General features: G+C 67.8%; 45 protein-coding genes and 2 pseudogenes (1 of these 47 running past the window's edge). 28 read left to right on the top strand and 19 right to left on the bottom strand.

The features are described 5' to 3' along the window. The 3 genes from DN412_RS19125 to DN412_RS19135 form a co-directional block, all read left to right on the top strand. On the top strand, positions 1-902 hold the 3' portion of the coding sequence (locus DN412_RS19125; protein ID WP_115213041.1) for an amino acid permease. Its footprint begins 478 nt before the window's first position; only the last 902 of its 1380 coding nucleotides appear in the window; the start codon falls outside the window, past its left edge; it ends in the stop codon at positions 900-902. Between the two features lie 76 nt (positions 903-978). Further along, positions 979-1968: a ferritin-like domain-containing protein gene (locus DN412_RS19130; protein WP_115213042.1), complete on the top strand. Its 990-nt coding sequence runs from the start codon at positions 979-981 to the stop codon at positions 1966-1968. A gap of 8 nt (positions 1969-1976) precedes the next feature. Next, positions 1977-3119: a glycosyltransferase gene (locus DN412_RS19135; protein ID WP_115213043.1), complete on the top strand. Its 1143-nt coding sequence runs from the start codon at positions 1977-1979 to the stop codon at positions 3117-3119. A 15-nt stretch (positions 3120-3134) separates the two neighbouring features. On the opposite strand, the gene hpnA is transcribed toward DN412_RS19135, so the two are convergent. Then, positions 3135-4142 (bottom strand): hopanoid-associated sugar epimerase, encoded by a 1008-nt coding sequence (gene hpnA / locus DN412_RS19140; protein WP_115213044.1) that lies wholly within the window; start codon positions 4140-4142, stop codon positions 3135-3137. 219 nt (positions 4143-4361) lie between these two features. Here hpnA and ispH point away from each other — a divergent pair, with 219 nt between their 5' ends. From ispH to DN412_RS19170, 6 genes are read left to right on the top strand one after another with little or no spacing between them, the layout of a single operon-like run. After that, on the top strand, positions 4362-5375 hold the full coding sequence (ispH, locus tag DN412_RS19145; protein ID WP_115213045.1) for a 4-hydroxy-3-methylbut-2-enyl diphosphate reductase: 1014 nt from the start codon (positions 4362-4364) through the stop codon (positions 5373-5375). 21 nt (positions 5376-5396) lie between these two features. Next, positions 5397-6572 carry an adenosyl-hopene transferase HpnH gene (hpnH, locus tag DN412_RS19150; RefSeq protein ID WP_115213046.1) on the top strand — a complete coding sequence of 392 codons (1176 nt, stop codon included), beginning with the start codon at positions 5397-5399 and terminating at the stop codon, positions 6570-6572. 11 nt (positions 6573-6583) lie between these two features. Next, entirely contained in the window at positions 6584-7735 is a 1152-nt protein-coding gene (gene hpnI, locus DN412_RS19155; protein ID WP_115213047.1) for a bacteriohopanetetrol glucosamine biosynthesis glycosyltransferase HpnI, read from the top strand. Next, positions 7732-9156, top strand: a complete 1425-nt coding sequence (hpnJ, locus tag DN412_RS19160) for a hopanoid biosynthesis associated radical SAM protein HpnJ (RefSeq protein ID WP_078201002.1) — start codon at positions 7732-7734, stop codon at positions 9154-9156. The genes hpnI and hpnJ overlap by 4 nt, the downstream gene beginning before the upstream one ends. 38 nt (positions 9157-9194) lie before the next feature. Next, positions 9195-9998 carry a hopanoid biosynthesis-associated protein HpnK gene (hpnK, locus tag DN412_RS19165; protein ID WP_078201003.1) on the top strand — a complete coding sequence of 268 codons (804 nt, stop codon included), beginning with the start codon at positions 9195-9197 and terminating at the stop codon, positions 9996-9998. A gap of 9 nt (positions 9999-10007) precedes the next feature. Further along, on the top strand, positions 10008-11009 hold the full coding sequence (locus DN412_RS19170; RefSeq protein ID WP_115213048.1) for a lysylphosphatidylglycerol synthase domain-containing protein: 1002 nt from the start codon (positions 10008-10010) through the stop codon (positions 11007-11009). 28 nt (positions 11010-11037) lie between these two features. Here DN412_RS19170 and DN412_RS19175 read toward each other — a convergent pair whose 3' ends face one another. Next, positions 11038-11685 carry an MlaC/ttg2D family ABC transporter substrate-binding protein gene (locus tag DN412_RS19175; RefSeq protein ID WP_115213049.1) on the bottom strand — a complete coding sequence of 216 codons (648 nt, stop codon included), beginning with the start codon at positions 11683-11685 and terminating at the stop codon, positions 11038-11040. 171 nt (positions 11686-11856) lie between these two features. On the opposite strand from DN412_RS19175, the gene hpnN reads away from it, so the two are divergent. Both hpnN and DN412_RS19185 read left to right on the top strand, forming a co-directional pair. Then, positions 11857-14493 (top strand): hopanoid transporter HpnN, encoded by a 2637-nt coding sequence (hpnN, locus tag DN412_RS19180; protein WP_115213083.1) that lies wholly within the window; start codon positions 11857-11859, stop codon positions 14491-14493. A gap of 36 nt (positions 14494-14529) precedes the next feature. After that, positions 14530-15366, top strand: coding sequence for an MlaA family lipoprotein (locus DN412_RS19185; protein WP_115213050.1), 837 nt, complete (start codon positions 14530-14532; stop codon positions 15364-15366). 13 nt (positions 15367-15379) lie between these two features. Here the strand turns inward: DN412_RS19185 and DN412_RS19190 are convergent, their stop codons facing one another. Beyond that, positions 15380-15820, bottom strand: coding sequence for an FKBP-type peptidyl-prolyl cis-trans isomerase (locus DN412_RS19190; protein ID WP_115213051.1), 441 nt, complete (start codon positions 15818-15820; stop codon positions 15380-15382). Positions 15821-16037: 217 nt separating this feature from the next. Between DN412_RS19190 and DN412_RS19195 the strand changes: the two genes are divergently transcribed. After that, a complete protein-coding gene (locus DN412_RS19195; RefSeq protein WP_115213052.1) occupies positions 16038-17366 on the top strand; it encodes a tetratricopeptide repeat protein in 1329 nt (442 codons plus the stop codon). Between the two features lie 93 nt (positions 17367-17459). On the opposite strand, the gene copD is transcribed toward DN412_RS19195, so the two are convergent. From copD to DN412_RS19215, 4 genes are read right to left on the bottom strand one after another with little or no spacing between them, the layout of a single operon-like run. Then, positions 17460-18389, bottom strand: a complete 930-nt coding sequence (copD, locus tag DN412_RS19200) for a copper homeostasis membrane protein CopD (protein WP_115213053.1) — start codon at positions 18387-18389, stop codon at positions 17460-17462. After that, positions 18390-18776, bottom strand: coding sequence for a copper homeostasis periplasmic binding protein CopC (copC, locus tag DN412_RS19205; protein WP_115213054.1), 387 nt, complete (start codon positions 18774-18776; stop codon positions 18390-18392). Positions 18777-18823: 47 nt separating this feature from the next. After that, positions 18824-19807 carry a copper resistance protein B gene (locus DN412_RS19210; protein WP_244222695.1) on the bottom strand — a complete coding sequence of 328 codons (984 nt, stop codon included), beginning with the start codon at positions 19805-19807 and terminating at the stop codon, positions 18824-18826. Positions 19808-19833: 26 nt separating this feature from the next. Next, positions 19834-21672: a copper resistance system multicopper oxidase gene (locus tag DN412_RS19215; RefSeq protein WP_115213056.1), complete on the bottom strand. Its 1839-nt coding sequence runs from the start codon at positions 21670-21672 to the stop codon at positions 19834-19836. A gap of 166 nt (positions 21673-21838) precedes the next feature. On the opposite strand from DN412_RS19215, the gene DN412_RS19220 reads away from it, so the two are divergent. Both DN412_RS19220 and DN412_RS19225 read left to right on the top strand, forming a co-directional pair. Further along, positions 21839-22528, top strand: coding sequence for a heavy metal response regulator transcription factor (locus DN412_RS19220; protein ID WP_115213057.1), 690 nt, complete (start codon positions 21839-21841; stop codon positions 22526-22528). Then, positions 22525-23898: a heavy metal sensor histidine kinase gene (locus DN412_RS19225; protein WP_115213058.1), complete on the top strand. Its 1374-nt coding sequence runs from the start codon at positions 22525-22527 to the stop codon at positions 23896-23898. Before DN412_RS19220 ends, DN412_RS19225 begins: the two co-directional genes overlap by 4 nt. A 4-nt stretch (positions 23899-23902) precedes the next feature. Here DN412_RS19225 and DN412_RS19230 read toward each other — a convergent pair whose 3' ends face one another. Then, complete coding sequence (locus tag DN412_RS19230; protein WP_115213059.1) at positions 23903-24934, bottom strand: LysR family transcriptional regulator; 1032 nt, start codon at positions 24932-24934, stop codon at positions 23903-23905. 157 nt (positions 24935-25091) lie between these two features. Between DN412_RS19230 and DN412_RS19235 the strand changes: the two genes are divergently transcribed. From DN412_RS19235 to DN412_RS19255, 5 genes and pseudogenes are all read left to right on the top strand, one after another. Next, positions 25092-26276 carry an NAD(P)/FAD-dependent oxidoreductase gene (locus tag DN412_RS19235; RefSeq protein ID WP_115213060.1) on the top strand — a complete coding sequence of 395 codons (1185 nt, stop codon included), beginning with the start codon at positions 25092-25094 and terminating at the stop codon, positions 26274-26276. A 121-nt stretch (positions 26277-26397) separates the two neighbouring features. Further along, positions 26398-27465 (top strand): annotated as a pseudogene (gene glnT / locus DN412_RS19240) (type III glutamate--ammonia ligase); the annotation flags it as partial. Next, positions 27464-27877 (top strand): annotated as a pseudogene (locus DN412_RS19245) (class II glutamine amidotransferase domain-containing protein); the annotation flags it as partial. The pseudogenes glnT and DN412_RS19245, both read left to right, overlap by 2 nt. Continuing rightward, complete coding sequence (locus DN412_RS19250; RefSeq protein ID WP_115213061.1) at positions 27865-28557, top strand: GltB/FmdC/FwdC-like GXGXG domain-containing protein; 693 nt, start codon at positions 27865-27867, stop codon at positions 28555-28557. The pseudogene DN412_RS19245 and the gene DN412_RS19250, both read left to right, overlap by 13 nt. A gap of 1 nt (position 28558) precedes the next feature. Next, positions 28559-29875, top strand: coding sequence for an FMN-binding glutamate synthase family protein (locus tag DN412_RS19255; RefSeq protein ID WP_115213062.1), 1317 nt, complete (start codon positions 28559-28561; stop codon positions 29873-29875). Positions 29876-30000: 125 nt separating this feature from the next. Here DN412_RS19255 and DN412_RS19260 read toward each other — a convergent pair whose 3' ends face one another. Continuing rightward, positions 30001-31098, bottom strand: a complete 1098-nt coding sequence (locus DN412_RS19260) for a Zn-dependent alcohol dehydrogenase (RefSeq protein ID WP_115213063.1) — start codon at positions 31096-31098, stop codon at positions 30001-30003. A 199-nt stretch (positions 31099-31297) separates the two neighbouring features. Then, a complete protein-coding gene (locus tag DN412_RS19265; protein WP_115213064.1) occupies positions 31298-32314 on the bottom strand; it encodes a ferredoxin--NADP reductase in 1017 nt (338 codons plus the stop codon). 177 nt (positions 32315-32491) lie between these two features. Here DN412_RS19265 and DN412_RS19270 point away from each other — a divergent pair, with 177 nt between their 5' ends. After that, entirely contained in the window at positions 32492-33580 is a 1089-nt protein-coding gene (locus tag DN412_RS19270) for a ferritin-like domain-containing protein (protein ID WP_115213065.1), read from the top strand. A gap of 128 nt (positions 33581-33708) precedes the next feature. On the opposite strand, the gene DN412_RS19275 is transcribed toward DN412_RS19270, so the two are convergent. The 6 genes from DN412_RS19275 to DN412_RS19300 form a co-directional block, all read right to left on the bottom strand. Further along, positions 33709-34473, bottom strand: coding sequence for a TetR/AcrR family transcriptional regulator (locus DN412_RS19275; RefSeq protein WP_115213066.1), 765 nt, complete (start codon positions 34471-34473; stop codon positions 33709-33711). 447 nt (positions 34474-34920) lie between these two features. Then, a complete protein-coding gene (locus DN412_RS19280) occupies positions 34921-37332 on the bottom strand; it encodes a CHASE2 domain-containing protein (protein ID WP_115213067.1) in 2412 nt (803 codons plus the stop codon). Next, positions 37310-39001: a FecR family protein gene (locus DN412_RS19285; protein ID WP_115213068.1), complete on the bottom strand. Its 1692-nt coding sequence runs from the start codon at positions 38999-39001 to the stop codon at positions 37310-37312. Before DN412_RS19285 ends, DN412_RS19280 begins: the two co-directional genes overlap by 23 nt. Beyond that, on the bottom strand, positions 38994-39722 hold the full coding sequence (locus tag DN412_RS19290; protein WP_115213069.1) for a response regulator transcription factor: 729 nt from the start codon (positions 39720-39722) through the stop codon (positions 38994-38996). The genes DN412_RS19285 and DN412_RS19290 overlap by 8 nt, the downstream gene beginning before the upstream one ends. Before the next feature lie 181 nt (positions 39723-39903). Next, positions 39904-40671 (bottom strand): hypothetical protein, encoded by a 768-nt coding sequence (locus tag DN412_RS19295; protein ID WP_133303061.1) that lies wholly within the window; start codon positions 40669-40671, stop codon positions 39904-39906. Between the two features lie 185 nt (positions 40672-40856). Continuing rightward, positions 40857-42191 carry a glycosyltransferase family 2 protein gene (locus DN412_RS19300; protein WP_208647621.1) on the bottom strand — a complete coding sequence of 445 codons (1335 nt, stop codon included), beginning with the start codon at positions 42189-42191 and terminating at the stop codon, positions 40857-40859. Between the two features lie 1056 nt (positions 42192-43247). Between DN412_RS19300 and DN412_RS19305 the strand changes: the two genes are divergently transcribed. From DN412_RS19305 to DN412_RS19320, 4 genes are all read left to right on the top strand, one after another. Then, entirely contained in the window at positions 43248-43451 is a 204-nt protein-coding gene (locus tag DN412_RS19305) for a cold-shock protein (protein WP_010810931.1), read from the top strand. Positions 43452-43678: 227 nt separating this feature from the next. Then, positions 43679-44545 (top strand): presqualene diphosphate synthase HpnD, encoded by an 867-nt coding sequence (gene hpnD, locus DN412_RS19310; RefSeq protein WP_115213072.1) that lies wholly within the window; start codon positions 43679-43681, stop codon positions 44543-44545. 60 nt (positions 44546-44605) lie between these two features. Further along, a complete protein-coding gene (gene shc / locus DN412_RS19315; RefSeq protein WP_115213073.1) occupies positions 44606-46639 on the top strand; it encodes a squalene--hopene cyclase in 2034 nt (677 codons plus the stop codon). Beyond that, positions 46636-47328, top strand: coding sequence for a phosphorylase (locus DN412_RS19320; protein WP_115213074.1), 693 nt, complete (start codon positions 46636-46638; stop codon positions 47326-47328). Before shc ends, DN412_RS19320 begins: the two co-directional genes overlap by 4 nt. Positions 47329-47404: 76 nt before the next feature. Here the strand turns inward: DN412_RS19320 and DN412_RS19325 are convergent, their stop codons facing one another. Beyond that, positions 47405-48658, bottom strand: a complete 1254-nt coding sequence (locus DN412_RS19325; RefSeq protein WP_115213075.1) for an Hsp70 family protein — start codon at positions 48656-48658, stop codon at positions 47405-47407. Positions 48659-48887: 229 nt separating this feature from the next. Between DN412_RS19325 and DN412_RS19330 the strand changes: the two genes are divergently transcribed. Together DN412_RS19330 and DN412_RS19335 are read left to right on the top strand one after the other, a co-directional pair. After that, positions 48888-50087 (top strand): CaiB/BaiF CoA transferase family protein, encoded by a 1200-nt coding sequence (locus DN412_RS19330; RefSeq protein ID WP_115213076.1) that lies wholly within the window; start codon positions 48888-48890, stop codon positions 50085-50087. Continuing rightward, positions 50084-50968 carry a citryl-CoA lyase gene (locus DN412_RS19335; protein WP_115213077.1) on the top strand — a complete coding sequence of 295 codons (885 nt, stop codon included), beginning with the start codon at positions 50084-50086 and terminating at the stop codon, positions 50966-50968. The genes DN412_RS19330 and DN412_RS19335 overlap by 4 nt, the downstream gene beginning before the upstream one ends. 6 nt (positions 50969-50974) lie before the next feature. Here the strand turns inward: DN412_RS19335 and DN412_RS19340 are convergent, their stop codons facing one another. Then, complete coding sequence (locus tag DN412_RS19340) at positions 50975-52234, bottom strand: GGDEF domain-containing protein (protein WP_115213084.1); 1260 nt, start codon at positions 52232-52234, stop codon at positions 50975-50977. Positions 52235-52447: 213 nt separating this feature from the next. Beyond that, entirely contained in the window at positions 52448-53197 is a 750-nt protein-coding gene (locus tag DN412_RS19345) for an IclR family transcriptional regulator (protein WP_115213078.1), read from the bottom strand. A 457-nt stretch (positions 53198-53654) separates the two neighbouring features. On the opposite strand from DN412_RS19345, the gene DN412_RS19350 reads away from it, so the two are divergent. Further along, positions 53655-53888, top strand: coding sequence for an IclR family transcriptional regulator (locus DN412_RS19350; RefSeq protein ID WP_234825046.1), 234 nt, complete (start codon positions 53655-53657; stop codon positions 53886-53888). Positions 53889-54047: 159 nt separating this feature from the next. After that, positions 54048-54239 (top strand): helix-turn-helix domain-containing protein, encoded by a 192-nt coding sequence (locus DN412_RS45665; protein ID WP_341868067.1) that lies wholly within the window; start codon positions 54048-54050, stop codon positions 54237-54239. Positions 54240-54322: the final 83 nt, after the last annotated feature.

Below are 54322 nucleotides of genomic sequence, written 5' to 3' on the forward strand. Positions count from 1 at the left end.
CCATCGTGCTGATGCTGTTCGGCGGCGGCGCGATGATCGTGTTCGGCTTCGGCAACGGCGGCGTCGCCACCGGCATCGCCAACCTGTGGCAGCACGGCGGCTTCATGCCCAACGGCGCCTCGGGCGTGCTGATGTCGCTACAGATGGTGATGTTCGCCTACCTGGGCGTGGAGATGATCGGCCTGACCGCCGGCGAGGCGCGCAACCCGAAGAAGTCGATCCCGGACGCGATCAACTCGGTGTTCTGGCGCATCCTGATCTTCTACGTGGGCGCGCTGTTCGTGATCCTGTCGCTGTATCCGTGGAACGAGATCAGCGGGCAGGGCAGCCCGTTCGTGCTGACCTTCGAGCGCCTGGGCATCAAGACCGCTGCCGGCATCATCAACTTCGTGGTGCTGACCGCGGCGCTGTCGTCGTGCAACGGCGGCATCTTCAGCACCGGGCGCATGCTGTACAACCTGGCGCAGCAGGGCCAGGCGCCCGCTACCTTTGCCAGGGTCGACCGCAACGGCGTGCCGCGCCGCGCACTGCTGGTGTCGATCGGCGCGCTGCTGTGCGGCGTGCTGCTCAACTACCTGGTGCCGGAAAAGGTCTTTGTCTGGGTGACGGCGATCTCCACCTTCGGCGCGGTCTGGACCTGGGCCGTCATCCTGGTCACGCAGATCCAGTTCCGCCGCGGCCTGGCGCCGGCCGAGCGCAAGGCGCTGGCCTTCCGCATGCCGTTCTGGCCCTATGGCTCGTATATCGCGCTGGCCTTCCTGGCGCTGGTGGTGGCGCTGATGGCCTACTTCCCGGAGACCCGCGTGGCGCTGTATGTGGGCCCAGGCTGGCTGGTACTGCTGATGGTGTGCTACTACGCGCTGGACATGCGCTCGCGCGGGCCGGTCAGCTACCGCGCCTGATCCGCCGTTGGCGGGGTGCGCCGGCCGGCGCGCCTCGCTACAATGGCCCCCGGGCAATCCATCGCCAGGGGACCGCATGTCCAAGACCACTGAGGCTGCAAACCGCGCGGCTACCACGCCGCCGCAAGACAGCGCCGCCGATGCCGAGGCGCGCGCACGGGCCGTCGCCGCAACGGTGGCCCGCACCGCTGTCGAGCAGGCCGACCATGCCTTGCGCCACTGGACCGACCCGACCCCCGGGGCGGTGCGCATCGGCTCGCCGCAGCACCTGCAGATGTTCTGCAATATGCTGCTGCAGACCCACAACCCCTACAAACCCGCCGTGATCGCATGGCCCGCGCTGTCGCCCGAGGCCCTGCACCGCGTCACCTCGCTGCCGATCTGGGATATCGCCGTGCAGACCGAGGGGCGCGCCTCGGTCCGCGTCAGGGCCTTTGCCGATTCCGTCAGCGATCCGCTGCTGCGCCGCGCGCTGGACATGGATGGCGGCGAGGAGGCGCGCCACAAGGTGGTGCTGTCGAAGCTGGTCGAGGCCTACGGCATCGCGCTCGCGCCTGAGCCGGACTACCCGCCGCCGGACGATCCCGAATGGGGCTGGCTGGTCACCGGCTACAGCGAGTGCATCGACAGCTTTTTCGCCTTCGGCCTGTTTGCCGCGGCCAGGCGCTCGGGCTTCTTCCCCGCCGAACTGGTCGAGACCTTCGAGCCGGTGATCCAGGAGGAAGGGCGGCATATCCTGTTCTTCGTCAACTGGGCCGCCTGGTACCGGCGCAACCTGCCGTGGTGGCGCCGCGTGCCGTTCGCGCTGAAGGTGGCGCGGGTGTGGGCCTTCCTGATCTGGGAGCGCATCGGCATCGCCCACGGCATCGACACCGACGGCGTGGCGCAGGACGCCAACTTCACCGTGAACGGTTCCGCCGCGCTGGGCGAACCGCTGACCCCGGGCGCGATGATCGACCTGTGCCTGGCCGAAAACGACCGGCGCATGGCCGGCTACGACGCACGCCTGCTGCGCCCCGAAACCGTACCGCGGCTGGCCCGGCTGGCGCGGCGCTTCGTCAAATAAGGCAAGCCATGCACATTGCGTTTGCGTTGTCGCTGCTGTCGCTCGTGATCTGGCTGGTCCTGATCTTTGCCCGCGCGGGCTTCTGGCGCGTGCGCAGGCCGCCGGCTGCGCCGGCCCCTGCGCACTGGCCCGAGGTGGTTGCCATCATCCCCGCACGCAATGAAGCCGAGGTCATCGGCCGCGCGGTGGCGGGCATGCTGGGCCAGCGCTACCCCGGCCGGCTGGCGCTGGTGGTGGTGGACGACCACAGCCAGGACGGCACCGCCGATATCGCCCGCGCCGCCGCGGCGGCCACGGCGCGCCCGCAGGGGCTGACCGTCATCGGCGCGCGCGAGCTGCCCGCCGGCTGGAGCGGCAAGGTCTGGGCGCAGTCCGAAGGACTGGCCGCCGCGGACCGCATCGCCCCGCAGGCCCGCTACGTCTGGCTGACCGATGCCGATATCTGGCACGGGCCCGGCGTACTCGCGGCGCTGGTGGCGCGCGCCGAGGACGAACGGCGCGACCTGGTCTCGCTGATGGTCCGGCTGCGCTGCGAATCGGCGTGGGAACGGCTGATCGTGCCGGCTTTTGTCTTCTTCTTCGCCAAGCTCTACCCCTTCTCCCGCGTACGCGATGCCCGCAGCCGCGTGGCCGCCGCGGCCGGGGGCTGCATGCTGGCCAGCCGCGCCGCGCTGGCGCGCATCGGCGGCTTTGCCGCCATCCGCGGTGAACTGATCGACGACTGCAGCCTGGCCGCGCGCATCAAGCCCGGCGGCGCCATCCGGCTGGACCTGGCCGACGACAGCGTGTCGTTGCGGCCCTATGACGACTGGCGCAGCCTGTGGGACATGATCGCGCGCAGCGCCTATACGCAGCTGCGCTATTCGCCGCTGCTGCTGGCCGGTGCGGTGGCGGGCATGGTCTTGACCTACCTGGTGCCGCCGGTGCTGGCGATCGGCTGGCGGCTGTGGCCGGCGTGGCTGGCCTGGGGCGCGATGACCCTGGCCTACCTGCCGATGCTGCGCGAATACCGGCAGCCGGCGTGGCTGGCGCCGCTGCTGCCAGTGACTGCGCTGTTCTACCTGGGGGCGACCATCGACTCGGCGCGGCGCTACTGGCTGCGGCGCGGCGGGCAGTGGAAGGGCCGGGCGCAGGCGCCGGTGCGGTCCTGAGCGCGCCCTGCGCCATCAACGCTGGCCCAGGTACCCCTGCGCCCGGAACCACTCCAGCGCGTCCCGCAGGCCCTCCTGGTAGGGACGCGGCTGGTAGCCCAGCGCCTTGCGCGCCTTGTCAGAGGTAAAGAACATCCGGTACCGGGACATATTGAGCCCGTCGACAGTGATGAACGGCTCCCTGCCGGTAAAGCGTGCCGCCGCCTCCGCCCCATAGGCCAGCGGATACAGCGGCCAGCGCGGCAGTTGCACGGTCGGCGGACGCCGGCCGCACAGTTGCGCGATGTCGCGCAGCATCTGCTGCAGCATCACGTCCTGGCCGCCCAGGATGTAGCGTTCGCCGGTCTGGCCGCGTTCCAGCGCCAGGAAATGCCCTTCGGCCACGTCGTCCACGTGGGCCAGGTTCAGGCCGGTATCGACAAAGGCCGGGATCTTGCCCGTGGCCGCCTCGACGATGATGCGCCCGGTCGGCGTGGGCCGCACGTCGCGCGGGCCGATCGGGGTGGACGGGTTGACGATGACCGCCGGCAGGCCACGCTCGGCCACCAGCTTTTCGACCACACGCTCGGCCAGCACCTTGCTGCGCTTGTAGGCGCCGATGGCCTCGTGCGGGCGCAGCGCCGCGGTCTCGTCCACCGGCGCGCGCGCGCCGGCCACGCGCAGCGTGGCCACGCTGCTGGTATAGACCACCCGCTCGACGCCAGCCCGCTGTGCGGCCTCCATCACGGCCAGGGTGCCGTCGACGTTGGTGCGCACGATGTCCTCTGGGTCCGGCGCCCACAGCCGGTAGTCGGCGGCCACATGGAACAGGTAGCGCACGCCCTGCAGCGCGGCGGCGACGGCGCCGGCGTCGCGCATGTCTCCCTCCGCCACGGTCACCGGCAACCCTGCCAGGTTGGTCCGCGGGCTTTGCGGGCGCACCAGCACGCGCACCCGGAAGCCGCGTGCCAGTGCCTGGCGCGCCACCGCAGAGCCCAGAAAGCCCGAGGCGCCTGTCACCAGCACGTCATCGTTTTTCGTCATAAACCCGTTTTCCCATGAGACGAAGTCGCCGCAGCCAGGCTCGCGCTGACCACAGCGCCTCCAGACAAAGCCGGCGTGTCGGGTATATAGTAACCACCGTGCGACGAAAATGTGATCTGCGGTGGATCTCCGGTAGGTCTTGGCTGGATGCCGGGTACATTTTTCGTCTCAATATCCCAAACACTGAAACCCGTTACAAAGGGTCGGGGGGCCTACTCCATGCAGGTGATTCTTGCTCAGCCCCGGGGCTTCTGTGCCGGCGTGGTGCGTGCGATCGAGATTGTCGACCGCGCCCTCGTCAAGCACGGCGCGCCGGTGTTCGTGCGGCATGAGATTGTGCATAACAAGCACGTCGTAGAGGGACTAAAGGAAAAAGGCGCGCGTTTCGTCGAGGAACTGGACGAAGTGCCGACCGGCGCCGTGACCATCTTCAGCGCGCACGGGGTCTCGCGCGCAGTCGTGGCCGATGCCAGCCAGCGCCAGCTGCATGCCATTGACGCCACCTGCCCGCTGGTGATCAAGGTCCATACCCAGGGCCGCCAGTACGCCGCCAGCGGCCGTACGGTGATCCTGATCGGCCATGCCGGCCACCCCGAGGTGGAAGGCACCATGGGCCAGATCCCGGGCAAGGTGATCCTGGTGCAGAACGAGGCCGAGGTCGGCAAGCTCGAGCTGCCCGCCGACACCCCCGTCGCCTATGTCACCCAGACCACGCTGAGCGTGGACGACACCCGCAATATCATCGCGGCGCTCGGCCGCCGCTTCAGCAACCTGGTCGGCCCCGATACCCGCGACATCTGCTACGCCACGCAGAACCGCCAGAGCGCGGTGCGCGACCTGTGCAAGCTGGCCGACGTGATCCTGGTGATCGGCGCGACCAACAGCTCAAACTCCAACCGCCTGCGTGAAATCGGCACCGAAAGCGGCGTGCCCAGCTACCTGATCGCCGAGGGCAGCGAGCTGGACCCGGCCTGGGTGCGCAACGCCAACGTGGTCGGCATCACCGCCGGCGCGTCCGCGCCCGAGGAAATGGTCGAGGACGTGATCGCGGCGCTGCGCCGGCTGGGCCCGGTCGAGGTCACCACCATGGCCGGACGCGAGGAACATGCCGAATTCCGGCTGCCGGCCGAGCTGGTCGACGTGAAGACGCGCGCGCCGCAAGCGGCCCCGCGCAAGCCCGGCAAGGAAGCCGCCGCCGCACCAGTCACCGCCAACGAGAATATCGCCGGCTGAACCAAACCAGAGGAAGTTGCCTTGGCCATTCCATTCCTGCAGGTCGCCCGCGTGGGCGCCTACATCGTCGGCAAGCATCTGTCGCGACAGAAACGCTATCCGCTTGCCCTGATGCTGGAACCGCTGTTCCGCTGCAACCTGGCCTGCTCAGGCTGCGGCAAGATCGATTATCCGGACCCCATCCTGAACCAGCGCCTGTCGGTGCAGGAATGCCTGGAGGCCGTAGATGAATGCGGCGCCCCGGTGGTCTCCATCGCCGGCGGCGAACCGCTGCTGCACAAGGAAATGCCCGAGATCGTGCAAGGCATCATCGCGCGGCGCAAGTTCGTCTACCTGTGCACCAATGCGCTGCTGATGGAAAAGAAGCTGGACCAGTACCAGCCCAGCCCGTATTTCGTCTGGTCGGTGCACCTGGACGGCGACCGCGAGATGCATGACCGCTCGGTGTGCCAGGAAGGCGTGTACGACCGCTGCGTCGAGGCGATCCGGCTGGCCAAGGAACGGGGCTTCCGCGTCAATATCAATTGCACGCTGTTCAACGATGCCCAGCCCGAGCGCGTGGCGAAGTTCTTCGACTCGGTCAAGGCACTGGGTGTGGACGGCATCACGGTGTCGCCGGGCTATGCCTATGAGCGCGCGCCGGACCAGCAGCACTTCCTGAACCGCGGCAAGACCCGCCAGCTGTTCCGCGACATCCTCAGCCGCGGCCGCGCCGGCAAGAACTGGGCGTTCAGCCAGTCGACGCTGTTCCTGGACTTCCTGGCCGGCAACCAGACCTACCACTGCACGCCGTGGGGCAACCCGGCGCGCACCGTGTTTGGCTGGCAGCGCCCGTGCTACCTGGTCGGAGAAGGCTACGCCGCCACCTTCCGCGAGCTGATGGACGAGACCGACTGGGACGCCTACGGCACCGGCAACTACGAGAAGTGCGCCGACTGCATGGTGCACAGCGGCTATGAAGCCACCGCCGTGGCCGACACCTTCGCCCATCCGCTCAAGGCGCTCGGCGTCAGCCTGCGCGGCGTGCGCACCAGCGGGCCGATGGCGCCGGACATTGCGCTGGACAAGCAGCGGCCGGCGGAATACGTGTTCTCGCGCCACGTCGAGATCAAGCTCGAGGAAATCCAGCGCGCGAAGCCGGCTGCCAACCGGCCACGGCCGGCCAAGGCGCAGGCCGACGCCGCCGCCACGCACTGAACGCATTGCCGATGGCCGCGGAACTTGCCGCCACCCTGCCGGGCGCTGCGCTGACCTGCGTGTCGGCGGGCTATGCGCTGGCCGCCGCCTGGCTGTCGCGCCGCGCGCCCGCGGCAAGCGGCGGCATGGCGACCGCACCGGTCAGCGTGCTCAAGCCGCTGTGCGGCGCCGAGCCCCGGCTGTATGAAAACCTGGCCACGCTGTGCCGGCAGCGGCATCCGTCGTTCCAGCTGGTATTCGGCGTGCGTGCCGCGGACGATCCCGCCATTGCCGTGGTCGAACGGCTGCGCCGCGACTTCCCGGCATGCGACATCGCGCTGGTGGTCGACCCGCAAGTGCACGGCACCAACCTGAAGGTCAGCAACCTGATCAACCTGTTCGCGCAGGCCAGGCACGATGTGCTGGTGATTGCCGACAGCGATATCGCCGTGCCGCCCGACTACCTGGCGCGCGTGACTGCGCCGCTGGCCGATCGCGGCGTGGGCGTGGTCACCTGCCTCTATCGTGGCCACCCCACCGGCGGGCTGTGGTCGCGCATCGGCGCGCAGTTCATCAACGACTGGTTCGCGCCCTCGGTGCGCATCGCCCACGCGGGCGGCTCACAACGGTTTGCCTTTGGCGCGACCATTGCGCTGCGCCGCGACGCGCTGGCCGCCATCGGCGGCTTCGCCGCCTTGTCCGACCGGCTGGCCGACGACTACTGGCTGGGCGAACTGACGCGGCAGCACGGGTTGCGTACGGTGTTGTCGGATGTGGTGGTCACGACCGATGTCACCGAGGACCGTTTCAGCGACCTGTGGCGGCATGAGCTGCGCTGGCTGCGCACGATCCGGTCGCTGAATCCGCCTGGCTTTGCCTTTACTTTTATCACGTTCACCTGGCCCATGCTGGCGCTGGGTGCCCTGCTGGCTCCGCTGCCGCCGGTGTTCGCCGTGGCGGCCATCGGCGTGATGGCGCGCAGCCTGCTGGCAGGCAGCGTCGCCGCTGCACTGCGTGCGCCGTTGCGCGATGCGCTGCTGCTGGCCGGCTGGGCATTTGCGCTGGCAGGCAAACGCGTGCAGTGGCGCGAGCAGGTACTGTCGGTGCGGGACCCGCACACCAGGCCTGTCCTGAACCCTGAACAACCCTCATCCACCGGCATCCATCCCCCGAGGCCGCTATGAAAAAAACCCTGTTCCTCCAGGCACCTTCCTTTGACGGCTTCGACGGCGGCGCGGGCTCGCGCTACCAGGCCAAGCGCGAGATCAAGTCGTTCTGGTATCCGACCTGGCTGGCCCAGCCCGCCGCGCTGGTGCCCGGCAGCCGCGTGCTCGACGCACCGGCCGACGAACTGACCCCGCAGCAGACGCTGGACATCGCCGTCGACTACGACCTGGTCATCATCCACACCAGCACGCCCTCGTTCCCGACCGACGCCAAGTTCGCCGAGGAACTCAAGAAGCGCAAGCCCGACGTGATGATCGGCATGGTCGGCGCCAAGCCCGCCGTGGACCCGGGCGGCACGCTCGGCGCGAGCGAGGCCGTCGATTTCGTCTGCCGCGAAGAGTTCGACTACACCTGCCAGGACGTGGCGGCAGGCAAGCCGCTCAAGGACATCCTCGGCCTCTCCTACCGCCTGCCGGACGGCTCGCTCGAACACAACGGGCCGCGCCCAATGATCGAAAACATGGACGAGCTGCCCTTCGTGGCCCCCGTCTACAAGCGCGACCTGAAGATCGAGAACTACTTCATCGGCTACCTGAAGCACCCGTATGTGTCGATCTACACTGGCCGCGGCTGCCGCTCCAAGTGCACCTTCTGCCTGTGGCCGCAGACAGTGGGCGGCCACCGCTACCGCACGCGCACCGCGGAAAGCGTGATCGCCGAGGTGAAATGGATCAAGGAGAACATGCCTGAAGTGAAGGAGATCATGTTCGACGACGACACCTTCACCGACTTCAAGCCGCGCGTGGAGGAAATCGCCCGCGGGCTGGGCAAGCTGGGCGTGACGTGGTCGTGCAACGCCAAGGCCAATGTGCCCTACAGCACGCTGAAGATCATGAAGGAGAACGGCCTGCGCCTGCTGCTGGTGGGCTATGAGTCCGGCGACGACCAGATCCTGCTGAACATCAAGAAGGGCCTGCGCACGGACATCGCGCGCCGCTTCACCGAGGACTGCCGCAAGCTTGGCATCCAGATCCACGGCACCTTCATTCTGGGCCTGCCGGGCGAGACACGCGAGACCATCGAGAAGACTATCGAGTACGCCAAGGAAATCAACCCGCATACCATCCAGGTATCGCTGGCTGCACCCTACCCCGGCACCACGCTGTACCGGCAGGCGGTCGAGAACGGCTGGCTCGAGGAGAACAAGGTCATCAACCTGGTCAACGACAAGGGCGTGCAGCTGGCGGCGATCAGCTACCCGCACCTGTCCAAGGAAGACATCTACCACGGCGTGGAGACCTTCTATAAGCGCTTCTACTTCCGCCCCGGCAAGATCTGGGAAATCGTGCGCGAGATGCTGGGCAGCTGGGACATGATGAAGCGGCGCCTGCGCGAAGGCGTGGAATTCTTCCGCTTCCTGCGCTCGCACGAGGCCTGATCCTGGCCCACGCGCTCTCCTGTGCCTCGCAACGCGCGCTGATCGTCACCGCCGACGACTTCGGCCTGCACACCGCCGTCAATGAAGCGGTGGAGCTGGCCCACCGCGACGGCGTGCTCAACGCCGCCAGTCTGATGGTGGGCGCGCCCGCCGTGGCGGATGCGGTCGAACGCGCGCGCCGGCTGCCTTCGCTGCGCGTGGGGCTGCACGTGGTGCTGGCCGATGGCCCCGCCACGCTGCCGCACGCGCAGATCCCCGGCCTGGTCGACCAGCACGGCCGCTTTGGCTCGGCCATGGCGCTGGACGGCTGCCGCTTCTTCTTCCTGCCCGAGGTGCGGCGCCAGCTGGCGGCGGAAATCCGCGCGCAGTTCGAAGCCTTTGCCGCCACCGGCCTGCCGCTCGACCATGTCAACACCCACAAGCATTTCCACCTGCATCCGACGGTGCTGTCGCTGATCCTGTCGATCGGGCGCGACTATGGCCTGCGTGCGATGCGCCTGCCGCGCGAAAGCGGTGCGCCGCTGCTGCTGCGCCCGTGGCTGGCGCTGCTGCGGCGCCGGCTGGACCGTGCCGGCATTGCGCACAATGACTACGTGGTCGGCATCGCGCGCAGCGGGCAGATGGACGAGGCCGCGCTGCTGCAGGCCCTGGCGCGGTTGCCCGCGGGCGTGGGCGAGATCTACCTGCACCCGGGCGTGGTCTCGGGCGAGGCCATCACCAAGTCGATGCGCGGCTACCGCCACGCCGACGAACTGGCCGCGCTGCTGTCGCCGCGCGTGCGCGCCGCGCTCGAGCGCGCGGCCAACCGGCGCGGGGGCTTTGCCGACGTGCTCGGTGCCTGACTGTTAAAAATGAAACGCTTTGCTTACCTGACCGGCCTGCTCGGGCTGCTGGCGCTCACCGCGCTGGTGATCCACCAGGGCGCCGGCGATATCGCCGCCGTCATGGCCAAGGGCAGCTGGCCGCTGCTGCTGCTGGTGCCCCTGCATGCGCTGCCGCTGCTGCTCGATGCCCAGGGCTGGCGCGTCCTGCTGACCTCCGCCGACCCCGAAGAGAAGGCGGGACTGGGCTTCCTGTGGTGGGTCGCCACCGTGCGCGAGGCGGTGGGCCGCCTGCTGCCCACCGTGGGCGTGGGCGGCGAGCTGGTCGGCATCCGCCTGACGCGGCTGCGCATCCACGACACCACCGCGGTCGCCGCCAGCGTGGTGGTCGAAGTGATGGTGACGCTGTTCTCGCAATACCTGTTCGCGGCCATGGGCGTGCTGATGCTGGTGGCCGCGCTGCAGGACAGCGGCGGCGCCTGGATCATCCTGGCCGGGCTGCTGCTGTCCTTGCCGGTGCCGGTGCTGTTCGCGCTGTCGCTGCGCCACACCGCGATCTTCGAGAAGCTGGAAGGCGCGGCGCGCAAGCTGTTTGGCGAAGATCACCGCATCGTCGCGATGATCGACGGCGCGCGGCTCGATGCGCATATCCGCGCGCTCAACCGGCGCCGCCGCGAACTGGCGAAGGCATTGTGCTGGCAACTGGCCGGACTGGTCAGCGGCACGCTGGAGATCTGGCTGGCGCTATGGCTGCTGGGCCATCCGGTGCCGGTCTGGCAGGCGCTGGCGATCGAATCGCTGACCCAGGCCGCGCGCAACGTGGCGTTTTTCGTGCCGGCGGGCCTGGGCGTGCAGGAAGCCGTGGTGATGCTGCTGGGGCAGGCGCTGGGGATGGACGCGCAGGTCTCGCTGGCGCTGGCGCTGGTCAAGCGCGCGCGGGAAATCCTGTTCGGCGTGCCCGCGCTGCTGTCATGGCAATGGGTGGAACTGCGCCGCTGGCGGCGCCGGGACACCGGGCACGCCGCGCCTTGAGTGACCCAGGGCCACCCCAGGCGCTGGCTCAGTTGTCAGACGCCTGGCGCGCGTTGTGGGTGGTCAGGTACTTCACCAGCCCGTCGACCCCGCTGCGCGCAACGATGTCCGCGAACTGCTTGCGGTACACCTCGATCAGCCACGCGCCCATCATGTTGATGTCATAGATCTTCCAGCCGCCGGCGGCGGCGCGCTGCAGCCGGTAGTCGATCTGCATTTCGTCGGCATTGTTGATCACGCGCGTCTGCACCACCACGTCGGTGGCGCCGCTGGCAGTCTTGACCGGCTGGTAGCGGAACTTGACGTTCTGCTCGCGCAGTTGCGCCAGCGACACGGCATAGCTGCGCACCAGCAGCATCTGAAACTGCTCATGGAGTTGCTGCTGCTGTTCCGGCGTGGCCGTGCGCCAGGCGCTGCCCATTGCCAGCCGGGTAGTGCGCTGGAAATCGGTATAAGGCAGGAACTGCTTCTGCACGACCCCGGTGATCTTGCCGAGATCGCCGGCACGCGTGTCGGGATTGGCCTGGATGGTGCCGATCACGCCCTCCACCGCGGCCTGCACCAGCCGCTCGGGGCTGGCGCGCAGGTCGCCGGGCTGGACTGCCTGGGCGTGCACTATGGAAACCATGGCTACCGCCGCAAGCGGCGCCAGGGGAAGCAAACGGTGAATCGTCATGGATACGAGAGCCGGAAAGCACAATATGGCGGTGCCGCCGCTGCTACGGCCGGCACCAACCCAACAGTTTACAGCGGATCGGCCTGAATCGCGGCTACCGGGGCCCGCATGCCGGATGCGGCACGCCGCCAGCCGATATACTCGCGGTTTGTGCTCCCTCCATACAAGTCCATGCTGACATCGCTGCTGACACGCATTGTCCGGCTTGCCACCGCCTGGCCGTGGCGTGTCATCGTCCTGGCGGCATTGCTGACCGCCGCCAGCGGCGTCTACGTGGCCCGCAACTTTGCGATCAACACCGACATCGGCCGCCTGCTGGAATCCAACGCCCCCTGGGCGGTGCGCGACGAGGCCATCGGCAAGGCCTTTCCCCAGCGCAACCAGTTGATCCTGGCGGTGGTGCAGGCGCCGGCAGCGGAACTGGCCGACGCCGCCGCCGACGCACTGGCCGGCGCCTTGCGCCAGCAGCCGGCGCACTTCACGGCGGTCAGCCAGCCCGGCGGCGGGCCGTTCTTCGCGCGCAACGGCTTGCTGTTCGCCAGCACCGATGAAGTCAGTCAGCTGACGCAGCAGCTCACGCAGGCGCGGCCGCTGGTCAATGCGCTCGCGCATGACCCGACACTGCGCGGCCTGTCCGATCTCCTCACCACCACGCTGAACCTGCCGCTGCAGATGGGGCAGGTCAAGCTGGGCGAGATGGCCAAGCTGCTGGGCGGCAGCGCGCACGCGCTCGACCAGGTGCTGGCCGGCAAGCCCGCCGCACTGTCCTGGGCAGGGCTGCTCGACGACAGCCTCAAACCCGGGCCCGATGGCCAGGTCTACAGCTATATCGCGCTCAGCCCGGTGCTGGATTACAGCGACCTGCAGGCCGGGGCCGCCGCCGCGCGCGCGATCCGGCAGGCCGCGGCCGACCTGCAGCTGGCGCAGCGCTACCAGGCCACCGTGCGCCTGACCGGCCCGCAGGCGCTGGCCGACGATGAATTCGCCTCGGTCAGCGAAGGCGCCGTGCTCAACGGCGTGCTGACCGTGCTGGTGGTGGTCCTGATCCTGTGGCTGGCCTTGCGTTCGGCACGGCTGATCGTGGCGGTGCTGGCCAGCCTGCTTGCCGGGCTGCTGATCACCGCCGCGCTGGGGCTGGCCATGGTTGGCGCGCTGAACATGATCTCGGTGGCGTTCGCGGTGCTGTTCGTCGGGCTGGGGGTGGATTTCGGCATCCAGTTCGGCGTGCGCTACCGCGCCGAGCGCCATGACCGCGACCATATCGTCGAGGCGCTGGGGCTGTCCGCGCGCGGGGTGGGGGCGCCGCTGGCGCTGGCCGCCGCGGCCACGGCGGCGGCGTTCTTCTGCTTCCTGCCCACCGACTACCGCGGCGTGGCCGAACTGGGGCTGATCGCCGGCGTGGGCATGATGGTGGCGTTCGCCACCACCTTCACGCTGCTGCCGGCATTGATCTGCGTGCTGAAACCCGGCGGCGAATCCGTGGCGCCGGGCTTCCCCTGGCTGGCGCCCGCGGACCGGTTCTTCGACCGCTACCGCAAGCCGGTGCTGCTGGTCACCCTGGTCGCAATCGTGGCAGGCGCGCCGCTGCTGACGCACCTGCGCTTTGACTTCGACCCGCTGCACCTGAAGGACCCCAGGTCCGAATCGATGGCCACGCTGCTGGCGCTCAGGGACGCGCCGCAGGCCGGCACCGACGATGTCAGCGTGCTGGCGCCATCGCTTCAGGCCGCGCACGATCTCGCCGGCAAGCTGGCGGCGCTGCCCGAGGTGGCGCGCGCCGTCACGCTGCAGACCTTTATCCCCGACGACCAGGCGCCCAAGCTGGTGGCCATCGGCCAGGCCTCGGCCGCGCTGATGCCTGCGCTCGCGCAGACCACCGCCACGCCCGCCACCGACACCGCGCGCGTCAATGCGCTGCGCAATGCCGCGCGGCAGCTCGCCATCGCCGCCGACGAACATCCCGGCCCGGGCGCGGCCGAAGCCGCGCACCTGTCCGCCACGTTGAAGAAGGTCGCGGCCGCCGACGCCGCCACGCGCGACCGCGCCGAGCGCGCCATCGCCCTGCCGCTGCAGCTGGCGCTGGTGCGGCTGAAGCTGGCGCTGGGTCCGCAGCCGGTCAGCCGGCAGACGCTGCCGCCCGAGCTGGTGCGCGACTGGATCACCCCGGACGGGCGCGCACTGGTCAGCATCAGCCCGAAGCTGCCGCCGCCGGCCAGCGCGCAGCGCGAGCCCGCGCTGGACCGCTTCATCACAGCGGTGCAGCGCGTGGCGCCGGCCGCCACCGGCGGGCCGATCGCGATCCGCGGCTCGGCCGATACCATCATGGCCGCCTTTGCGCAGGCCGGCATCTGGGCGGTGGTGTCGATCACCATCCTGCTGTGGATCACGCTGCGCCGCTTCGGCGACGTGCTGCGCACGCTGATACCGCTGCTGGTGTCGGCCATCGTCACGCTGGAGTTGTGCGTGCTGTTCGGCATTGCGCTGAACTTTGCCAACGTGATCGCGCTGCCGCTGTTGCTGGGCGTCGGCGTCGCGTTCAAGATCTACTACGTGATTGCCTGGCGGCATGGCAAGACCCAGCTGCTGCAGTCCAGCCTGACGCATGCGGTGCTGTACAGCGCGGCCACCACGGCCACCGCCTTCGGCAGCCTGTGGTTGTCGCAGCATCCCGGCACCGCCAGCATGGGCAAGCTGCTGGCGCTGGCACTGGCCTGCACGCTGGTCGGCGCCGTGTTCTTCCAGCCGATCCTGATGGGCCGCCCGCGCGAAGGCAGCCATCACAGGCATGACAAGCCGGCCCGGCCATAATCACCAACCGCTCGCGACCGAACCTGTCCCGCCTCGATGCCTGTCCGCCTTTCCCTTCGCCTTCCGACCCTTGCCACCACCGTCGCCGCGGCCCTGCTCACGGGCTGCGCCACCGGCCCCCAGGCCAATCCCGACGACCCGCTGGAGCCGATGAACCGCGCGGTCTTCACCGTCAATGACAAGCTCGACCAGTACGTGGCCGTGCCCGTGGCCAAGGGCTACAAGGCGGTCACGCCGGAGCCGGTGCGCACCGCCGTCACCAACTTCTATTCGAACCTCGCGGACGTGGGCAACTTTGCCAACAACCTGCTGCAGGGCAAGGGCGTGGAGGCGGCGGAGACTTTGATGCGGGTCGCGATCAATTCCGTGCTGGGTATTGGCGGACTGATCGACATTGCCACGCCAGCCGGGCTGCAGAAGCATTCGCAGGACTTCGGGCTGACGCTGGGCACGTGGGGCGTGCCGTCGGGACCCTACCTGGTGCTGCCGGTGTTCGGCCCCAGCTCGTTCCGGGACGGCGTGGGCCTGTATGTGAATTTCTGGCTCGATCCCACCACCTATGCCGAGCCGGCGGTGCGCAATTCGCTGTACGGGCTGAATGTGGTCGACGTGCGCACCAACCTGCTGGGCGCCACCGACCTGCTCAAGCTGGCGGCGCTGGACAAGTACGCCTTTGTGCGCGACGGCTACCTGCAGCGGCGCCGCTACCTGCTCGGGGAGAACACGGCGTTGCCGGACTACGGTGACGACGAGGAGTCAGGCGCCGGGCCAGCGCCTGCAGCACCTGCAGCACCTGCTGCGCCTGCAGCACCTGCGGCGCCTGCCACGCCTGCAGGCGCGCCGGCACCCACGCAGCCGCAGGCGCCGCGCTGAGGCTGAGGCAGCCTTAGCCGCCGACCCCCAGCAACACCACCTCGAAGGTCAGGGTGGCATTCGGCGGGATCGTGCCCGGCACGCCGCGCGCGCCGTAGGCCGTGGCCGGCGGGCAGGTCAACCTGGCCTTGCCGCCCACCTGCATCGCCTGCACCCCCTCGGTCCAGCACGGGATCACCCGGTTGAGCGGGAACGAGATCGGCTGGCCGCGCTTGTACGAGCTGTCGAACTCGGTACCGTCGGCCAGCGTGCCGCGGTAGTGGACCTGCACCGTGTCGGTGGCCTTGGGCGAGGCGCCATTGCCCTTGATCAGGTGCTGGATGGTCATGCCCGACGCCAGCGTCTGCGGCGCCGCCGCGGGCGCGGCCGGGGCCGAAGCTGCCGGGGCGGCCTGCGCAGCACAAGCCGCGCCGGCGATGGTCAGGGTGCCGAGGAAAAGCGCGAGAGTTTTCATGGGAAGCCTGGTCTTGAGGTCGTGATTGGGGATGCGGCAGTTTAACCGACGCACGGCAACGATATGGCGGCAGCGGCATATAGCGCACAACGCACCCCGGCCATGCGCCGTGCGGCGGGCATGGTGCGCCGCACCCCTCCCCACCCGTTACACCAGACGATTTGCCGTCTACGATGGTTCGTGACAGCCCCGCTGCCGCGGGCGCACGGAGATTGCCATGGCACTGACGGATTCAAGGGACCTCCCGGTCTCGACCCGGAACGCCCGCTCGGTCGAGCAGTATGAAGCGGCCCTGCGCCTGCTGAACGGCTACTACGGCGACCCGCTCGCCACCATCGACACGGCGCTGGCCGCCGACCCCGAATTCGCCATGGGCCACGCGCTGCGCGCCGCGCTGATGGTGGCCGCCGGCGACGGCACCGCCGAGCCCATGCTGCGCCAGAGCGTCGAAGCCGGCGAAGCCCTGCACGGCCGCGCCAACGACCGCGAGCGCCGCCACATTGCCGCGGCACGCGCCTGGCTGGACGGCGAGTTCGAGCGCTCGGTCCGGCTCTACGGCGATATCGTGATCGACTATCCACGCGACCTGCTGGCGATCCAGACCGCGCATCTCGAAGACTTCATGCTGGGGCAATCCTCGATGCTGCGCGACCGCCTGGCGCAGGCGTTGCCGCACTGGGATGCGGGCATGCCGGGCTACGGCTACCTGCTTGGCATGCATGCCTTCGGCCTGGAGGAGACCCAGCTCTACGACCGCGCCGAGGCAAGCGGCCGGCGCGCCCTCGAACTCAATCCGCGCGACCCGTGGGCCGTGCACGCGGTGGCGCACGTGATGGAGATGCAGGGCCGGCTGGCCGACGGCATCGCCTGGCTGGACGGGCGCCGCGACGACTGGGCCGGGGACAATATGCTGGCCGTGCACAACTGGTGGCACCTGGCGTTGTTCCAGCTCGAAGACGGCCGGACCGATGCAGTGCTGGCGCTGTACGACGGCCATATCAACCGCCCCGCGCCGGCGATCGCGCTGGACCTGGTGGATGCCTCCGCGCTGCTGTGGCGGCTGCACCTGCGCGGCGTGGACCTGGGCGGGCGCTGGCAGCCGGTGGCGGACGACTGGCTGGGCCGCGGCGCGGCCGGTTACTACGCCTTCAACGATGTCCATGCCGTGATGGCCAGCCTGGGCGCGCACCGGCCCGCCGCGGCCGACCATGTCCGTGCCGCGCTGGAGCGCGCCGCCCTGGGCAACGGCACCAACGCGATGATGTCGCGCGAGGTGGGGCTGCCGCTGGCCGATGCGCTGATCGCGTTCGACCAGGGCGACTACGCCACCGCCATCGACCTGCTGATGCCGGTGCGCCTGATCGCCCATCGCTTCGGCGGCAGCCATGCGCAGCGCGACGTCATCGGCCTGACCCTGATCGAGGCCGCCCTGCGCGACGGCCGCGGTAACCTGGCCATCGCGCTCACGGGCGAACGCGCCGCGCTCAAGCCCATGAGCCCGAGCCTGCACCGGCTGGTGCAGCGCGCCGATACATGCCGGACATAGACCCTCACGGCAACGCCACGGATCGCCGCCCGTACTGCGGCCGCCGGTGATCCGTGCCGGGCGCCTGATCGCCTGCGTTTGATTGCCTCGGGTTCACGTTGGCGCCGGCGACAGCATGCCCAGCACAGCCACCAGCGCCAGGACCAGCGTGGCGGCGCCCGCCTCCAGCAGCAGGCTGCGCCGCAGCGCCTGTATCGCCAAGCCGGGCTTCCCTGCCCGAACGGCCGATGCCAGCCGCGGACTCAGGCGGAAGCGGTTCGCGGCTGCCAGGCCGAGCATCGCCGCGAACAGCGTGAGCTTTGCCACCAGCAGCCCGCCATAGGACATCGGCGCGAATTCCGGCATGGCCGGTCCCACGATGAGCCAGTAGTTGAGCGCGCCGGACAGCATCAGCGTGGCGACGATGACGGTGCCAACGCGTGCGAAGCCGTTTGACGTGCGGCTCAGCAGCGCAACGTCCTCACCATTCGTAGCCGCCCTGGACACCGACAGCAGCAGGAACGCTGCCAACGCCCCGACCCAGGCGCCGGCGGCGAGCAGGTGTGCCACGTCGGAGGCCAGGTGCAGGTAGCGCATGGCGCCGTCGTGCATCGCGCCGTGCCCGCCCCAGGCCAGCGTGCCCAGGGCGATGCCGCCGAGCATTGCGAGCGCTGCGAAACGCGCACCGCCGCTGCGCCACGTCATGCCCGCCGGCACGCAGAGCAGCAAGGCCCCCACGCGCACCGACCAGGCCACGCCGAAATCCGTCCCCGTGACGATCATCATGAAGACATGGCCCTGCAATGCGGAGTAGTCGGACACCCCGGTCATCGACCGTGCCATCACGACGAGGGCGCCCAGCGAGAGCACGATGCCCGCTACGGCACAGCCCAGCGCAAGCGCCTGGCAACGCACCGCAAAGCGTGAGGCCCGTTCACCCCGATGCAGTGCATAGGTGCAGAACAGCGGCAGCCCGAACAGCAAGGCCAAGTCGACATAGAGCGCCAGGCGCAGCCCGGCGGCCAGCCAGTCAGGTTGCGGCATTCACTTCACCGTGAAGGCGAGATTGCCGGTGACGGGATGGGTATCGGACGAGACCGCGCGCCAGTCCACCCGATAACTGCCCGCCGGCAGCGGCTGCGCCGGCGTGATCACCATGGCCTTGGGGTCGTCGCCGCCGGAGACCTTCACGGCCATCTTCATCGGCGCATGGCCGGCCATGCCCGGCATGCCGGTCATCACCAGGTTGGCGCCGGAAAACTGGGTGACCAGGCTTTCGGAGAAGAGCAGTTCGATCTTCTGCGGCGCCGCCACTTCGGCCTTGTCCGCCGGCGTGGACGACACCAGCTTCGGGTGTGCGAAGGCAAGGCTGCTGGCCAGCGCGGCCGTGGCCGCAATCATGGCGTGGATCAGGGGGCGATGGGCATGCATGGTGGTCTCCGCTCAGGGATGTGGAAGTTGATGTGGAAGGTGTCGTGTCAGAACCAGATCCGGACACCGGCCACGAAGCGTGTTTCGCCCGCCTTGCCGCCCGAGGTCCGGATCATGTCGGCGGTATTGCCGAAGGCCTGGTAGCGCTCCACGCCGATATAGGGCGCAAACTGCCGGCTGAATTCATAGCGCAGCCGCAGCCCCACGGTACCGTTGGACAAGCCGCTGCCGATGCCCACCTCCGGATCGTTCTTGCCATAGAGGTTGGCTTCGAGACGCGGTTGCAGGATCAGGCGCTGGGTCAGCAGCAGTTCGTATTCCGCGGACAGCCGCAATGCGGTGCGGCCGCTGGTGCCGACATAGGCGGTGGCATCGACCTCGAACCAGTACGGCGCCAGCCCCTGCACGCCGAAGGCCAGCCAGTTGCGCGCCGGGCGCCCGCTGCCGGCGTCGTTGCGCAGGCCCAGCTGGGTGTCCCAGTAGCTGGCCACGGCATGGCCCCACAGCAGCTCGGTGCGGGCCTCGTGCAGCTTGCCCTTCGACGCCTCGCCCTCGGCCTTGATCACCAGCTTGTCGTAGCTGTTGCCGAGCCACGCCTGCGCCTCGTAGGCGGCCGCATTGCCGCCGTTGGCATGGGCCCACTCCAGGCGGTCGACCAGCACCGAGGCGAACAGGTGCTCGTCGGCCATCACCATCTGGCGCTTGTCGCCGAGCGCGTACTGGCCGACCCCCAGCTGGTAGCCGCCGGAGTAGGCGTGCGGATCGCGGGCGTCGGGCGGCGCGCTGCCGCCCTGCATCTGCGTGTCCCCATGGTCCATGACGGGGGCAGTCTCCTGCGGCGCGCCGCCACCGTCCATGGTCTGGATCCCGTCCGGCTCCATGCCCTGCATCTGGCTATCGTCCATGCCCTGCATGGCGGCCGGGACGTCGTGGTTGTGCGCATGGCCGGCCTGCGGGTCCTGCGCGTAGGCTGCGCCCATTGCGGTCCGTGCCAGCGCCGCGGCCAGTATCGTCTTCGTGTTCCTGTGCATGGAGATTGCGAATTCACGTTGTGCCATCACGCCACCACCACTTCACGGAACATGCCCGCATCCATATGCAGCATCAGGTGGCAATGCCAGGCCCAGCGTCCCAGGGCATCGGCGGTGACCTGGAAGCTGATGCGCTGCGCCGGCTGCACGGGGATGGTGTGGCGCCGTGCCTGGAAGCTGCCGTCCGGTGCTTCCAGTTCGCTCCACATGCCATGCAGGTGCATGGGATGCGTCATCATGGTGTCGTTGTGCAGGATCACGCGCAGCCGCTCGTTATGCTTGAAGTAGATCGGCGTCGACTTGCCGAACTCGACGCCGTCGAACGACCAGGTGTAACGCTCCATATTCCCGGTCAGGTGCAGCTCCACTTCGCGCCCGGGGCCGCGCGCATCCATGGCCCCGCCGATGGTGTGCTGGTCGGCCAGCGTCAGCACGCGCCTGCCGTTGTTGCGCAGGCCGATGCCGGGGTCGTCCAGGTTGGTGCGGGCCATGTCGACGCGCATGTCGGTGCTGGCACCGTATTCGGTGCGGGCATGGCGTGCGGTCTTGCTGGGGACCTTGAGCGGATCGGCGGGGGCCATGGCGTGCTGGCTGTGGTCCATGCCGGCGTGGTCCATGCCCTGCATCGGCATGGCGCCATGCTGCATGCCACCGTGGCCACCATGCCCCGTCATCTCGCCCATCATGTCGGTCATGGTCAGCCACTCGGCCTTGTCGAGCGCCGGCACCGGCGCCGCCAGCCCTTCCCTGACCGCGAGCGTGCCGCGCGCATAGCCGGTACGGTCCATCGACTGCGCGAAGAGCGTGTAGGCATCGTCGCGCGGCTCGACGATGGCGTCGCAGGTTTCGCCGGGGCCGAAGCGGAATTCGTCGACCGTGACCGGCTCGATATCCTGGCCATCGACCTGCACCACCCGCAGCCTGAGCCCGGGAATGCGCACGTCGTAGAAGGTATTGCCCGAGCCGTTGATAAAGCGCAGCCGCACGGTTTCGCCGCGGCGGAACAGGCCGGTCCAGTTGCCCGCCGGCGTGACCCCGTTGGCCAGGTGGGTCAGCGTGGCGCTGGACAGGTCCGCCAGGTCGGTCGGGTTCATCCGCATCTGGTTCCACATGCGGCGCTTGTCCAGCGCCTGCTTCAGCCCGTCGCGCGAGGCGTCGCGGAAGAAGTCGACCACCGTCGGCTGGTTGTAGTTGTAGTAGTCGCCCTGGATCTTGAGCTTGGTCAGGATCCGCATCGGGTCTTCATCGGTCCAGTCCGACAGCAGCACGGTGTGGTCGCGGTCGGCCCGCATGGTTTCCTGCCCCGAGGCCGGATCGATGACGATGCCGCCGTAGACGCCGGTCATCTCCTGGAAGCCCGAATGCGAGTGGTACCAGTAGCTGCCGGACTGCGCGACCTTGAAGCGGTAGGTGAAGGTCTCGCCAGGCGCAATGCCGGCAAAGCTGATGCCGGGCACGCCGTCCATCTGGTACGGCAGGATGATGCCGTGCCAGTGGATCGAGGTAGCCTCGCGCAGGCGGTTGGTCACGCGGATGGTGACGGTGTCGCCCTCGCGCCAGCGCAGCGTGGGGCCGGGCAGCAGCCCGTTGATGGTGGTGGCGATGGCGGGCTTGCCGGTGTAGTTGACCAGCGCTTCGCCGATCACCAGGTCGAACTCGGTGCCGCGCAGCACCGGCGCCGAGCCTGTGCCCGCTGGCGCAGGCTGCCCGGCGCGCTCGCCGGCGCCGTGGCCCGCATGCTGCGCCCAGGCGCTGCCGCCGATGCCGGACAGGCCGGCCACCACGCCGCCGGCGGCCAGCCCCTGCACGAAGCGGCGTCGTCGGAAATCGGGCAGCACAAGGCCGGGGCTTGGGTGGCGTCGCATGGCATCAGATCCTGGTTAAAAGCATGCCAAGCGTAGCGAGGGTCACCCTACGCACGCCTGACCGGAACATGACAATCCGGTAATCTTCCCGTCATGTTGGCGGCGGCGTCGCCGGCGTAGAGTTGCCAGGTCCTGCAGAGGGATCGATTGAACAAGGAATGTGCCGATGAAACTGCTTGTGGTGGAGGACGAATCCAAGACCGGCGAATACCTGCGCCAGGGGCTGACCGAGGCGGGCTTCGTCGTCGACCTGGTGGCCAACGGGCTGGACGGCCAGCACCTGGCGATGACCGAGCCCTACGACCTGATCATCCTGGACGTGATGCTGCCGGACATGGATGGCTGGCGCATCGTGCAGGCGCTGCGCGCCGCGCAGAACGCCGTGCCGGTGTTGTTCCTGACCGCGCGCGACAGCGTGGCCGACCGGGTCAAGGGGCTGGAGCTGGGCGCGGACGACTACCTGGTCAAGCCCTTCGCCTTCTCCGAGCTGCTCGCGCGCGTGCGCACGCTGCTGCGCCGGGGCACCGCGCAGATGGCGCTGGACCGCATCCAGGTGGCCGACCTGGTGCTGGACCTGACGCGCCGCCGGGCCACGCGCGCCGGGCGCCGCATCACGCTGACCAGCAAGGAATTCGCCCTGCTGGAACTGCTGGCGCGCCGCCGCGGCGAAGTGCTGCCGCGCTCGCTGATCGCCTCGCAGGTGTGGGACATGAATTTCGACAGCGACAGCAATGTCATCGACGTGGCCATCCGGCGCCTGCGCGCGAAGATCGACGATGAGTTCGAGCCCAAGCTGATCCAGACCGTGCGCGGCATGGGCTATGTGCTGGAAGCGCCGGAGGAGAACCGCTCATGAAGGGCCGCATGTCGCTGACGGCACGGCTCACCATCCTGTTCTCACTGTCGTCCGCCGCGGTACTGCTGGGCCTGGGCGTGCTGATCTGGCTGGCCATCGACAAGCACTTCGCCGACGAGGACTACACCGTGCTGGGCGACAACGTGCGGCTGATCCGGAAGATCGCGGCCGAGGGCCCGGCGGCGTCGCTGCCGCAGCGCCTGGGCCCGGCGCTGGAACACCATCCCGGCTTCGTCGCCGAAGTGCGCGCCGCCGACGGCAAGCGCCTGTATGCCACGCAGGATTTCGACTTCGGCATGGCGCTGGCCGCCGCCGCGCAACTGCCGGCCCGGCAGGACGCCTTCACCTGGGAACAGGGCGGCCAGACCTACCGCGGCCTGCGCGCGCTGGCCCCGGTACCGGCCGGACAGCCGGGGCCGCTGCAGGTCGTGGTTGGCATGGACACGGCCCTGCATGCCCACTTCATGCACGCCTTCGGCCAGTCGCTCGCCTTCTACAGCGCGCTGGCCGCACTGGCGAGCGGCCTGCTGGGCTGGTGGGCCGCTCGCCGCGGCCTGTCGCCACTGCGCACCATGGCCTCACGCGCGCGCGCCGTCACCGCGCATAAGCTCGACGAGCGCATGCCGGTCGATGCCGTGCCGGTGGAAATGGCCGACCTCGCCGCCACGCTCAACGCCATGCTGGAACGCCTGCAGCGCGACTTCGCGCGCCTGTCGGAATTCTCGTCAGACCTCGCGCACGAACTGCGCACGCCGATCACCAACCTGATGACGCAGACCCAGGTGGTGCTGTCGCAGCCGCGCGATGCGGCCAAGTACCGCGACGTGCTGGCCTCGAACGTGGAAGAGCTGCAGCGACTGTCGCGCATGGTGTCGGACATGCTTTACCTGGCCAAGATGGAACACGGCATCTCGCTGCCCAACGCGGAGCCGATCGAGGTCGCGGATGAGGTCGCCGCGCTGTTCGATTTCTACGATGCGCTGGCCGAGGACAAGGGTGTGCGGCTGTCGTTGCGCGGTCGTGGCCGTATCACCGGTGACCGGCTGATGCTGCGGCGCGCGCTGAGCAACCTGCTGTCGAACGCGTTGCGACATACGCCCGCGGGCAAGGGCATCGTGGTGGAGATTTCGCCCGCTTCCGAGGCGGTAACGGTGGTGGTCGAGAACGAAGGCGACACCATCCGGCCGGAGTTGCTGCCATCGCTGTTCGACCGGTTCTTCCGTGCCGACAAGTCGCGGGCGCGGCCCGAGTCCGATGGCGCCGGGCTGGGGCTGGCGATTACGCAGGCGATTGTGGCCGCGCATGGTGGGGGAATCGGGGTGGAATCGGCGGGGGGAAGGACTCGCTTTGTTCTGACGTTCAAGGCGTAGGGCGTCAGGGAGATTCAGCCGTGCCAGCCGTGATCGCATCCGCCGGCAATCCAGGCAGCATGGCACGTATCGCGGGAAGAAGCTCCCGCGTGAGCGCCGTCCGGGTGAGTCGGGCAATATCTTCGGCGAGGTCGGACCATTCCGACCTTCGATAAAGCAGGTAGAAATCGCGCTGACCCAGCCGCGACGGCGGCATCGGCACCAGGTCGACCTGCTCCAGCCACGCCCGCGATTGCCAGAGGCAAAGGGGCGTGCTGACGGCCCACCCGAGTCCCGCTGCCACCAGGCTCAGCAGCGGGTCCGTCGCATCGAACTCGAACCGGCGCGCCGCATCCACGCCGATGTGACGCAGGTATCGCTCGACTTGCTGGCCGATCACCGAGCGCTGCGTGTACCGGATCAGCGGCAGATCGCCGATACGGCCAGCGAGGTCTCGCGCCTCGGATAACGGCAATACGTGGCTGCCCTTGGGAAATACGGCGACCCAGCTTTCGGAAAACAGAAGTCGCTGCGCAATGCGTGCGTCGGTTACCGGCACTTCGGTGCAGATCGCCAGGTCCAGCTCCCGGCCCAGCAATTGCGCATTCAGGCCCGGGGTCAAGCCAGACCATAGCTGCATTTGCCTGGCAGACCCCGACAGGCCGCGAATCAACGCCGGCCCCAGCGTCGCGGCAAAGGAGTCCACGCAACCGAAACGTATCTGGGCATGCTCCAGCCGCACGCGCTTGCGCAGTTCCTCATCCACATGCCGGGCGTCGGCCAGCAGGCGGTCGGCCATCTCCAGCAGGATATTCCCGGCGCGCGTAGGCCTGGCCGGCCGAACTTCCCGGTCGAAAAGCAGGATCCCGTACTCGCTCTCGAGCGAGCGGATCATCTGGCTGACCGCGCTCTGGCTGACGCCAAGCCGCCGTGCGGCCAATGCCATGGAACCGGACTCACAGACGGCCATGAAGGTCTGGAGCGCGTGCAGGTCGGGCACGCGCTCGCGGCGCCCGGTTGGGGTAATCGCAGAGGGCGTGGGAGCGGACTTGGCCATGTGCTTGCCTGCAATCGGAAACGGTATCGGCACGCTCACTATAACTTCTATAATTTAAGGAAATCTAAACTTTTATATAAATCTTCCTTCATCTAAAGCTCCGGGCTGCCTTCGCTCCTAGGCTTGCATCCAGTTCTGTTCCTGGCAGGAAGTTTCCATGCAAAGCTATGACGCGATCGTTATCGGAGCCGGCGTAATCGGCAGTTCTGTCGCCTGTCATCTCGCCCGCGAGGGCTGCACCAACGTGCTGGTTCTCGACCGCACGCAGATCGGCGCGGGGACGACCTCCCAGTCCAGCGGCATTCTGCGCACGCACTACTCGGTCATTGAAAACGTCCGGCTGGCGCAAGCGTCATGGCAGGTGTTCAACGACTTTGCCGCTTACCTGGGCGACGAAGAAGCCTCCGCGGGCATGGTCAAGTGCGGCTACCTGATCGCCGCGCTGGACGGCCCCAGGCTGTCGCCGCTGCGTACTTCACTGGCGGCCCAACAGGCACAGGGGATCGACGTGCGTTGGCTCGATGCACAGGAAGCGCAGAGCCTGCTTCCGATTGCCCGCTTCGATGACGCCGCGCTGATCGGCTACGAGCCGGAAGCCGGCTTTGCCGACGCTTACCTGGTGGCCACCAGCTTTGCGCGGTCGGCGCGCCGCCTCGGAGTCAGGATCCTGGAAGGCGTCGAAGTCGAACGGTTGTTGCTCGACGCAGGGGAAGTCGCCGGTGTTGAAACTTCGCAAGGCACATTCCTTTCCGGCACCGTCATCAGCACGCAGAACATCTGGGCGACCGATATCGAGCGCTGGACCGGCATTGCCAGCCCGGTCGTCCCCGAGCGCCATGCCGTGCTGGCACTGGAGGCTGCATCGCCCTACACGTTCCAGATGCCGGTGTACAAGGACCTCGGCTCGCCCGGCATGCTGTATTGCCGCAGCTATGGCGGCAAGCAGATGCTGGTCAGCGAGGGCATTGCACGCGAGACGCTGCCGGCTCCGGACAACGAGCAGGGCGACATCAGCATCGATTACATGGTGGAAGTCGGCGCGCAAGTCGCCGGGCGATTTCCCGCCTATGAAACCGCCGGGATTGCCTCGTCCTGGACGGGCGTCTACGACGTGACGCCCGACTGGAATCCTGTGCTCGGGCGTCTGCCCGATGTGCCGGGGCTGGTGGTGGGTTACGGCTTCTCGGGCCACGGCTTCAAGCTCGCCCCCGCGGTCGGACGCGTGCTTGCCCAGGCAGCCCTGGGCATGGACACCGACATTGATATTGCCCCTTATTCCCTGGAGCGCTTCCGCAATGGCGGGCAGCTGACGGGCAAGTACGGTCTTGGTGCGGTGTCCTGAGCCCCGCCTGATGGGCACACTTGTTGCTCCCCAGGATTCATCGCAGATTAGCTTCCCAGTGGAGCAAGTCATGCGCCTGGCGCTGCGAGGCGCATTCTAAAGTCGGAAGGAGCCTGGATCCATGAAGTCAGAGTTGAGTGGGCATCTTGCCGCGCCAGCCGGGGCGCTGACCCCGGCTCCGCGGTTCAACACCGTCGAAGCAGCGCAGGGCTTCTTGCTGGCGCGCGGCGTCAGCTATGTCCTCGCGCAGTTCGTCGATATCCACGGCGTCGCCAAGGCCAAATCGGTGCCCGTGGCGCATCTTGGTTCGGTCCTGTCGGAGGGTGCCGGCTTTGCCGGCTTTGCCATCTGGGGCGTCGGCATCGAGCCGCATGGCCCGGACTTCATGGCGCGCGGGGACCTCAGCACCATCGGACTCGTGCCATGGCAGCCGGGCCTGGCCCGGATCGTATGCGAAGGGCATGTCGATGGTGCGCCATGGCATTACGACAGCCGGGTCGTCCTGAAGCAGCAGATCGCCAGGCTCTCGCAACGCGGCTACACCTTCTATACCGGCCTGGAGCCCGAATTTTCCCTGCTGCGCCGTGACGACAAAGGCAGCATCGCACCGTGCGACCCGAGCGATACGCTGGCCAAGCCCTGCTACGACTACAAGGGGCTGTCGCGCACGCGATCCTTCCTGGAACGTCTTGCCAACAGCCTGCGCGCGGCGGGCATCGATGTCTACCAGATCGACCACGAAGACGCCAACGGGCAATTCGAGCTGAACTACACCTTCACCGACTGCCTGACGTCTTGCGACCACTTTATCTTCTTCAAGATGGCGGCATCGGAAATCGCCAATGAGCTGGGCCTGGTGTGCTCGTTCATGCCAAAGCCCTTTGCGAACCGCCCTGGCAACGGCATGCATATGCACATGTCGATCGGCAATGGCCAGCGCAACCTGTTTGCAGACAAGAGCGACCCGCGCGGGCTGGACCTGTCCCCACTGGCCTATCACTTCCTTGGCGGCCTGCTGGCCCATGCGCCAGCGCTCACGGCGCTCTGCGCGCCCACCGTCAACTCCTACAAGCGGCTCGTGGTTGGCCGTTCCCTCACCGGCGCCACCTGGGCGCCCGCGTATATCAGCTATGGCGACAACAATCGCTCGAGCATGATCCGCATCCCCAGGGGCCGGCTGGAACTGCGCCCATCCGTTCACCGCCGGCGAGGACTTCTGCCTGGTGCATAACGGCTCCCTGTCGAACCCCAACGGAATCCGGCGCATGCTGGCGCCCCATGGCATCCGGTTCGACACCGATAACGACACTGAAGCAGCCACGCGATTCCTGGAATGGCGGCTGCGCGAAGGCGATACGCTAGAGCAGGCGCTGCAGGCGGGCTTTGATGTCCTCGATGGTTTCTACACCTTCCTGATGGGAACGCCCACGGAACTGGCCTTGATCCGCGATCCCTTTGCCTGCAAGCCCGCCGTGGTGGCCGAAACCGACGACTACGTCGCCATCGCGTCGGAATTCCGCTCGCTGGCCCACCTGCCAGGCGTCAGGCACGCCACGGTCTTCGAACCCGCACCCGAGGAGATGTACGTATGGAAAGCGTGAAATTCGACCTCGCGGTCACGCCCCTGCGTGAAGTCAACCAGTACCTGCACAAGAACGTGCGCGCGGAAGGCGGCTTGCGCGTGCAGATCGACAACCCGAACGGCGCGCACGCGATCGCTGCCGGACTGAATGCGCCTGTTGACGTGGTCATCGAAGGCCATGCCGGCTATTACGCCGCCGGCATGAATCAAGGCGCCAACGTGACGATCCACGGCAGCGCCGGCACGGGCGTCGCCGAGAACATGATGAGCGGCAAGGTCCATGTCAGGGGCTTCGCTTCCAACGCCGCGGGCGCCACCGCCCGGGGCGGCCTGCTGGTGATCGACGGCGATGCCGGCCTGCGTTGCGCGATTTCCCTGAAGGGCGCCGATATCGTCGTCGGCGGTTCCGTCGGCAGTTTTTCCGCGTTCATGGCACAGGCGGGCAACCTGGTGGTGCTCGGCGATGCAGGCGAAGCGCTCGGCGACTCGCTCTACGAAGCCGCTATCTACGTGCGCGGCAAGGTCAGGAGCCTGGGCGCCGATTGCGAAGAGAAGACCATGGGCCCGCGCGAACGCGAGGTGCTGGCCGACCTGCTCCAGCGCGCCGGCCATGTGGATGTCGACCCGTCGTCGTTCAAGCTGTACGGCTCGGCCCGCACGCTCTACAACTTCCATGTCGATCACGCTGGAGCCTACTGAGATGAATGCCCCGACCCAACCGCCGGCGCTGGCATTGAGCGCCACCCAGACTCCCCCGCGCTTCTCCGCGACATTCGACCCGGCCACCATGGCCGAGATCCGCGGCGGAGGCACCAAGCGCAAGCTGCCGCATTTCGATGACCTGCTGTTCCTGGGTGCCTCGGTCAGCCGCTATCCGCTCGAAGGTTACCGGGAGAAGTGCGGGACCGACGTCATACTGGGAACGCGCTACGCCAAAACGCCGATTCACCTGAAGACGCCGGTCACCATTGCCGGCATGAGCTTCGGCGCGCTGTCCGCGCAGGCCAAGGAAGCACTGGGACGTGGCGCCACCATTGCCGGCACGAGCACGACGACGGGCGACGGTGGCATGACGCCGGAGGAGCGTGGCCAGTCGCAGACGCTGGTGTACCAGTACCTGCCCTCGCGCTACGGCATGAACCCCGATGACCTGCGCAAGGCTGAGGCCATCGAAGTGGTTATCGGACAAGGCGCGAAACCCGGCGGCGGCGGCATGCTGCTGGGGCAGAAGATCAGCCCGCGCGTGGCAGGCATGCGATGCCTTCCGGAAGGCATCGATCAACGCTCGGCATGCCGGCATCCGGACTGGACCGGCCCCGACGACCTCGAAATCAAGATCCTGGAGCTACGCGAGATCACCGACTGGGAAAGCCCGTCTACGATCGGCGCCACCCGCCCGTACTATGACGTGGCGTTGGCCATCAAGGCCGGCGCCAATGTGGTGGTGCTCGACGGCATGCAGGGCGGCACCGCCGCGACGCAGGAGGTGTTCATCGAGCATGTGGGCATCCCCATCCTTGCGGCGATCCGGCCCGCGGTGAAGGCGCTTCAGGACCTGGGCATGCATCGCAAGGTCCAGCTGATTGTGTCCGGCGGCATTCGCAACGGCGCGGACGTCGCCAAGGCGCTGGCCCTTGGGGCCGATGCCGTTGCCATCGGCACGGCAGCACTGGTCGCGCTGGGCGACAACGACCCGCGCCATGCCAGCGAGTATCGCAAGCTCGGGACCGTTCCGGGGGCTTACGACGACTGGCATGAAGGCAGGGATCCCGCAGGCATCACGACACAGGATCCGGAACTGGCTGCCCGCCTGGATCCGGTACAGGCCGGGCGGCGCCTGGCAAACTACCTGTCGGTCATGACGATGGAAGCGCAGATCATCGCGCGTGCCTGCGGCAAGTCGCACCTGCACAACCTGGAGCCCGAAGACCTCGTCGCGCTGACCGTCGAGGCGGCAGCGATGACACAGGTGCCGCTTGCCGGCACCGCGTGGGTGCCTGGGCAAGGTGGATACTGACAGCGCGCGCAAAAAAACCCTTCCCCGCCAGAAAACTGCGTACCAGGCCCGACTTGTCAGGCGCGGTACGCGGACCTGGAATCAAGGACTCAATGCATCGACAGGCTGGCGCGCCAAGGCACTCACTACAGACCGCCCACGCGCGGGAAGGTGACCACACAGCGGGCCACATTGCCAGACTGCATGGCGATAAAGCCTTCGTTGATCTCGTCCAGCGAGATTCGCTGTGAGATCAAGTCGTCGAGCAGGAGCTTGCCCTGCATGTACAGCTCGACCAGACGCGGGATGTCAACGCTCAGCCGGTTCGACCCCATAAGCGAGCCCTGGATACGCTTCTCGCGCAAGAAGTCGATCGCTGGCAGTTCGATCTTCGCGTCGGGGCGGAACAGGCCGATCACCGTGGCGGTACCCGCCGGACCCAGCATCGCATAGCACTGCTCCACGGTCTGCTTGAGGCCAATGCACTCGAAGGCAAAGTCCACGCCGCCCCCCGTTAGCGACAACACTTGCGCCACGGCATCGCCTGCGCCGGCATTCACCACGTCAGTCGCGCCGAATTTGCGGGCCAACTCCAGCTTGGCCGGCAACATGTCGACCGCAATGATCCGAGCGGCCCCGGCAATGGCCGCGCCGTTGATAGCAGAGAGACCGACACCACCGCAACCCACCACCACCACGCTGCTGCCCGGCTGCACTTTCGCGCTGTGAAAGACAGCGCCCGTGCCGGTGATGACGGCACAGCCCAGCAGGGCCGCGCGGTCTAGCGGCATGTCCTGGCGGATTCTCACCAGCGTATTTTCGTGCACCAGGATCTGCTCGGCAAAGCCCGAGAGGTTGAAGACCTGGCTAAGCGGATTGCCGGCCAGGCGAAGGCGATCAGCCTTGCCCGCCGGTTGCTTGACTTCGGGATTCTGGCACAAGACCTGATGGCCTGACGCACAAACCGGGCAGTGCCCGCAATAGACCGACAGGCAACCGACCACGTGGTCGCCCGCCTTCAGCCCCGCAACCTCAGACCCGACTGCCTCAACGACCCCTGACACCTCGTGACCCAGTACGGCAGGCAACGGCAGCGGATATATGCCGTGGATCATGTGGAGATCGCTATGACACAATCCTACGGCAGCCGTTCGCACCAGCACCTCACGCGGCCCCGGCTCCATGATGGCAACATCACGAATGGAGAGCGGTGCGCCCACCTTTTCCATCACTGCAGCTTTCATCGTCTGTCTCCAGGTTTTCCTTCCTACATTGGTGACCCGCGCCGTTGCGGCGCAGCATGCAGGCCGAATTCAGGAGGCGACGGCCAACTGCGCCGTCGCGTGCCCTGCCCCGGCCAAATAGCGATCAAGCATTCCGGTCAGGCACGGTTCGGACGCGACAAGCGCATCCCTGTCGACGCGGCCATCGCGTTCGCGAGGCTCATACGTCGAAGGTGATGGCGACTGGCCGGTCGTGGCGCGGGTGCGCCTGGCAAGCCAGGATCCAGCCGCCCGCGAGGTCGTCGGCATTGAACACGTCATTGCGTGCGTGGACGACCTCGCCGTCCACGCATTTCGCCGCGCACGAACCGCAGTAGCCCTCTTTGCAGGCGTATGGCACTTCCAATCCGACCGCAAGGGCGGCCTGCAGCAGGGTCTGGCCACTGCTCACGCGCACCACGTGCTGGGTTCCTCCAGTCGTGACGCGCGCATGGCAATCCTTGTCCGACCAAAGCGCCGCGGTCTCCCCTTCCGCGACAGGCGCCGCGTCGAAGCGCTCCAGGTGCACGCGGGAACCCGGGACCCCGGCAGCAGCCGCGGCCTGCTGCACAGTCGCCATGAACGGCGCCGGCCCGCACAGGTAAAGCTGGAAGGTGCTCCCGCGCCCCAGTAGCTTCGCGAGCCTGCCGGCCTCCGGGTAGCCATTCTGGTCGTCGTAGTGCATCACCACCTCCAGCCGGTCCAAATGCGCCTCGACCAGCCGGGCGATGGCGTCCCCGAAGATGACGCTGTCCGCGTCCCGGTTGGCATAGAAGAGCGTGATCGAACGTCGCGTGCCTGCCAGCACAGAGCGGATCATCGAAAGTATCGGCGTGATACCACTGCCGGCCGCGCAAAACACCAGAGGCGATTCGCCTTCGTCGCACACGAAGCGGCCGGTGGGCACGCTTGCCTCCAGCACCGTCCCGGCTCTGACATGTGCATGGAACCAGTGCGAGACCCGGCCCTGCGGAACCCGCTTGACCGTGACCACCGGCAGCCCCCCCGACTCCGGCGAGCTGGACAACGAGTAGCTGCGGGTCAGGATTTCCCCCTCCACGTTTACCCTGAATATCAGGTGCTGTCCCCCTCGATAACCGAACGATGCATGCAGCGCCTCCGGCACGGTAAGCGCGTAGGAGCGCGCTTCTCCAGTCTCCTCGACCACGTCTGCAACGGTAAGGCGATGGAACTGCATGGGGGTCTCCTCAATCACCGGCCCGTATCCCGGGCACTTGCATTCATCAGAAACAGAATTATTCTTCTATTTATAGCCGGAGACAAAAACGAACACAAGGCAGGTCTCCCCGAACTCCGGCAATGCGGCCCGCCGGGACAGATCCGTCAGAACCAAGAACACATCAGAGGAGACGTCATGTCATCGCTACATCGTTACACCCTGCCCGTAATGCAGACCGGCTGGTCTGTCAGTAGCCAGGTAGCCACTGAGTTCAACTGGGAGTACGACGACGAGTCATCGAAGCTGCTACAGCTCTACGAGACCAGCAAGAAGCAGCAATGGAATGCGACAGACCGCATCGACTGGTCGCAAGAACTCGATCCGGAAAATCCCCAGGAACTGGACGACCGCATGATCCCGATCTACGGCACCAAGCTGTGGGACAAGCTGGGCGAGAAGGACCGCATCGAGTTGCGCATTCATCAGCAAGCGCATTCGCTGTCGCAGTTCCTGCACGGCGAGCAAGGCGCGCTCATGGTCGCAGCGCGCATCGTGCAAATGGTTCCGGAAATCGACGCCAAGTTCTATGCGGCCACCCAGACCATGGATGAGGCGCGCCACGTGGAAGCGTATTCTCGCCTGCTGCACGAGAAGGTTGGTGTCATGTATCCGATCACGCCCGGCCTGAAATCTCTGCTGGAATCCATCCTGGCCGATTCGCGGTGGGACTTCTGCTATCTCGGCATGCAGGTTCTGGTCGAGGGGCTTGCGCTGGCAGCTTTCCAGCGAATCCGCGATTACTCGAAGAACCCCCTTGCGGCATCGATCAATGCTTATGTGATGCAGGATGAGGCGCGCCACGTCGCCTTCGGCCGCACTGCGTTGCGCGGCTACTATCCGCAACTGACGCAGGCAGAGCAACGCGAGCGCGAAGACTTCGTCATAGAAGCTTGCTACCAGATGCGTGACCGCTTCGACCAGAAGGAGGTATGGGGTCGCCTGGGACTCCCCGAGAATGAGTGCGCCAAGGCGGTATTGGAGTCGGAGAACATGCGCATGTTCCGCCAGCGGCTGTTCAGCCGCATCGTACCTACGGTGAAGGATATCGGGCTGTGGAGCCAGCGCGTACAGGACGCCTTTGCCGCCATGGGCGCGATCGAGTTCGCCAATGTTGACGTCGAGGCTCAGTTCGCCAACGACCAGAAGGTCGCTGAGGAGTTCGACGCGCGCCGCCATGTGATGACCACCATCGACGGGGCGCGTAGCACCGGCATCAGCCAATAGTACGACACGATCCGCACCCGGGCATGCGGATGTTCGCCCGGGTCACGCCGGACATCAAACAGAACGCTTATTCTGTTTTAATTCACGTTCACGTTCCTGTGCGCCCACGAGATCCTCGCGGCGAGCGGCTATCGCGTAAGGCGACGCCCGCCGCGAGCGAGACGGACTTCCGGCAGCCCGAGGTAGCGCGTCGCCATGCGGTTCAGATGTTGCTCGATTGCCTCATCGTCAAGATGCAGCGGCCCAGGGTCGTGGAGCAATATATTGGAAAGCGTTCCGACGACGAACTGGATGGCAGTACGGACTTCGAAGATGGCAACCGGCCGCGAACGGTCGCGGAGCTGGCTAGCCAGCCAAGGCTCGATCAGCCCGATGATGCGGCGATTGGCCGTGCGCATGAGATTCAGTTCGAGACCACGCGCGGTGTAGTGCCGCAGGAAGGCGCCGAACAAGCCCCGGTTCTCGCGATACTGGCTGAGATAAAAGTGCACAATCCGCTCGACGATCGCCTCGGCCGGCCCGGTTTGCCAGACCGTATTCTCTGCGATCGAACGTAGCGCCACCTGTTCTGCTTCACCGAGCACGACGTCAAGAACATAGGCGAGCATCGCCTCTTTGTCCTTGAAACGCGCGTAGAAGGCGCCGATCGATGTCTTTGCCGCCGCCACCACCTCGCCAAGGGAGAAGTCGTCCAGATTTCCACGCTGCTCGGCCAGCGCACGGCAGGCGGCCACCATATTCGCTAAGCTCTGCTCGCTACGTGACTGGAGGGGGCGGCGGACCAGGCCCTCGGCTTCTTTGCTCGCCACCGGCAGCCTCGCCCCGCGCTGCGAGGCTGACCTGGCGCGCGTAACGGCAGTTCGTCGCGAAGTGGACTTGGGCGATGTGGGCATGGCGATTCTGCTGTGCCTATAGGCCGTTTACATTTGAGGAAATGGCTGACGTCTTGCCTGTCACTTCAGCGAGGGAAAATAGTCCGGGAGCCCGGGAGCTATTGTGCGGCAGAATGCAACATTTTACCTCCCAAATACAGGCCAAGGCGTGCCAGCAGCCGCCCGTGGCGGCACGATGGAAATGAGCCCGGGTAGTCCAACCCCTGCAGCACGAGCTGCGGCGGGTCACGATGGAGCGCGACATTCAAAGGAATGCGCTCGGCTACGCCCATCCCACTTCAAAAAAGCCGCCCACGCCAGTTACGGCCATTGGGGGAGCCTGGCGTGGGCGCGAAGACCACCGGATGCGGTTCCAGCGGCAATCCGATGCTACGCAAATCCCCCTTTGACGACTGCCAACAATTGTGTCGGCGGCCGTAACAAGACTGACGGCAGTTGCTGTGCCGCTCAGGCCACAGGCAATTCGATGCGGAACGTCGCACCCGCCCCAGCCGCACTCCGCACGCTGGCCTTGCCGCCATGCCGCTCGGCCACCGCCCGCACCAGCACCAGCCCGAGCCCGGTGCCTTCGGGCGCGCCCTGTTGCCCCTGATGCAAGCGCGCGAACGGTTCGAACAGCCGCGCCTGGTCCGCCTCGGCAATCCCCGGCCCGTGGTCCTGCACGGCAACGACAAAGCCGTCCGGCTCACGCGTGAGCGAGACCGTCACCGTCTCCCCTTGCGGGCTGAACTTGATGGCATTGCTGACCAGGTTGGCAATGGCGCGCGCCAGCAGTGCCGGTTCGCCCTGCAGCACCGCGGGATCGTCCGGCAGGTCGATCTGCAGGGTCACGTCGCGGGCCTTGGCCAGGGCCCAGAGCTGGTCGGTGGCATCGAGCACCAGCCCGCCAAGCTCCACCTCCATGAACGCCAGCGACTTCGACTCCGCGCGCGCGATGCTGATGAAGTCGTCGGCCAGCGTCAAGGTGCGGCGTGCATGGGTGGCGATGCGGTTCAGCACGCCGCTGTCGGTGGCGGCATCGTCTGATGGCCCGTCGCGTTGCACACGGCGCTCGTGCAGTTCGATCAGCGCCAGGATCGACGCCTGCGGCGAGCGCATGTCGTGCGACAGGAAGCGCAGCATCTGCTCGCGCTGGCGCTCGGCGATGCGGATGGCGGTGATGTCGATCACGCTGACGATCAGGCCGGCCACGGCACCGGCCTCGGCATGCAGGGGCGCGCCGTGCAGCAGGTAGCGGCGGTCGCCGCGCCCGGCCACTTCGATGCCGCCTTCCGGCGCCGGGTCCGGGGCGATGGGGGCGCCGGCGTGGCGGTCGTGCAGCGCCTGCCAGTAGGCCAGCGCCGGTGCCGGCGCGGGAAAGAGCGCTTCGATCAGGGCGCGGATGCCGGGGCGCGACGGCCCGGGCTCGCCCAGTGCGCGCGGCGGCTCGCTGTCGAGGACGGCGGGCGCCAGCGCCACGCAGCGCCGGTTGGCCAGCAGCACGCCGCCGTCGAGGTCGCAGATCGCGGTGGCATCGGGCAGGCTTTCCAGCCCGTCTGAGAGGAATCGGCGCATGCCGCGCAGCTGGGCGCTCATGGCGTAGACCGCGCGCATGCGGCTGTCGAGCGTGGCGCCGGTATGGCGCGCAGCGGGCATCACGCCAGGCTCGCGCTCCAGCCGCGCCAGCTCGTCGGTCAGGAAGCGCAAGGCCGCTTCCTGGCGCAGCCAGCTCCACAGCGGGTAGAACAGCACGCAGCCGAACACCGCGGCGGCAGGGGCAAACCACAGCCGCGCCAGGGCCAGCAGCGCCAGCGATCCCAGCAGCAGGCTGGCCAGCAGCAGCGCGGTGACGACCAGCGCGCCGCGCGGCGGCAGCCGCAGCGCGGCCAGGGCAGCCAGCAGCACGGCCAGCAGCGTGCCGCCGACCTGCCAGGCACGCGGCACCGCGACGATGGCGTCGCCATCGGTCACCGCCTGCACGGTATTGGCCAGGATCTCCACGCCGCCCATGCCGCGGCCATCGCGCGAGACCGGGGTCGGCAGCACGTCGCCCATGCCGGTGGCCAGCGCGCCGATCAGCACCGCCTTGCCGGCAAAGATGGCGGGATCGATGCGGCCCTCCAGCACGTCGCGCACCGACACGCGGGCAAAGGTGCCGGGCGGGCCGGCGTACGGAATGCGCAGGCGGCCACTGCGCTCCCAACCGTTGGCTTCGGTCACCAATGCGGGCTCCTGGCGCACGCTGGCGGGCAAGCCGCCGCCGCGCCCGAAGCCCGCCATCACCGCGGCCAGGTGCGGCACGCCCGCGGCGGCCACCGGATGCGGCCCTTCGCGCAGGTAGACCTGGCGCGCCACGCCATCGGTATCGACCACCATGTTGATATGGCCCACCGCCGCGCCCAGCCCGGCCAGCGGGTAGCGCACCAGCATGCCGGCGGGGCCGGACTCGGCCACTACCGGCAGCACCACGTTGCTGGCCTGGGCCATGCTGCGCGCCAGCACGGCGTCGTCCTGCGGATAGCGGGTGTCGCGCTCGGACAGGATCACGTCCACGCCGATCACGCGCGGCCGGCCGGCGGCAATGCGCTCGACCAGCTGCGCCAGCACCGCGCGGCGCCACGGCCAGCGGCCGATGGCGCTGATGCTGGCGTCGTCGATGCCGACGATGACGATGTCGTCGCGCGCCGGATGGTGCTGGGCGCTAATGGCAATATCGTAGGCAGCCAGGTCGGCGCGCTCGGTCCAGCCCTGGCGCGCGGCCAGCATCACCAGGGCCAGCACGGCGGCGGCCAGCAGGCACCATTCGACCAGCGTGCGCCGCCCGAATGCGCGCCCGGGAGCGCCCGGGCCGGGCGCGTCAGTTGAGCCGGATGCGGCCACCGCCGTCCGGCCGGTGGCCCGACCCGATTGCGCCGCCCTGCGAGTCGCGCAGGAAGACAATGACTTCAATGCGCTGCGGCGCGGAGAACGCCGCCGGGTCAGGTGCCACCCCTGGCGCCGCACGTGCCACGCGGATGAAATAGACGCCGGGCGCGGGGCGCGGCAGGTCGATGGCGTTGGTGGTGGTGTGCTCGTCGGCCAGCAGCGTGGCAAAGCCGGCATCGGCCGACATCTGCACCCGGTAGCCCGTGCCGGCGCCGCCGCCCTCGGGCCAGCCGATATGCAGCGCGCCGCCATCGTCCTGCAGCGTGGGCACGGGCGGCTTGGGTTCGACGCTGAACGGGACCGCATCCGACCACGGTCCCGGCCGGCCCGCCGCATCTACGCTGCGCACGCGCCACCACCAGCGGCCCGGGGCCAGCGCCTGCGTGGCGCCGGGCCCGGTGGCCGGATGGACGGCGGCCTCTCGGGTAAAGGCCGGATCGGCGCCGATCGCCAGCTCGTAGCGCGCCGCACTCGGCACGGTGGCCCATTCGAAGGCCACCGCGTCGGCATAGCGCACCGCATCGGCGGCAGGCTGCTGCGTGAACGGCGCCGGCGGGTTCAGCCGCACCGACACCGGTGCCTGGGCGCCGTATCCGGTCAGCTGGTGCTTGTCGATGGCGCTGACGCTCAGGTACAGCGTGCCTTCCGGCAGGCCGTCTACGCGAACGGTCGTGACATTGGGGCCACTGACGGTGCCGGTCCAGGCCAGTTCGCTCAGCGCCGCATCGCGCGCCACCAGCACGCGATACCCGGTCGCACCCGGCACCGGCTGCCAGGCGGCTTCGAAAGCCGGGCCCAGCACGGTATCGGCCGGGGGCAGCAGCGCCGGCGCCGGCAGCAACGCCACCGGCTGCGACAGCTTGCCGCCGGACGACACGCCGATGCCATAGCCGGCACCGACCGACGCCGCCGCGGTCATGGCGCGGTCCGCTGCCGGGGTGGCACGGGCGCCCCGCGCCGCGCTGACGCCGACGCGCCCTTCCAGCACCTCGCTGTGGCTGCCGGCGGTGTCGGCCGAGACCCGGTAGCGGGTGCCGCGCACACCGGTCACCATCATCGGCGTATGCAGCTCGAACCGGCCGACGCCGCCGCCCTCGGGTGCCACGCGCGTATCGGCGGCGCCCTTGTCGATGCGGATCACGGTATCGGTCAGGCCGTTGCGCGCGAAGGTGCGCAGCCGGCTCACCGCCACCGTGGTGGCGGGCGGCAGCGTGACACGGCTGCGGTCCGGCAGCTCCAGCGTGACCGAGCCGCCCGCGGGGGTCTCGATACGCGCCGCTTCATCCAGCGTCATGCCAGCCTGCACCGGCCGGCCGTTGGCGCGGACCTCGCCGGCCACATAAACCACGCGGGCCGAGGCGGCCAGCTCGGGAATCTGGCTCAGCGGAATGCGCAGGCGCGAGCCGGGCACCAGCCGGTACGGATCGGCCACGCCGTTCAGGCGCTGCAGCGTGCGCCACCCCTGCCCGGACGCCATGTAGCGCGAGGCCAGCCCGATCAGCGTATCGCCCGGCTCCACCACGTAGATAAAATCGGCGCCCTCCGCGCCCGCGGGACCGGCCTGCGCCGGAACCGCCACGCTGGCCAGCAGGGCCAGCGCGACACATCCGATCCGCTTACGCATCCGCCCCGGCCTCGTCCGCCTGCGCTTCGGCAGCGGAAATCTCTTCAAAACGGTAGCCGTGCGAGTACACGGAAGTCAGCCGCACGCCGTTCTCGGGACGCAGCGCCAGCTTCAGGCGCAGCCGCGAGATATGCGTGTCGAGCGTGCGCGAGCCCGCCCCCATGGCGCGGCCCCAGACGGCCTGCTCCACCACCTCGCGCGCCAGCAGGCGCCCGGTATTGCGGAACAGGAACAGGGCCAGCTCGTATTCGCGCGGCGACAGCAGCGCCGCCTCGCCGCCAACGGTGATGGTGCGCGCGTGGGTATCGACGGTGTAGTTGCCGCGCCGGATCAGCTCCACTTCCTGCGCCGCCTCGGGGTAGGCACGGCGCAGCAGCGAGCGCACGCGGGCGATCAGCTCGCCGGCGCGGATAGGCTTGAGCATGTAGTCGTCGGCGCCCACCGTCAGGCCGTCGACGATGTCGGATTCGGCGGTGCGGCTGGTGACGAACAGGATCGGCGGCATGTTGCCCGACTTCTGCCGCACCCAGCTGACCAGTTCATAGCCGCTGGTGCCCGGCAGCTGCCAGTCGACCAGCAGCAGGTCGTAGGCGCGCTCGCGCAGCGCGCGCAGCAAGTCCGCGCCGTTGGCGAAGGACTCGCACTCGAAGCCGGCTTCGCTCAATATCTGCCGGATCAGTTCGGCCTGATCCGGGTCATCCTCCACCGAGGCAATTCTCATCCACCCCCCTGCCTACACTGCCTACTGCGACTGCCACTGCGATTCACGTCGGGCAATATTGACGTCTGCTTGATACCCACCCTGGCGGGCGCGGCCCTGGACAATCGCGCGGCAAGCGGGGCCGAAGCAAGCCGGATGCTGCAATGTTACCTAACCGCGACGCCAGCCGTCGAGGCATGGCTCAGAAGCGGACAATCCACTCGCCGAGCACGTAGCGGTAGTGATAGTTTGGCCCGTTAAACGATGCGCTGCGATTGTAACCGGCACGCAGACGCAACGATTGGGCGCCACGGACCGGGCTCTGCAGGCCCAACTCAAACAGCTTGGTCGGCTGCAGCGGCGCGTCAACGATCTTTTCGCGGCCCAGGCCCGCCACGAGCGATCCCACCCAGCCCTTGTAGCGCTGGCGCCAGCCAATCGCGAGCATGGATTCCGAGTAGTGCTCCGGGTTGAAGTACGCGTGCCCGACATCGTCGTGCGTGCTGCGGTAAGCGCGAAAGCGTGCCTGCAATGTCAGGCCCAGATCCAGCGACGGCTGGTAGATGAGCCTGAGCCGGCCGTGATCGCGGCGATTACCATCGGAAAAGTACTGCTGGCCGGCCACGCCCACCAGCGTGACATGCGGCCCGATGCCCTGGTCCACTGCCACGCCGCCAAAGGTGTAGGAAACGCCGCGGTCCAGCGCCGTGCGGGTTTCGACCCAATCACGATTGATGAAGACTTCCACCGAGGTGCGCTTGGCCAGCGCCAACCGGTAGCCGCCGTCAGCCGTCAGCAGCGTGTGCCCGCCCTGGGCAAAAACGCCGACGTCCAGCGCCCAACCATTCAGGGTGGCCGGGTCCAGTTGCCGCCCCAGCACACTCAGCTTCTGGCCATGGCGCGCCCAGCCGTCCTGACTGTAGCGATAGTCGCTTGCACGCAGTCCGAGCAAGTGGTCGGCATGCTCCATGCTGGGAAAGTACTCAACGGACAAGCGCCGCGCGCGGAAACCCTCGCTGTCGCTGGTGGCCAGGAATTCGGGACCAATCCCCTGGTCCAGCACCTTCTCCTCCGCTGCCGCCGCTTCCTCCGCTACCGCTGACTTTGCACCCAGGAACCCAAGCACCGCACATAGAAACACAAATCTGAATCGTCTCACTTGGTACCCCAGGTCTTGCGTGTCTTGAAGAGTTCGTCGACATAGCCGAGCACGCTCGCGGGTTGCAGCAGCAGGCTATAAAAGATTACGTAGATGCACAGGCCAAGGCGATTGCGCCTGACCTTGAGGCCCAACCGATCGAACATCCGTCTTTCGATCGTGAACATCAGGTAACTCATCAGGATGGCAAGCGGCAGCAGGGCCAGGGTCATTGGCCCGGCGATCCAGTAACAACCGAACAGCGCCAGCACGATGCCGGGCAGGAACCCCAACGTAAACGCCAGGTCCAGCCACGGGTACAGCAGGTTCCAGTAGACAAAAAAGGTCGACATGCGCGGCACCACCAGGATGCCCGGATGCTGCCGGAAGGCTTCCATCATGCCGCGCGCCCAGCGTTGCCGCTGGCGCACGAACTGGCGGACATTGTCCGGAACGTTGGTGAAGATGCAGGCATCCTCGCAGTGCCCTACCCGATGGCCCGCTTTCAGCAAGGCCCAGGTCAGCACGATGTCCTCTCCGACGCAATCGTCCCAGCCGCCCACCTCGATCAGGGTCCTGCGGTCGTAGATGGAGAACGCGCCCTGGGCCACCAGCGTTCCCTGGTAGAGCGACTGCATGCGCTTGATGGCAGCAATACCCTGGAAATAGTCCCACTCCTGGCAGCGCGTCAGCCAGTTCTGACGTGAATTGCGCACCAGGATCTTGCCGGCCACGGCGCGCGTACTGGGCGGGTCCTGGCGATAGCGCTCGACGATGCTGCTCAGCGCGTTCTGCTGCAGGTAGGAATCGGCGTCCACGGTGATGACAAGTTCGTCCCCTGCGAGCTTCAACCCCTCGTTCAGCGCCCTGGCCTTGCCGCCATTCACGGGCAGGTCGAGCAACCGCAGCCACGGATACCTGGCCTCTGCCCCGCGCACCAGCGCAGCGGTCGCATCGCGCGAGCCATCGTTGATCACGATCACCTGCAACGGTGCCGCGTAGTTCTGGCGCTCAATACTGGCCAGGGTGTCGAGAATCGAGGCCTCTTCGTTGTATGCGGCAATCAGGATTGTCAGCGGCGGATAGACATCAAGCGGCTGGCGCGGCGGCCGCCGGTCCATTGCCAGGCTGGCAATCAGGAAGGCATTCATGAACCCCGGGATGATGGCGATCCCGCCGACGAGCAGCACGGCGGGCACCACCCCGACGCTTTGCGCAAGCTCGGTCAGCCACTGCTGAGCAATCCACACGGAGAACGCCGTCCACCCGATCGCCACGGACAGGGCAATTGCAAACTTGACGCGCACGGGCACATACATGCCGGACGTACCTTTGCCCTCTACCGTTGTCATTTTTTTCACTTCTTTGTTCTTGTGTGAATGCATCACCCGTTGCAACCCGATGCCGCCCAAGAGCGGCGCAAACGATGCGGCCGCCGGTCCCTGCAACAAGGAATGTGGGAGCCGCTCAGCCAACGCGCGGCCGTACTACTGACCTGATGACAAAAAGCGGGACGACCAATCCCGCTGATGCACTTGCGGCGTTTGCTGTGTGCCGTGGGGGCGAACGGGACTTGCCCAACCCCCGGTGACCAGGCGCCGGGCCGCTGCCCTCCTGAGGAAGACGCGGGGAACCGCCACCCTGCTCATTGCGCGCCTTCGGCGCGGGCGATTGTATCAGTTCAAGGACATCTCGGGCTGGGTTGTCGGTCGAGACACTACGTCAGTCCGACAAAACAGATCGTCAACAATCGTACCTATCCCAATACAATCAGGCGGCTGCGACCTGGACAGGCTCCTGGCCTGGATACAAGACCGAGGCCGGATCATCGCGGCGGGACGGACAATTCATGCCCGGCAGAAGACCATTCTGAAACGCGATTCCGATCAATGCCGGATCAGGTATTTCCCTGAGGTCGCACTACACCACCCCTCCCCCGTACGGGGCAAAACCTTCCCCCGAATGTGGTAATGCAAGTTGAAACAAAACGAAACAGTGCCCCAAAAAGTAGCCATTTTGCACTACGCGTCAGCACGCGCCGCTCATTCATGGTGCACAGCCTGATATTCAGTCGAAACCGGAACCTGGGAAGAACTCAGGGATTTCACTGAATCGAATGCGAAGTAGAAAACGCTAATATCTCCTGTCGGAACCTCTCATCATGATTAGGCGGTTAGCCTGATTGACACACCGGGAAAATTCGGCAGAATGATTCCCACTTGTGCAGCGCCCATTCGGTGTGTCATTTGGTGTTGTCGTTCCGTGACGTTTTCGGTTGTCACGACAGCGACATATCGAAGTCATATGGAATGCGCTGGCGGGGAACATAAAAAGGATCCGCTGGGTGCGTTGCACACGGTGTATAACGAGCGTTTTCGCTCATTTTGAAATTCAAGGTTGAGATAGATATGGAAACCGGTACCGTTAAGTGGTTCAACGACGCCAAGGGCTTCGGCTTCATCACGCCGGACGAAGGCGGCAATGACCTGTTCGCTCACTTCTCCGCGATCGAAGGCAATGGCTTCAAGTCGCTGAAGGAAGGCCAGAAGGTCCGCTACGTCAAGGCCATGGGCCAGAAGGGCGAGCAAGCCACCAAGATTCAGGCCCTCTGATACCGGTGAGGGCCGGGCTGGTCCGACGGACCAGCCCGGCAAGGAAAGCCCCGCAGCGTCGTTGCGGGGCTTTTTCATTGGTGCTCCGGTGCTGGGGCCGCGGGCACTGCGGTCTCGTTGCTGGTGAAATTGCTATAATCGGCCGACCCACAACCACCCTCCCGCGAGGGCGCGCGCAGATGCGGCGCGGTCTGCGCGGGATGGCTAGCAGCGTGTCGAGGAGTTTCGTGGCCGGTACTCAGATCGCAACGCCAGAATCCCCCACTGCCGTGGCCGGCAGCCAGGCGGGCCCCGCGGCTTCGGCCGGCAGTTCCTTCCATGCCGCGCTGCGCATCCTGCCCGCGGCACAGCGCCAGGCCATGTTCGAGATCTACGCGTTCTGCCGCGCCGTCGACGACATCGCCGACGGCAACGCGCCGCATGCCGAACGCCTGGCCGCGCTTGACGCCTGGCGCCGCGACATCGGCGCCTGCTACGCCGGCAACCCGCCGGCGGCCTTGCAGCCGCTGAGCGCGCAGATCCGGGCCTTCAACCTGCAGCAGCCGGACTTCCTTGCCGTGATCGACGGCATGACCATGGACGTGGTGCAGGACATCCGCGCCCCCGACGCGGCCACCCTCGACCTGTATTGCGATCGCGTCGCCAGCGCGGTGGGCCGGCTGGCGGTGCGCGTGTTCGGGCTGGAGGAGTCGTGCGGAATTGCGCTCGCGCACCACCTGGGCCGCGCGCTGCAACTGACCAATATCCTGCGCGATGTCGATGAAGACGCGGCCATCGGCCGGCTGTACCTGCCGGCCGAGGCGCTGGCCGCGGCCGGCATCGGCCCGGGCACGCCCCAGGCCGTGACCGCCCACCCGGCGCTCGGGCAGGCGTGCGCGGCCGTGGCGCAGGAAGCCCAGGCCCACTATGACCAGGCCTACGCCATCATGGCGCGCTGCCCGGCGCGCCAGGTGCGCTCGCCGCGCATCATGGCGGAGGTCTACCACCGCATCCTGGCGCGCCTGCGCGCGCAGGGCTGGCGCGCACCGCGCCAGCGCGTGCGCCTGCCGCGCGCGCAATTGCTCTGGATCGTGCTGCGCCACGCCATTGGCTGAGCGCGGCAACCCGATGCATGCCGGGCATGGCCACGCCGTGCGCCGGCTCAAGGAGTCTGCATGTCGATGAACGAGACCGTCTTTGCCAACGCCACGCCGCGAATCGACCCGGCGCCGGCACAGCCGGCCAGTGCCCAGGATCTGCCCGCGTCGCACCAGCCGAAGCCGGCGCTGGACCACGGCATCGGCCGTGCGATCGATGCCCTGCTGCACCAGCAGCGCCCCGACGGCCACTGGGTCTACGAGCTGGAAGCCGATGCCACCATCCCCGCCGAATACGTGCTGATGGTGCACTACCTCGGCGAGGACCCGGACCTGGACCTCGAAGCGCGCATTGCCCGCTACCTGCGCCGCATCCAGAACCCCGACGGCGGCTGGCCGCTGTTCCATGAAGGCCGCTCCGACATCAGCGCCAGCGTGAAAGCGTATTTCGCGCTGAAGATGGCGGGCGACGATCCGCAAGCCGCGCATATGCAGCGCGCGCGCCAGGCCATCCATGCCATGGGCGGCGCCGAGGCCAGCAATGTGTTCACGCGCACGCTGCTGGCGCTGTATGGGGTGCTGCCGTGGTCGGCGGTGCCGATGATGCCGGTGGAGATCATGCTGCTGCCGCAGTGGTTTCCGTTCCATCTGTCCAAGGTCTCGTACTGGGCGCGCACGGTGATCGTACCGCTGCTGGTGCTCAACAGCCTGCGCCCGCAGGCGCGCAACCCGCGCGGGGTCGGCATCAACGAGCTGTTCGTCGGCAACTGCCATACGGTGGGGCTGCCGCCGCGCGCGGCGCACCAGCACGCCGGCTGGTACACGGTGTTCCGCGGTCTGGACGCACTGATGCGCGTGGCCGAGCCGCTCTTCCCGCGCATGCTGCGCCGGCGCGCGATTGCCGCGGCGCAGGCCTTCGTGCGCGAACGGCTCAACGGCGAGGACGGGCTGGGCGCGATCTTCCCGGCGATGGCCAACAGCGTGATGATGTTCGACGTGCTGGGCGTGCCGCCCGGCGATCCGGCGCGCGCCGTGGCGCGGCGCTCGGTCGAGCGGCTGCTGGTCGAGCACGGCGACGAAGCCTATTGCCAGCCCTGCCTGTCGCCGGTGTGGGATACCTCGCTGGCCGCGCACGCCTTGCTTGAAACCGGCGAAGCCCGCGCGGCGCAGGCGGCCGGACGCGGCCTGGACTGGCTCAAGCCGCTGCAGGTGCTGGACGTGCGCGGCGACTGGGTCGTGCGCCGCCCGCTGGTGCGGCCCGGCGGCTGGGCCTTCCAGTACGCCAATGCCTACTATCCCGACGTGGACGACACCGCCGTGGTCGCCGCCGCGATGGACCGCTTCATGCGCGCGCACGACGCGCCGGGGCGCTACGACGAAGCGGTGGCACGCGCCTCCGAGTGGATCGTCGGCATGCAGAGCGGCAACGGCGGCTGGGGCGCGTTCGAGCCCGAGAACACGCACCTGTACCTGAACAACATCCCCTTCGCCGACCACGGCGCGCTGCTGGACCCGCCCACCGCGGACGTGTCGGCGCGCTGCCTGTCGATGCTGTGCCAGACCGGCGCCACGCCCGACAAGAGCGAGCCCGCCGCGCGCGCGCTGCGCTACCTGCTGGCCGAGCAGATGCCCGACGGCAGCTGGTTCGGCCGCTGGGGCACCAACTATATCTACGGCACCTGGAGCGCGCTGTGCGCGCTGAACGCCGCGAGCCTGCCCCCGGAAGCCCCCGAGATGCGCCGTGCCGTGGACTGGCTCGTGCAGATCCAGAACGCCGACGGCGGCTGGGGCGAGGACGGCAGCAGCTACCGGCTCGACTACCGCGGCTATGAGCCGGCGCCGAGCGTGGCCTCGCAGACCGCGTGGGCGCTGCTGGCGCTGATGGCGGGCGGCGCCGCGCAGCATCCGGCGGTGGCGCGCGGCATCGACTACCTGCTGCGCACGCAGCAGACCGGCGGCCTGTGGCATGAGCCGCGCTTTACCGCCGTGGGCTTCCCGCGCGTGTTCTACCTGCGCTACCACGGCTACGCGCGCTACTTTCCGCTGTGGGCACTGGCACGCTACCGCAACCTGCAGCGCGCCAGCGCCGGCCAGGTGTCGTGGGGGCTATGACGGCACCGTTTGTGCTGGTTGTCACCGGCATGGATTTCGAGGCGCGCATCGCGGCCGGACCGCATTGCCGCGTGGTGCACGGCCTGCGCGGCCTGGCGCTGGAGCAAGGCGTGTCCGAGATGGCCAGCCGGCACTGCATGGGCATCCTCAGCTTTGGCGTGGCGGGCGGGCTGGACCCCACGCTGGCGCCGGGCGACCTGGTGCTGGCGGATGCGATCTGCGCGCCTGGCGAGCGCTACGACACCGACATGACATGGACCCGGGCCATGCACGCGGCGCTGCCGCACGCCAGGGTCGGCACCGCGGCCGGGGCAGACCAGCCGGTGCTGTCGGTTGCCGCCAAGCAGGTGCTGCACCGGGCCACGGGGGCACTGTGCGTCGACATGGAATCGCATCTCGCCGCGCGCATGGCAGCGGCTTGCCGGCTGCCGTTCGGGGCTTGCCGCGTGGTGATCGATCCGGCCAGTCGCGCCGTGCCGGCTGCCGCGGCGGCGGGCATGGGGGAAGGCGGCAAGACTGATGTGATCGCGGTGCTGGGCGGGCTGCTGCGCGCGCCGTGGGAATTGCCGGCGCTGATGCGGCTGGCCGGCGATGCCGCTGCTGCGCGCGGGGCGCTGCGGGCGGCGAGGCTGGCGCTGGGGGATGCGTTCGGCTTGCGCGACATGCGGGCGCAGCAAGCTGACGTCTGAACTGGCCGATGAAAGCTCCCTCTCCCGCAGGCGGGAGAGGGGAGCAAACACGCTGCGTGCTACAGGCCTGCGCCCTTCACCCAAACTTCCTCACCGCATCCAGCGCCAGCCCGCTGCCGATGCTGCCGAACCGGTCCCCTTCCACGCAACGCGCCTCGGGCAGCAGCGCCGCCAGCCGCTGCCGCAGCAGCGGCACGCTGCTGGAGCCGCCGGTGAAGAAGATGGTATCGACCGCCGCGCCATCCACGCCGGCATCGGCCAGCAGCTTGTGCACGGTCTGCTCGGTCTTTACCACCAGCTTGTCGATGGATTCATCGAACTCGTCGCGCGTGATGGTCAGCGTCAGGCCCTGCTCGAGCCTGTGCAGGTCCACGTCGGTGCTGCCCGCGTCGGACAAGACGATCTTGGCGGCTTCCACCTGGATCGCCAGCCAGTGGCCGGCGCGTTCGCGGATCAGCCGCACCAGGCGGTCGAGCTTCACGGTGTCGGCGGCGTCGCGGTAGTTGTCCATCACCAGCGACCACGCCTTGCGCGTATAGACCAGGTTGATGGTGTGCCAGCTGGCCAGGTCGAAATACTGGCTGGACGGCATTGCCTTGCCGTTGCGCAGCTCGCTGCCCAGTCCCAGCAGCGGCATCGCGCGGGCCAGGCTGAGCGCGCGGTCGAAGTCGGTGCCGCCGATATGCACGCCGCCATTGGCCAGGATGTCGTCGCGCCGGTCGCTGCGCGCCGCGCGCTCGGGCGAGAGCCGCACCAGCGAGAAGTCGGAGGTGCCGCCGCCGATATCGGCCACCAGCACCAGTTCCTCGCGCGTGATCCCGGCCTCGTAGTCAAACGCGGCGGCGATCGGCTCGTACTGGAACGCGATCTCGCCGAAGCCCGCGTCGCGCGCGATCTCAGCCAGTGTGTCTTCGGCGAGCTGATCGGCCACCGGGTTCTCGTCGATGAAAAATACCGGGCGGCCCAGCACGGCGCGCGAGAACTCGGTGCCGGCGGCCTGCTCGGCGCGTGTCTTCAGTTCGCGGATGAAATGCGCCAGCAGCTTGCGGAACGGCATGGCCTGGCCCATCACCTCGGTGCTGTCGTCCATCATCGAGGTGCCCAGCAGGCTCTTGAGCGAACGCATCAGCCGGCCTTCATAGCCCGCCAGGTAGTCGCCCAGCGCGGCGCGGCCATAGCTGACCAGCGGGTCCTCCGCATGGAAGAAGATTACCGAGGGCAGCGTCACCTTGCCGTCCTCCAGCGGCAGCAGTGCCGGCCGCTCCGGGCGGCTCCAGCCGACCGTTGAATTGGACGTGCCGAAGTCCAGGCCGCATGCGTTTGACATCATCGATTACGTTCCCTGCAAGACAAAGTGGCCCGCGCGGCGCAAGGCCGGCGCGGGCGGGGGCGTCATTGTAGGGCAGTCACGCGGTCCGTGGCGGCCTGACCGAGTCTGGACCCGGGATGCGCCTGCCTTGACACGCCAGCATGCCCCTCCTATGCTGCGTCTGTTCTTTATTAAAGACCGTCGTTCTGTTCTACGGAACATCAAAGAGCGCACGGCCGGACGTAGCCCCATGCAAAAACCCCTGCGCGATATCCGCGTGCTCGACCTCACCAATGTGCTGGCCGGGCCGTTCTGCTGCCACCAGCTTGCCCACCTGGGCGCCGAAGTCATCAAGGTGGAAACCCCCGGCACCGGCGACCTGGCCCGGCAACTGGGCGCCGATGCCGGGCTGAACCAGCGCCTGATGGGCGTGTCCTTCCTGGCCCAGAACCCCGGCAAGCAGTCAGTCACCCTCAACCTGAAGCACGCGCGCGGCAAGGAGGTATTCCGCAAGCTGGTGCAAAGCGCCGACGTGGTGGTCGAGAACTTCCGCCCCGGCGTGATGGAGCGGCTCGGGCTGGGTTATGAGACGCTGAAGCAGGACAACCCGCGCCTGATCTACTGCGCGATCTCGGGTTTCGGCCAGGACGGGCCGCTGGCCGGGCTGCCCGCCTATGACCAGATCATCCAGGGCATGGCCGGCGTGATGAGCATCACCGGCGATGCGCAAAGCGCCCCGTTGCGGGTCGGCTACCCGGTGTCGGACACCATCGGCGGGCTTACCGCGGCGCTGGCGGTATCGGCGGCGCTGGCCGACACCCAACGCACCGAGGGCTATTTCATCGACGTGTCGATGCTGGAAGCGACGCTCGCCACCATGGGCTGGGCGGTGTCCAACCACCTGATCGCGGGCAAGGCACCGGGGCCGATGGGCAACGAGAACATGACCGCCAGCCCGTCCGGCACCTTCCGCACCGGAGACGGCCTGCTCAATATCGCCGCCAACAAGCAGGAACAGTTCGAAGCCGTATGCCGCGTAGTGGGCCGCCCGGAGCTGGTTGCCGACCCGCGCTTTGCGCAGCGCCAGGCGCGGCTGGCCAACCGGGCCGCGCTGACGCAGGCGCTGGAAGCGGAGCTGGCAAAGAAGCCGGCCGCCGAATGGTGGCCGCTGCTGACCGACGCCGGCGTGCCGGCCGGCCCGGTGCTGGACGTGCCGCAGACGCTGGCCCACCCGCAGGTGAGCGAGCGCGGCATGATCGGCGAATTCGCCGATGCGCCCGGCGTGGGGCGCGATATCCGCGTGGTGCGCACCGGCTTCAAGCTCAACCGCGAGGCGCCGGCCGTTGACACGCCGCCGCCGGAGCTGGGCCAGCATACGCGCCAGGTGCTGGGCAGCCTGGGCTACAGCGATGCGGACATCGACCAACTGAGCAAGGAGCGCGCAGTATGAGCGACAGCGAAACCCGCGGCCACCCCGGCCACCTCCACGATGACGCCATGGACCCAGGCCAGCGCCTGGCGCAGGACTGGTGGCGCACCGGCATCATCGACATGCGCCCGGGCGAGATCCGCTACCGCGGCTACCCGATCGAGCAACTGATCGGCCGGGTCTCGTTTGCGCAGATGATCTGGCTGATGCTGCGCGGCGAGCTGCCCGGCCCCGGCCAGGGCGAGCTGCTGGACGCGGCGCTGATGGCCGCGGTAGATCACGGCCCGCAAGCGCCCAGCATTGCCATCGCGCGCATGGCGGCGACCTGCGGCGTGGGACTGAACAACGCCATGGCATCGGCCGTCAACGTGCTGGGCGACGTGCATGGCGGCGCGGGCGAGCAGGCGGTGGCGCTGTACCAGGACGTGGCGCAGCGGCTGGATGCCGGCAGCGCGATGGACGCCGCTGTCGCGGCCGCGCTGCAGCACTACCGCGATCTGCACGGCAAGTTCATTGCCGGCTTCGGCCACCGCTTCCACCCGGTCGATCCGCGCGCGCCGCGGCTGCTGGCGCTGGTCGACCAGGCCGCGGCCGGCGGCGTGGTGAGCGGGCGCTACGCGGGCATCGCGCGCGCGGTGGAAGCGGCACTGGGCGCCGGCCGCGGCAAACCCATCCCCATGAATATCGATGGCGCCACCGCGGTGATCTACGCTGAGCTGGGCTTTGCCGCGCCGCTGGCGCGGGGGCTGTTCTGCCTGTCGCGCTCGGTCGGCATCCTGGCGCATGCCTGGGAGCAGACCTGCGAGGGCGGGCGCAACAAGGGCCCGATGCCGCGCCAGTTCCTGTGGACCTATGACGGCGCGCCGCAGCGCGATGTGCCCGAGCCGGGCCGGCAGGGCTAGGCGCGGTCAGCCGGCCAAGTCCGGTTCCGGTTCAAGCAGCGGCGCCGGCGATGCACTGGCAGCCGGCGCCGCCATCGACGACGCGAGCACGTAGCGATCGCGGCCATGTGCCTTGGCGTGGTAAAGCGCGCGGTCCGCGTCGGCAAACAGGGTGCGCCACAGCGCTTCCTTGCTGCCCATGCCGCCGCGCAACTGCGCCACGCCGATGCTGACGCTGGCGTGGCCATGCCCGGCCGGCAGTTCGATCGCGCGCACCTTGCGCAGGACCCGGTTGGCCAGCGCCGAGGCCTGGTGCTCGTCGGTATGCGGGCACAGCACGCAGAACTCTTCGCCGCCGTAGCGCCCGGCCACGTCCGAGGCGCGGCGCGAGTTGTCCAGCGCTTGCGCCACTTCGCGCAGCACGGCGTCGCCGGCGTGGTGGCCGAAGGAGTCGTTGACCTGCTTGAAGTAGTCGATGTCGATCACCAGGCACGCCAGCGGCTGCCCGTCGCGCTGCCAGCGCGCCACCAGCGACAGCGCCGACATCTCCAGCGCGCCGCGGTTGAGCAGCCCGGTCAGGGCGTCCATGCGCGCACCGCTCTCGTTGTGCGCGATGATCTGTTCCATCGCCATCACGGTAAAGCCAAACAAACCCAGCAGCGTGGCAATCAGCGGCGCCAGCACCCAGGCCGACCCCGCCGGGCCGGCAAAGAACAGCGTCAGCGGCGCTGCGGCGGCCCCTGCGGTTGCGCCCGCCACGGGCAGGTGCATGGCGTAGCTGAAGCCGGCCAGCTGCGTGGCAAGCTGCACCAGGCTGGCCACCAGCACCAGCGGCGCGCCGATGCTGCGGCGCCCGCGCCCGGTGCGCGCCAGCGTGGCAAAGGTGGCCAGCGATACCAGCGCCAGCACGCCATAGACGATGCGCAGCACCAGTTGCGCTCCGTCGGGCGTGCCACTGGTGGTCGCCATCAGGACCAGCACGATCAGCCCCGCGCCAACCAGCGCCGCCGAATGCCCCGGCACGCCGTAATAGACGCGCACGCCGTGGTAAATCACCAGCCAGCCGGCCACGAAGGCAAGGGCCCCGAACATGCCAAGCTGGCCCGCCCCGCTGGCCACGCAGATGCCCAGCGCCAGGCCCGCGGCCGACACCAGCACGTGACCAAAGGCCCACAGCCGCCCCGCCTCGCTCGCGCGCAGCGCGAACACCAGCCCCGCCGCGATAATCAGCGTGCTGGAGAAAAACACCATCATCACCACCGCAATGGTTTGCTGATCCAGGTGCAAGGGGATTTCCTCAAGGATGCCGTCTGCCGTGCCGTCAATATCGATCAGCGGGCATTGGGCCACAGGGCGCGACACAGGCATTTTTGCGCTTGATTTCACAACATGTGACGTGCGCTGTTTTCAATGCCAGCAGCATGATAGCCCGCGCTTGCGCCGCCGTGACACCCCCGACAAGCCGGGTCGGGTGGACTTCACCTGGAAGGGCTTCCGGCTTCAGTCCGGAGCAGCTTCGTCCGAAATATGGTCCGGAAAGCTGCCGCCCAGCGCCTGCGTCAGGGCGTGCGCCGCATGAAGCACATCCACGCGAAAATTTTCTCGGTAGCGCGCTGCCGGGCAGGTCAGCGTCAGCGCGCCGGACAGCACGCCACCCGGGCCGAACACCGGCGCGGACACGCCGGCCAAGTCCGGGCTGCGGTCGCCCACCAGCGCCGCCACGCCCTCTTGCCGGATCCGGTCATAGAGCTCGCCGGGCTCGCCGGCGAAAGCGCGCAGGACGCGCGCGCCGGCGCCGCGGTCGCGCGGCAGCAACTCCCCCGGGCGCACGTGGTCGCGCACCGGCTGCGGCGAATCGACACGGTACAGGCACAGCCGGTGTTCGCCCTGCTCGACATGGAAGGCCGCGCTCTCGCGCGTGGTGCGCACCAGCTCACGCAGCACCGGCATCACTACAGCCTCGAGCGAGAACGACGCCGCATAGACGGCATTCAGGCGCGCCACCTCCGGACCCAGGCCATAGCGGCCATCCACCTGGCGCCGCACCAGCCCGGCGTGTTCGAGCGAGGCCAGCAGGCGCAGCAGCGTGCTCTTGTACAGGCCGCTGCGCTGCGCCAGCTCGGCCAGGCCAAGCGCGGCATCGCCCGGGCGGAACACCGATAGCACGAACAACGCCCGGTCCACGGCGATCGCGCCGCCGGTGGCGGCGTGCTTGTCGGCTTCTGAAACCTGTGCGGCTTTGCGTGGCATGGCGGACGGTGGCGGTCCCGGCAGGACCGGCGGACTGGACCGGAGAATGGAACGATGCGCCAACGTATAGAACGCACCCTGGCTTGTCAATCGGCAACCGCTACGGGTGGCAATGCCCTGGCGCACGCCTGGCGACCTGGCGACCTGGCAGACGGGGACGCCGCAACCGCTGCGCGCGGATCGCACGCTGGCGTTTTTCTGCAACACCGTGGCCGCTGCCTGACGCCGCCCCGATACCCGCTTTAGCGCCTTCGCCGCCGCCTGGGCTATCGCATGCGCCACATTGTCCGCGCCTACTCGCCACTCGCCGGTTTGCAAGCGGAAATAGAGGGAAAGTTACCGGTTTTTGCTTAAGCAGCCACTGCACCGGATGGATAGAATCATGCGTTGCTCAACCCTGCGCTATCCCCGTATTTCTGCCGCAATGTCTCATCACCCTGCTATTCCCGACCTTGGTATGACCGTTCCCGCACTCTCGCTTGGTGCCATCCTGGATGACCTGCGCAGCGCTCCGCGCCCGCTGACTTCCGCGGAATACGCATACCTGGCCCACTTGCGGCAACGCATCGTCACCGGCGACGCGGACCTGTGGACCACGCTCGAGACCGCGGGCGTGCCGTGCCGTGAACGCCGCCTGTCGCCGGAAGTCGTGCAGGCGCTGACCGCGATCGGCCAGTTGCCGATGCACTGACCGGGCAGCGGTCCTGCATCGCAGGAAAATTCTCCGCACCATTTCGGAATCCGGCCCACCACCAGGCATGCAGCGCCCAGCTACGATCGATTCACTTCGATCCGCCGGGGACCAGCGCCATCGCACCAGCGCGATGCAGGCCCCGGCCACGGCACGGGCATGGCTTACCGACTCAGCAACCGGCGCGTCTCCTTTCTCTCGTTGCGTGTCTTCGCTGCACTGATGCAGCATCGTGACACCGGCAGCGCCACGCAGGCGCTGGGCATCCAGCCGCAACGTCTCTATTACCAGATCCGCCGCCTCGAGGCTGCCCTAGGAGTCTGTCGGGCTTTCCGGCCTTCCAATCGATGATGCCCAGCCAGATAATCGTGGCAGCACAACCGACAGACTATCCCGATGAGCCGCTTCGTTCCCGTTGACCGAGACACTGCGTA

Origin of the sequence: Cupriavidus lacunae (assembly GCF_003353055.1) — a bacterium.
GTDB lineage: Bacteria > Pseudomonadota > Gammaproteobacteria > Burkholderiales > Burkholderiaceae > Cupriavidus > Cupriavidus lacunae.

Coding starts and splice junctions, on each gene's coding strand:
- DN412_RS19130 (WP_115213042.1), top strand. CDS start 979: ATGTCCAAGACCACTGAGGCTGCAAACCGCGCGGCTACCACGCCGCCG.
- DN412_RS19135 (WP_115213043.1), top strand. CDS start 1,977: ATGCACATTGCGTTTGCGTTGTCGCTGCTGTCGCTCGTGATCTGGCTG.
- hpnA (WP_115213044.1), bottom strand. CDS start 4,142: ATGACGAAAAACGATGACGTGCTGGTGACAGGCGCCTCGGGCTTTCTG.
- ispH (WP_115213045.1), top strand. CDS start 4,362: ATGCAGGTGATTCTTGCTCAGCCCCGGGGCTTCTGTGCCGGCGTGGTG.
- hpnI (WP_115213047.1), top strand. CDS start 6,584: ATGGCCGCGGAACTTGCCGCCACCCTGCCGGGCGCTGCGCTGACCTGC.
- hpnJ (WP_078201002.1), top strand. CDS start 7,732: ATGAAAAAAACCCTGTTCCTCCAGGCACCTTCCTTTGACGGCTTCGAC.
- DN412_RS19170 (WP_115213048.1), top strand. CDS start 10,008: ATGAAACGCTTTGCTTACCTGACCGGCCTGCTCGGGCTGCTGGCGCTC.
- DN412_RS19175 (WP_115213049.1), bottom strand. CDS start 11,685: ATGACGATTCACCGTTTGCTTCCCCTGGCGCCGCTTGCGGCGGTAGCC.
- hpnN (WP_115213083.1), top strand. CDS start 11,857: ATGCTGACATCGCTGCTGACACGCATTGTCCGGCTTGCCACCGCCTGG.
- DN412_RS19185 (WP_115213050.1), top strand. CDS start 14,530: ATGCCTGTCCGCCTTTCCCTTCGCCTTCCGACCCTTGCCACCACCGTC.
- DN412_RS19190 (WP_115213051.1), bottom strand. CDS start 15,820: ATGAAAACTCTCGCGCTTTTCCTCGGCACCCTGACCATCGCCGGCGCG.
- DN412_RS19195 (WP_115213052.1), top strand. CDS start 16,038: ATGGCACTGACGGATTCAAGGGACCTCCCGGTCTCGACCCGGAACGCC.
- copD (WP_115213053.1), bottom strand. CDS start 18,389: ATGCCGCAACCTGACTGGCTGGCCGCCGGGCTGCGCCTGGCGCTCTAT.
- copC (WP_115213054.1), bottom strand. CDS start 18,776: ATGCATGCCCATCGCCCCCTGATCCACGCCATGATTGCGGCCACGGCC.
- DN412_RS19210 (WP_244222695.1), bottom strand. CDS start 19,807: ATGCACAGGAACACGAAGACGATACTGGCCGCGGCGCTGGCACGGACC.
- DN412_RS19215 (WP_115213056.1), bottom strand. CDS start 21,672: ATGCGACGCCACCCAAGCCCCGGCCTTGTGCTGCCCGATTTCCGACGA.
- DN412_RS19220 (WP_115213057.1), top strand. CDS start 21,839: ATGAAACTGCTTGTGGTGGAGGACGAATCCAAGACCGGCGAATACCTG.
- DN412_RS19225 (WP_115213058.1), top strand. CDS start 22,525: ATGAAGGGCCGCATGTCGCTGACGGCACGGCTCACCATCCTGTTCTCA.
- DN412_RS19230 (WP_115213059.1), bottom strand. CDS start 24,934: ATGGCCAAGTCCGCTCCCACGCCCTCTGCGATTACCCCAACCGGGCGC.
- DN412_RS19235 (WP_115213060.1), top strand. CDS start 25,092: ATGCAAAGCTATGACGCGATCGTTATCGGAGCCGGCGTAATCGGCAGT.
- DN412_RS19250 (WP_115213061.1), top strand. CDS start 27,865: ATGGAAAGCGTGAAATTCGACCTCGCGGTCACGCCCCTGCGTGAAGTC.
- DN412_RS19255 (WP_115213062.1), top strand. CDS start 28,559: ATGAATGCCCCGACCCAACCGCCGGCGCTGGCATTGAGCGCCACCCAG.
- DN412_RS19260 (WP_115213063.1), bottom strand. CDS start 31,098: ATGAAAGCTGCAGTGATGGAAAAGGTGGGCGCACCGCTCTCCATTCGT.
- DN412_RS19265 (WP_115213064.1), bottom strand. CDS start 32,314: ATGCAGTTCCATCGCCTTACCGTTGCAGACGTGGTCGAGGAGACTGGA.
- DN412_RS19270 (WP_115213065.1), top strand. CDS start 32,492: ATGTCATCGCTACATCGTTACACCCTGCCCGTAATGCAGACCGGCTGG.
- DN412_RS19275 (WP_115213066.1), bottom strand. CDS start 34,473: ATGCCCACATCGCCCAAGTCCACTTCGCGACGAACTGCCGTTACGCGC.
- DN412_RS19285 (WP_115213068.1), bottom strand. CDS start 39,001: ATGCGTAAGCGGATCGGATGTGTCGCGCTGGCCCTGCTGGCCAGCGTG.
- DN412_RS19290 (WP_115213069.1), bottom strand. CDS start 39,722: ATGAGAATTGCCTCGGTGGAGGATGACCCGGATCAGGCCGAACTGATC.
- DN412_RS19295 (WP_133303061.1), bottom strand. CDS start 40,671: ATGGAGCATGCCGACCACTTGCTCGGACTGCGTGCAAGCGACTATCGC.
- DN412_RS19300 (WP_208647621.1), bottom strand. CDS start 42,191: ATGACAACGGTAGAGGGCAAAGGTACGTCCGGCATGTATGTGCCCGTG.
- DN412_RS19305 (WP_010810931.1), top strand. CDS start 43,248: ATGGAAACCGGTACCGTTAAGTGGTTCAACGACGCCAAGGGCTTCGGC.
- shc (WP_115213073.1), top strand. CDS start 44,606: ATGTCGATGAACGAGACCGTCTTTGCCAACGCCACGCCGCGAATCGAC.
- DN412_RS19320 (WP_115213074.1), top strand. CDS start 46,636: ATGACGGCACCGTTTGTGCTGGTTGTCACCGGCATGGATTTCGAGGCG.
- DN412_RS19325 (WP_115213075.1), bottom strand. CDS start 48,658: ATGATGTCAAACGCATGCGGCCTGGACTTCGGCACGTCCAATTCAACG.
- DN412_RS19330 (WP_115213076.1), top strand. CDS start 48,888: ATGCAAAAACCCCTGCGCGATATCCGCGTGCTCGACCTCACCAATGTG.
- DN412_RS19335 (WP_115213077.1), top strand. CDS start 50,084: ATGAGCGACAGCGAAACCCGCGGCCACCCCGGCCACCTCCACGATGAC.
- DN412_RS19345 (WP_115213078.1), bottom strand. CDS start 53,197: ATGCCACGCAAAGCCGCACAGGTTTCAGAAGCCGACAAGCACGCCGCC.
- DN412_RS19350 (WP_234825046.1), top strand. CDS start 53,655: ATGACCGTTCCCGCACTCTCGCTTGGTGCCATCCTGGATGACCTGCGC.
- DN412_RS45665 (WP_341868067.1), top strand. CDS start 54,048: ATGGCTTACCGACTCAGCAACCGGCGCGTCTCCTTTCTCTCGTTGCGT.